This is a genomic window from Pseudomonas sp. GW456-E7 (genome assembly GCF_059424105.1).
Map to the genome: position 1 here is coordinate 115344 of NZ_JBWKZB010000003.1, position 57325 is coordinate 172668.

The window sequence follows — 57325 nt, forward strand, 5'->3', positions numbered from 1 at the left end:
ACGTCGCCACCGGTTACCACGCCATCGAATTCCTGCTCTGGGGCCAGGACCTGAACGGCACCGGCCCTGGTGCCGGCAACCGTCCGGCTTCGGACTACCTGGAAGGCAAAGGCGCTACCGGCGGTCACAACGATCGTCGTCGCGCCTACCTGAAGTCCGTGACTCAGCTGCTGGTCAGCGACCTGGAAGAAATGGTCGGTAACTGGAAGCCGAACGTGGCCGACAACTATCGCGCCACCCTGGAAGCGGAACCGGCTGAAACCGGCCTGCGCAAAATGCTGTTCGGCATGGGCAGCCTGTCCCTGGGCGAACTGGCGGGCGAGCGCATGAAGGTTTCCCTGGAAGCCAACTCCCCGGAAGACGAACAGGATTGCTTCAGCGACAACACCCACAACTCGCACTTCTACGATGCCAAGGGCATTCGTAACGTGTACCTGGGTGAATACACCCGTGTCGACGGCACCAAAATGACCGGCGCCAGCCTGTCGTCCCTGGTGGCCAAGGCCGACCCGGCTGCCGACACCGCGCTCAAAGACGACCTGGCCGCTACCGAAGCCAAGATCCAGATCATGGTTGATCACGCCAACAAGGGTGAGCACTACGACCAGTTGATCGCTGCCGGCAACACCGCAGGCAACCAGATCGTCCGTGACGCCATTGCTGCGCTGGTCAAGCAGACCGGTTCGATCGAAGCCGCCGCTGGGAAACTGGGCATCAACGACCTGAACCCGGACAACGCTGATCACGAATTCTGATCAACGCTGGCTGAATGAAAAAGGCGACCTTCGGGTCGCCTTTTTTGTGTCCGCCACAACTCATCCCCTGTGGGAGCGAGCTTGCTCGCGATAGCGGTAGCACATTCAACATTGATATTGGTCATGATGGCCCCATCGCGAGCAAGCTCGCTCCCACAGAGGGATCATCGTTTCCAGATAAACCCTGCCCCACATCAAGCAAACGATAATTCCTCTTATTCAAATTCCTATCCCCTGTTAGACTTTGCGCCCTTGTTTTGCTCGTCTTGCAGGATCCCTGATGCCCTCGCTGCCTCTTCGCTTGTCCGCACTGTTTCTGGCCCTGGGCCTGAGTGCCTGCGATGACGCCCCGAAATTCACCCAGGCAGAACCCGGTGAAGCCCGCTCCGGCGGCAGTGCAACGGTGCGCAAGACCGATCAGAACGCGTTTTCCATGCCCTCGGCGAACCTGCCGCCGTCCCGGCGTGTGGATTTCAGCGTCGGCAACAGCTTCTTCCGCAGCCCTTGGGTGATCGCCCCTTCAACGACGACCGCGCGCGATGGCCTCGGCCCGCTGTTCAACACCAATGCCTGCCAGGGCTGTCACATCAAGGACGGCCGCGGCCATCCACCGACTGCGGACGATGTGAACGCCGTGTCGATGCTGGTACGCCTGTCGATTCCCGACGCCCCGGCGTATGCCAAGGTCATCGAACAACTCGGCGTGGTGCCGGAGCCCGTCTACGGCGGTCAGTTCCAGGACATGGCCGTACCCGGCGTGGCCCCGGAAGGCAAAGTGCGGGTCGATTACATCGCTGTGCCGGTTCGCTTCAAGGACGGCACCGAAGTCGAGTTGCGCAAACCCAGCCTGAACATCACCCAGCTGGGCTACGGCCCGATGCACCCCGATACCCGCTTCTCGGCGCGCGTAGCGCCGCCGATGATTGGCCTGGGCCTGCTCGAGGCGATCCCTGACGAGGCGATCCTGGCCAACGCCGAGGCACAGGCCAAGGCGAACAACGGCATCAGCGGACGACCGAACCGGGTCTGGGATGACGCCGGGCAAAAGACGGTGCTTGGACGATTTGGCTGGAAAGCCGGACAACCGAACCTCAATCAACAGAATGTTCACGCGTTTTCGGGCGATATGGGCCTCACGACCAGCCTGCGGCCCGTTGATGACTGCACGGACGCGCAAACGGCCTGCAAACAGGCACCCAATGGCAACGGCCCTGATGGCGAGCCGGAAGTCAGCGATAACATCCTGCGCCTGGTGCTGTTCTACAGCCGTAACCTCGCCGTACCGGCCCGTCGTGACGTCAACGCACCTGAAGTGCTGGCCGGCAAAACCTTGTTCTATCAGGCCGGTTGCCAGTCCTGTCACACACCGAAATACACCACCGCCGCCAACGCCGCCGAACCTGAGCTGGCCAATCAAGTGATTCGCCCCTACAGCGATCTGCTGCTGCATGACATGGGCGAAGGCCTGGCCGACAACCGTAGCGAATTCCAGGCCAGTGGCCGCGAATGGCGCACCCCGCCGTTGTGGGGCATCGGCCTGACACAGGCGGTCAGCGGCCACACCCAGTTCCTGCACGACGGCCGCGCCCGCAACCTGCTCGAAGCCGTGCTCTGGCATGGCGGCGAAGCGACAGCGGCGCAGCAACAGGTTTTGTCTTTCAATGCCGAGCAGCGCGCCGCGTTGCTGGCGTTCCTGAATTCCCTTTAACACGCATTCCAATCGCGGGAGCCCGACATGTTCCGTCCCAAACTGTTGTTCACCAGCCTTGCCGCCCTCGCCCTGGGTGCCTGCTCGCCCCAGGATCCGCAAGCGGTCACGTCGGCGGCCATCGCCAAGTCGGTGATCCTGCCGACCTACACCCGCTGGGTTGAAGCCGACCGTCAATTGGCGGTCAGCGCCCTCGCCTATTGCGAAGGCAAGGAAACCCTGGAAACCGCCCGTGCCGACTTCCTGCACGCGCAAAAAGCCTGGGCCGAGCTGCAACCGCTGCTGATCGGGCCGTTGGCTGAAGGCAACCGTTCGTGGCAAGTGCAGTTCTGGCCGGACAAGAAAAACCTGGTCGGCCGTCAGGTCGAGCAACTGGTCACCGCCCAGCCGCAGATCGATGTTGCAGCGCTGGCCAAGTCCAGTGTCGTGGTGCAGGGCCTTTCGGCCTACGAATACATTCTGTTCGACAGCAAGCCTGACGTGGCCAACGCTGAGCAGAAGAGCAAATACTGCCCACTGCTGATCGCCATCGGCGAACGCCAGAAACAGTTGGCCGAAGAGATTCTGCAAACCTGGAACAACACCGACGGCATGCTCGCGCAAATGAGCAAATTCCCGAACCAGCGCTACGCCGACTCCCACGAAGCGATCGCCGATCTGCTGCGGGTTCAAGTCACCGCCATCGACACCCTGAAGAAAAAACTCGGCACGCCGATGGGTCGCCAGAGCAAGGGCGTGCCGCAACCGTTCCAGGCCGATGCCTGGCGCAGCCAGTCGTCCCTGACCAGCCTCGAAGCCAGCCTCGCGGCCGCCAAAACGGTCTGGGAAGGCGTGGATAACAAAGGCCTGCGCGGACTGTTGCCGAGCGAACAGAAGCCGCTGGCCGACAAGATCGATGCCGCCTATGCCGCCTCGCTGAAACTGTTTGCCGGCAACCAGCGCTCGCTGACCGACATGCTCAATGACGAGGCCGGCCGCCAGCAACTCAACGAGCTGTATGACAGCCTCAACGTCGTCCATCGCCTGCACGAGGCCGATCTGGCCAAGGCATTGGGCATCCAGCTGGGCTTCAACGCCAACGACGGTGACTGATGAGGGCCCGTTCCATGTTGCGACGCCAGGTTCTGACATTAGGGAGTTTGCTGCTGGGTGCGGTGACGCTGGGCGGCTGGACGCTGTTCAAGCAAAAGGACAAGAGTCCGTTGTTGCTTTCAGCACGGGACGATACCGATGGCCAGCATTACGCCGTCGGTTATCGGCTCGATGGCACCCAGGTGTTCGCCACCCGGGTCGGCCAGCGTTGCCACGACATCATCAACCACCCGACACAGCCGATTGCACTGTTCGTCGCCCGCCGTCCGGGCACCGAGAGCTACCTGATCGACCTGCGCGACGGCGCCCTCCTGCAAACCGTGGTGTCGCAGCCCAACCGGCACTTCTACGGACACGCGGTCATTCACCACAGCGGCGACTGGCTGTACGCCACCGAAAATGACACCACCGATCCGGGCCGCGGCCTGCTAGGTGTGTATAAGTTCGAAGGCGAAAGGCTGGTGCACAGCGGTGAAATTTCCACCCACGGCCTGGGCCCGCACCAGGTGTCGTGGATGCCCGATGGCGAAACCCTGGTGGTGGCCAACGGCGGGATTCGCACCGAGGCCGAAAGCCGGGTGGAGATGAACCTCAACGCCATGGAACCGAGCCTGGTCCTGATGCAACGTGACGGCACCCTGCTGAGCAAGGAAACCCTCGCCCAGCAGATGAACAGCGTGCGCCATCTGGCCATCGCCAGCGACGGCACCATCGTCGCCAGCCAACAGTTCATGGGCGCGGCCCACGAGTCGTCGGAGCTGTTGGCGATCAAGCGTCCCGGCCAGCCCTTCGTGGCGTTCCCGGTGCCCGAGCACCAGTTGCAGGCCATGGGGCACTACACCGCCAGCGTCGCGGTGCACAACGACTTGCGCCTGGTGGCGCTGACCGCGCCGCGGGGCAACCGTTTCTTCATCTGGGACCTGGACAGCGGTGAAGTACGCCTGGATGCCCCCCTGCCCGATTGCGCCGGGGTCGGCGCCGTGGCCGATGGTTTTGTCGTGACCTCGGGCCAGGGGCGCTGCCGCTACTACGACTGCCGTCAGACAAACCTGGTCGCCAAACCGCTGGAGCTACCCGCAGGGCTCTGGGACAACCATCTGCATCTGATGGCCTGAATCATTGAAAAGATCGCCGCCTTACGTGCACCCCGCAGGCGCGACCCGAGACGGCGAATCTTTTCAGGCTTTCCCCCCTCTAATACCTCACAACCTGTAAAAACGGCAGTTGGATTACCTCTAGACTCCCGGTAATGTGCCCTGCTGTCTCACCTGATTTTCTCCAAGGAACTGGAATATGCTGCGTCGCCGCATGCTGATCATGTTGGGTGTGGTTCTACTGATTGTGCTGGTCCTGGCCGCGTACAAAGCCTTCTCGATCTACACGATGGTTCAAGGCTTCTCTGCACCTAAACCGGCCATCAGCGTTGCCGTGGCCACCGCCACCGAGCGTCCGTGGCAAGCCCGCCTGCCTACCGTTGGCACGCTCAAGGCATTGCAGGGCGTGGACCTGAGCCTGGAGACCGATGGCACCGTCATCGATTTGCAGTTCGAGTCAGGGCAAAAGGTCAAGGCCGGTCAACCACTCCTGCGCCTCGACAGTGCCGTTGAAAGTGCCCTGCTGGAAACGGCTCTGGCCGACCTCGGGCTGGCACAGCTCGACTACGGTCGCGGTAGCCAACTGGTCGGCAGCCAGGCCATTTCCAAAGGCGAGTTCGACCGGCTTTCGGCGGTGCTGAAAAAGAGCCGGGCCACGGTCAATCAACTCAAGGCTGCGCTCGGCAAAAAAAGCATCGTCGCACCCTTCAGCGGGACCATCGGCATTCGTCAGGTAGACGTTGGCGACTATCTTGCCAGCGGCACCATGATCGCCACCCTGCAAGACCTCAGTAGCCTGTATGTCGACTTTTTTGTGCCCGAGCAGTCGGTGCCGAAGATTGCACTCGGCCAGCCAGTGCAGGTCATTGTCGCGGCGTATCCGAACCAGGAGTACCCGGGCACCATCAGTGCAATCAACCCGAAAGTCGAGAACAGCACCCGTAACGTGCAGGTCCGCGCCACCCTGGCCAACCCCGATGGCAAGTTGATGCCAGGCATGTTCGCCAACCTCCAGGTGCTCCTGCCCGACCCGCAACCGCGCATCGTGGTGCCGGAAAGCGCGATCACCTACACGCTCTACGGCAACTCGGTGTATGTGGCCGTGCAAAAGAAGGCCGAAGACGGCAGCCCGGTAAAGGATGACAAGGGCCAGCCGGTGCTGATCGCCGAACGGCGATTTGTCGAAACCGGCGAACGCCGCGATGGGCAGGTGATGATCACCAAAGGCGTGCAGAACGGCGAGAAAGTGGTGACCGCCGGCCAGCTCAAACTGGATAACGGCGCGCACATTGCCATCAGCGACGACAAGACCCTGGCCGAGCAGAACAGCCCGCCTCGCGCGGACTGATCAAGGAATCCCTATGGCTTTTACCGATCCGTTCATTCGCCGCCCGGTTCTCGCAACCGTTGTCAGCCTGCTGATTGTGCTGCTGGGCTTCCAGGCCTGGAGCAAGCTGCCGCTGCGCCAGTATCCACAAATGGAAAACGCCCTGATCACGGTGACCACCGCCTACCCCGGAGCCAACGCCGAGACCATCCAGGGCTACATTACCCAACCGATGCAGCAAAGCCTCGCCAGCGCCGAGGGTATCGACTACATGACCTCGGTGAGTCGCCAGAACTTTTCGGTGATCTCGATCTACGCGCGCGTCGGCTCCAACAGCGACCGTCTGTTTACCGAACTGCTGGCCAAGGCCAACGAGGTCAAGAACCAACTGCCCCAGGACGCAGAAGACCCGGTGCTGAGCAAAGAGTCTGCCGATGCGTCAGTGCTGATGTACATGAGTTTCTTCAGCAAAGAATTGAGCAACCCGCAGATTACCGATTACCTGTCGCGGGTGATCCAGCCCAAACTGGCGACCTTGCCCGGCATGGCCGAGGCCGAAATCCTCGGCAACCAGGTATTTGCCATGCGCCTGTGGCTGGATCCGGTGAAGCTCGCGGGTTTCGGCCTCAGTGCCAGCGATGTGACCAACGCGGTGCGCCAGTACAACTTCCTCTCGGCTGCCGGCGAGGTGAAAGGCGAATACGTGGTCACCAGCATCAACGCCAATACCGAACTCAAGTCCGCCGAGGCCTTCGGGGCGATTCCGCTCAAGGTCGATGGCGACAGCCGCGTACTGCTGCGCGATGTGGCGCGTGTGGAAATGGGGGCGGAAAACTACGACTCCATCAGCTCGTTCGGTGGCACCCCTTCGGTGTACATCGGCATCAAGGCGACGCCGGGCGCCAACCCGCTGGAAGTGATCAAGGAAGTGCGCAAGATCATGCCGGACCTTGAGGCCCAGCTACCGCCGAACCTCAAGGGTGAAATCGCCTACGACGCCACGCTGTTCATCCAGGCCTCGATCGACGAAGTGGTGAAAACGCTGTTCGAAGCGGTACTGATCGTGATCGTGGTGGTGTTCCTGTTCCTTGGCGCCCTGCGTTCGGTAGTGATCCCGGTGGTGACCATCCCGCTGTCGATGATCGGTGTCATGTTCTTCATGCAGATGATGGGGTACTCGATCAACCTGCTCACCCTGCTGGCGATGGTGTTGGCCATCGGCCTGGTGGTGGATGACGCCATCGTGGTGGTGGAAAACATTCATCGCCACATCGAGGAAGGCAAGACGCCGTTCGACGCCGCCATTGAAGGCGCCCGGGAAATCGCCATGCCGGTGATCTCGATGACCATCACCCTGGCGGCGGTGTATGCGCCGATCGGTTTCCTGACCGGCCTGACCGGGGCGCTGTTCAAGGAGTTCGCCCTGACCCTGGCCGGCGCAGTGGTGATTTCCGGCATCGTCGCCCTGACTCTTTCGCCAATGATGTGTGCGTTTCTGCTGCGTCACGACGAGAATCCCAGTGGCCTGGCCCATCGCCTGGACATGATTTTCGAACGCCTCAAGCGCCGCTACCAGAGCATGCTCCACGGCACCCTCAACACCCGGCCGGTGGTGCTGGTATTCGCCGTGATCGTGTTGTGCCTGATTCCGGTCTTTCTCAAATTCACCCAATCGGAGCTGGCGCCGGATGAGGACCAGGGCATCATTTTCATGATGGCCAACGCTCCGCAACCGACCAACCTCGACTACCTGAACACCTACACCGACGAGTTCATCTCGATCTTCAAGGCGTTTCCCGAGTACTACTCATCGTTCCAGATCAACGGTTTCAACGGCGTGCAATCGGGCATCGGTGGTTTCCTGCTCAAGCCATGGGACGATCGCAGTCGCACGCAAATGGAGATCCTGCCCGAGGTGCAGGCCAAACTGGAAAAGATCCCGGGGCTGCAGATCTTCGGCTTCAACCTGCCGTCCCTGCCGGGCACCGGCGAAGGCTTGCCGTTCCAGTTCGTCATCAACTCCTCCAACGATTACGAACTGCTGCTGCAAGTGGTCGACCGCGTAAAGAAACGGGCGATGGAATCCGGCAAGTTTGCATTTGTCGACGTTGACCTGGCCTTCGACAAACCGGAAGTGGTGGTGGATATCGACCGCGCCAAGGCCGCGCAGATGGGGGTTTCCATGCAGGATCTGGGGGGAACCCTGGCGACCCTGCTGGGTGAAGCCGAGATCAACCGATTCACCATTGAAGGTCGCAGCTACAAGGTCATTGCCCAGGTCGAGCGGCCGTTTCGCGACAATCCGGACTGGCTGAGCAATTACTACGTGAAAAACACCAAGGGCGAGCTGTTGGCGTTGTCGACCCTGATCACCGTCACCGACCGCGCCCGACCGCGCCAGTTGAACCAGTTCCAGCAACTCAACTCGGCCATCCTGTCCGGCGTGCCGCTGGTGAGCATGGGCGAAGCCATCGACCTCGTGCGCCAGATCGCCCGGGAAGAGGCACCGGTCGGTTTTGCCTTCGACTACGCCGGCGCCTCGAGACAGTATGTTCAGGAAGGCAGTGCCCTGTGGGTCACCTTTGCCTTGGCACTGGCGATCATTTTCCTGGTGTTGGCGGCCCAGTTCGAAAGCTTCCGCGACCCCCTGGTGATCCTGGTCACCGTCCCCCTGTCCATCTGCGGCGCGTTGATTCCGCTGTTCCTGGGGTGGTCGAGCATGAACATCTACACCCAGGTCGGGCTGGTGACGCTGATCGGGCTGATCAGCAAACACGGCATTCTGATCGTCGAGTTCGCCAACCAGCTACGCAAGGACAAGGGCCTGACGGCACGGGAAGCCGTGGAGGAAGCGGCGGCCATCCGCCTGCGTCCGGTGTTGATGACCACCGCGGCGATGGTGTTCGGCATGGTGCCATTGATCATCGCCACCGGTGCTGGTGCGGTCAGCCGGTTCGACATCGGCACGGTCATCGCGACCGGCATGTCGATCGGCACATTGTTCACCCTGTTTGTGCTGCCTTGCATCTACACGATGCTGGCCAAACCGGATAAGCCCTGATGCAGAGAAACCTGTGGGAGCGGGCTTGCTCGCGAAAGCGGTGTGTCAGACAACATCGTTGTTGAATGTTGAGCCGCTTTCGCGAGCAAGCCCGCTCCCACATTGAATCGTGCAGGTTGAAAATCCGGGCAAAAAAAAAGGCCTCGTTGGTGCGAGGCCTTTCATTTTGGCTTCAATCGGTTCAACTTTGCGGCCTCAATCCCTGAGAAAGTCCGAACATGAATAGCAACAAATCATGATCGGGTCGAGTGGCCACGGATGCCTTCGCAACCCGCGGCAACGGACAATGTTCTTCTGCGCTTATCGAGCTGAGAACCTGGGGGCGTGGTTGCTCCCAGGCTGCCATCGCGATCGATGCAACTGCCAAGGCTCCTACCAGAAACAAACCTCGTGCAATTTCGAGTTTCATCGCTATAAACCCTTGATAGCGCTGCCAAACGCCGTCTCATAAAAGTAGACGAGCTTTTTCCAGTCTGCGTCGCTGAACGACGAGTGGCGACGCAATTGCTTCAAGTCATGAACAGCTGCGCGATGGGTCGTCAGACGCTGTCGGCATTTTTCCAGATCGATCAGGGCCACTTCGACCTTGGCCGTCTCGCCCTCACCGGTCACGCGAACGAATACGTGCTTGTCGTAAAGGCAGCCGTGCTGCCAGCGGCCCTTGTGCATGCGAGCCAGGTTTTCAGCCAGGTCCTTGAGCACTCGTTCGTTAATGGCTTCACCATGACGCTCGCGACCGCCACCGGCGTACCAGCGATCGATTTCCTCGAAGCCGTCCAGCGACTTGGTGACCAGCAGGGCACGCCACTTGTGCACAGGATCGCGCTGTGCCCCACAGAACACGATCTCCGGAACCCGTACGCCAAGCGCGGTTACACCGGTGAGCGCGACATGCTCGCGCATGACCGTAGGCCGCCCGAAAGGGTGCTGCAAGCTACGATGGATATGCCCGGTCTGGCGCTTGACGTAGAGCAGTTGACCATCACTGCCCATCAGGCGTTGAACGCCGCTTTCCCCGCCGCGACGGACATTGGGTTCTTCTACCCATTCACCGCGCTGATTCCAGAAGTAATCGAAGCGGTCCTGGGGAACGACTTCCGTTTCTGCTGCACACTGCACTGCCATCCTGTTACCTCTTGCGTAATACGTAAACTCGCCACATGGCATAGAGCGGCAAAAAGTCCAGTTGTTCCTGGATCCGGAAACCCGCCTGCTCAAATTCCTTCTCTACGGTAGCGGCCGGTAACACAAACCGGTTTTGGTAACCTTCCTGCCCACGGGATTTCTCCGAACGCTTGCGTTTCCAGGCCTTGAAGTTGCCATCGACCCACAGCGAAAGGATCACGCTGTCGCGGGAAACCCGCTCGAATTCACGCAAGATAGCCATGCGATGCCCGGCGTCACCGATGTGGTGGAGCAAGCGCATGCAAAAAATGCTGTCGACGGCGTTGTCCGGCAAGGCGATGTCGAATGCAGACGTGTGCAAGGGTTGTACCCGCTTCACCACATCGGCCGGTTGCGCCTGGGTGGCGACCTTCAGCATGGACTCCGAGTTATCGGCACCGATGATCACACGGTTGGACTTTTCCGCCAACAAGGGCCAGAAACGCCCCGCACCACAAGGCAAATCGAGGACCAAACCAGGCTCGCCAACCAAGGCCAGCGCCTTGCGCGCCAGTTGTTCGTCACGCCAGTGAGACAATCGACGGCCGAGACCTTCCTGATGTTTGCGCAAATAGCGTTGCGCGTGTTGATCGTCGTACTTTTCAGAAAAATCGAGTTTGATCGGGCCGTCCATCATCAGGTCTCCTGAACTTCTGATGCAACTACCTTAGATTTTGTGGTGTCGGTGACTGGTCATCCATTTGTGAAAATATCGTTATGGGAAACCCAGAATTATTACAGGGTTTTACTGAATTGATAGGGTTTTCTGGGCAACCGACTCAACAGATCAAGTTCGGGATAGCTCCACCTGAAAACAGCAGCCACTGGGCTCCATCGTCGTCAGGCTGACGCTCCAACCCTGGTTTTCACAAATCCGCTGCACCAGTGAAAGCCCCAGGCCCAAGCCTTCCCCGCGTTTTTCAGTGCCCCGAACGAAGGGTTCGAACATCGCCTCGCGTTTTTCCTCGGGAATGCCCACACCGCTGTCTTCGACCAGAAATCCCGTGCCCGTCAGGCTCAGGCGAATGAAGCCCCGTTCCGTGTAATGCAAGGCGTTGCGCAGCAAGTTACCCATCACCGCGTGCAGGAGCGTCGCGTTGTAACTCTTGGCCTCAGGGTTGCCCGGTTCGAAGATCAGCTTCAACCCTTTGCTTTCAATGGGCTCGCGCCACAGACCGACCAGGCCCTCGGCTACCTGACCCAGGGGCTGCTGCGGCGACATGCCGGCGTCTTCGCGCTGGGCACGGGCCAGCATCAGGAAGGTTTGCACCAACTCACGCATTTCTTCACAGGCCCGGGCAATGCGCTCGACCTGGGCGCGACCGCGCTGATCGAGACCAGGATTTTCCAGCAACAACTCGCAGGAACTGGCCAATATCATCAGGGGTGTACGCAATTCGTGGCTGACATCGCTGGTAAACAAGCGCTCACGGGTCAGGGCCTGACGCAAGCGCCCGAGGGTAGCGTCGAAGGCCACGGCCAATTCGCCCACTTCGTCGGCGGCATAATCCGGGGCCAAAGGGGGGGCCAGGCCGAGCAGTTGATCGCGATGGCGTACCTGCCGAGCCAGCCGCACCACCGGCGCCATGACCTTGCGTGCCAGGACCCAGCCGAGAAACACCGCCAGCGCCAGGCTCAGTACGAAACCCACCAGCACCACGGCAAACAGCACCCGCTCGCGCTCTTCGAAGTCGCTCTGGTCCTGCAACAGCACGTAACGTCGGCCGTCGACGATTTCGACCATGGCGTGGTACGACAGGTTTTCACGGAAGACTTCGTGAAAACCCGGCTCCAGATGGCGCAAATCCTTGGGCAACCTGAAATCGCCTGGTCCGTTGCTGAAGTAGAACAATTGGTCCGGTTCGGGGCGATGGCTCCAGTCCGTGACATTGTCCATCAGCAACAGGCGCTGCAAATCACCGCCCAGGCCTGCCGAAATCAGTTTTTCTTCCACCAGGTGCACAGTCGCCACGATGCCCATGGCAAAGGCACCCGCCACCAGTGCGCTCATCAGCGCAAAGGCAATGATGATTCGTTGGGAAAGGCTCTGCTTAAACTCCATCACGCCCCTCGGCCAGGCGATACCCCACGCCGTGAACGGTTTGCAACAACGGCTTGGCGAACGGCTTGTCGATCACCTGGCGCAGTTGGTGGACATGGCTGCGCAGGCTGTCGCTGTCCGGACAGTCATCGCCCCAGAGCGCTTCTTCAAGAATTTCACGGCGCAACACATGCGGGCTTTTCTGCATCAACACGGCCAGCAATTTCAGGCCGACCGGGTTGAGTTTCAGCAATCGGCCTTCGCGGGTGACTTCCAGGGTATCGAGGTCATAGCTCAGGTCGCCGACCTGCAAGGTCCGCCGCCCGCCGCCCTGGGTCCGGCGCATGACTGCTTCGATACGCGCCGCCAGTTCAGACAGGGCAAACGGCTTGATCAGGTAATCATCGGCGCCGGACTTGAAGCCCTGCAGACGGTCGTCCAGTTGATCGCGGGCCGTGAGCATGATCACCGGCGTTTCGCGGCGGGCATCTTCGCGTAGCCGCTTGCACAGGGTGTAGCCATCGATGCCGGGCAGCATGATATCGAGCACGATCAAGTCGTAATGCTCGGTGGCCGCCAGATGCAGGCCAGACAGACCATCCTGCGCGCAATCCACGGTATAGCCTTTGAGCCCCAGGTAATCGGCCAGGTTGGCCAGGATATCGCGGTTGTCTTCAACCAATAGAATTCGCATGGGTATCTCTCCGTCCACAGTAACGGCCGTCGTGGCCCGCGCAGCTTAAGGCCAAGTGTGGCTCAGGGCTAGGATTGCGTGCTGCTGTAACCGTTGAAATCAAACGTTTGCGGCATTAACGACTTTTTCACTATCGACTCACAGGTTGACGACATAATCGGGTTCAAACTCTGCGCGGCTGCGCCTTTCAGAACACTTTACCGATCAAGGAACTCGCATGGTTTCGACCCTCGCCCGCCCCGCTCCTCGTCCGCTCAATTTCTGGGTGTGCCTTGGAATCCCTGCCGTTGCCGCGATCATTCTGGTGTTGCTCGAATTGACCAGTCTGGACATGGACCTGGCCAGGCTGTTTTACGACCCGGTCGCCGGGGAATTCATCGGACGCCACAGTTACTTCCTCGAGGATATCCTGCACGATCGCGCCAAGCAGGTAGTCATCGCCTTCTCGGTGTTTGCCATCCTCGGCTTCATCGCCTCGTTTTTCATGGCCAGGCTCAAACCGTTCAAGCGGGAACTGGGTTGCCTGGTGCTCTCGCTGGGGCTGGCGACGTCGTTTGTCACGCCGATGAAAGCGGTGACGGCGGTGCAATGCCCATGGAGCCTGGAGCAATTCGGCGGTCATGAAACCTACAGCGAATTGCTCAGCCCGCGCCCGGCCACCGAAAAGCCCGGTCGCTGCTGGCCCGGCGGCCATGCTGCGACCGGTTTCACCCTGTTTGCGTTGTTCTTCGTGCTGCGTGACCGCCGCCCGCGCATGGCCCGTGCGGCATTTGTCTTTGCATTTGCCTTGGGTTCGGTGTTTTCCATCAGCCGGATGATGCAGGGCGCACACTTCTTCTCGCACAACCTGTGGACGGCGGTGTTCTGCTGGCTGATTTGCCTGGGGTCGTATTACTGGATTCTTTATCGGCCTGCTTCCCGAGCCGACGCTGTTGCCAAAGCACAACCGGTGAGTGCCTGAAACACAGATCAAAAATGTGGGAGCGGGCTTGCTCGCGAAAGCGGCTCAACATTCAACAAACATGTTGTCTGACGCATCGCTTTCGCGAGCAAGCCCGCTCCCACACTAGACCGAGGCGCCTTTCAAATTCCCGGCAATAAAAAACCCCGCCTGCTGTCGCAGGCGGGGTTTTTTCGTACAGGGGTAAGGCTGGCTTACATCATGCCGCCCATGCCGCCCATACCGCCCATGTCTGGCATACCGCCGCCAGCACCGCCGTCTTTCTTCGGTGCATCAGCAACAGCAGCTTCGGTGGTCAGGATCAGACCGCCGATCGAGGCTGCAGCTTGCAGAGCCGAACGGGTAACCTTGGTAGGGTCCAGGATGCCCATTTCGATCATGTCGCCGTATTCGCCAGTCGCAGCGTTGTAGCCGAAGCTGCCTTCGCCGTTCTTGACCTTGTCGACGACTACGCTTGGCTCGTCGCCGGAGTTGGCAACGATCTGGCGCAGTGGCGCTTCAACAGCGCGACGCAGAACAGCGATACCCACGTCCTGATCGGCGTTGTCGCCTTTCAGTTCGGTCAGTGCTTCCAGAGCACGGATCAGGGCAACGCCACCGCCAGGTACCACGCCTTCTTCAACGGCTGCACGGGTAGCGTGCAGGGCGTCTTCAACGCGGGCTTTCTTCTCTTTCATTTCAACTTCGGAACCAGCGCCAACCTTGATCACTGCAACGCCGCCGGACAGCTTGGCCAGACGCTCTTGCAGTTTTTCACGGTCGTAGTCCGAGGAAGTCTCGGCAACCTGGGCACGGATCTGAGCGATGCGTGCTTCGATGTCGCCGTGTACGCCAGCACCGTCAACGATGATGGTGTTTTCCTTGGACAGGGTCACGCGCTTGGCGCTGCCCAGGTTTTCCAGGGTTGCGCTTTCCAGGCTCAGGCCGATCTCTTCGGAGATCACGGTACCGCCGGTCAGAACGGCGATGTCCTGCAGCATGGCCTTGCGACGGTCGCCGAAGCCTGGCGCCTTGACGGCTGCGACTTTGACGATGCCGCGCATGTTGTTCACAACCAGAGTCGCCAGGGCTTCGCCTTCAACGTCTTCGGCCACGATCAGCAGTGGACGGCCGGCTTTGGCAACGGCTTCCAGCACTGGCAGCATTTCGCGGATGTTCGAGATCTTCTTGTCGACCAGCAGGATCAACGGGCCGTCCAGCTCAGCGACCATGGTCTCTGGCTTGTTGACGAAGTACGGGGACAGGTAGCCACGGTCGAACTGCATGCCTTCAACAACCGACAGTTCGTTTTCCAGGCCCGAGCCTTCTTCAACGGTGATCACGCCTTCTTTACCGACTTTTTCCATGGCTTCGGCAATGATGTCGCCGATGGAGTTGTCGGAGTTGGCGGAGATGGTGCCTACCTGAGCGATAGCCTTGGTGTCAGCGCATGGCTTGGACAGGGCTTTGAGCTCTTTGACGATCGCGATGGTCGCTTTGTCGATACCGCGCTTGAGGTCCATCGGGTTCATGCCGGCAGCGACGGCTTTCAGGCCTTCGTTGACGATCGATTGAGCCAGAACGGTAGCGGTGGTGGTGCCGTCGCCTGCGTCATCGTTGGCACGGGAGGCAACGTCTTTGACCAGCTGCGCGCCCATGTTTTCGAAACGGTCTTCCAGTTCGATTTCCTTGGCTACGGAAACGCCGTCCTTGGTGATGGTCGGAGCGCCGAAGCTCTTCTCGATGATCACGTTACGGCCTTTCGGGCCCAGGGTCGCTTTTACTGCGTCAGCCAGGACGTTGACACCGGTGAGCATTTTCTTGCGGGCGGAATCGCCGAATTTAACTTCTTTAGCAGCCATGATCGATATTCCTTAAATACTTTGAAGTAGCGGGAAAATGAGCGGGTAATCAGCCTTCGATAACAGCGAGGATTTCGTTCTCGCTCATTACCAGCAGGTCTTCGCCGTCGACTTTCACAGTGTTGCTGCCGGAGTAAGGACCGAACACAACCTTGTCGCCCACTTTCACGGACAGTGCACGCACTTCACCGCTTTCCAGTACGCGGCCGGTGCCTACAGCGAGGATTTCGCCGCTGTTGGCTTTTTCAGCAGCCGAACCTGGCAGGACGATACCGCCAGCGGTTTTCTTTTCTTCTTCGCTGCGACGGATGACGACGCGGTCATGCAGAGGACGAAGCTTCATTGTCGATCTCTCCTAATTGTGGTTTTCATCGGCCGGTGTAGTCCCGGCGGGTTTAACAAAGGCCGGCGGTGCCGGTTGCGGTTCGTCAAGCGAACCGCGGAAGTCTGTCTGGCGTGTTCGCCAGAAACCTTGCGGTGACCGTTACATAAGGGCGCATAAGCTTATTACAAGGGCGGGTAGCGAAAATTTTTCAGGTCGATGCCCCGCAAACGAACACGGCACCCGAAGGTGCCGTGTCGATGGGCGTATTACTTGGTATCGCGGTGTTCGAACTCGCCTTCGATCACGTTGGGCTCGCGGCCCAGCGGCTCGCGAGGTGCCGGGCCGCCGCGGGCCTGGAGGTCGTCGGCGAACGCGCGCTGACGCATGGCCTGCTCTTCGGCGCGCTGGCGCATCTTGCCCGCCAGCAGACGGCGACTGAACGGCAGCAGCAGGAACAGGCCGATCACATCACTGATGAAACCCGGAAGAATCAGCAGGCCACCGGCCAATGCCAGCATCAGGCCTTCGAGCATGGTCTGGGCCGGCAACTCGCCGCGGTTCAGGCTTTCACGGGCACGCAGGGCCGTGGCCAGGCCGGCGATGCGCAGCACGAACACACCGAACATCGAGCCGAGAATGATCAGCAGCAGGGCCGGGAAAAACCCGATAGCCCCTGCCACCTTGACGAATACGAACAGCTCCAACACCGGGAACAGCAGAAAGAGCAACAAAAAAGGGCGCATCAAATGGTTCCTCAACGCAAGAATGCCTTGCCAGTTCACCTTAGATGACGTCGCCGTTTCGTGAATTCAAGCGTCGGCCGCTTCATTTTTCGGCCAATGTTCAGCGTGAGCCAGAGAAACCAAGGCTTCGCGGACTTGTGTCGGCGTATTACAAGGCGCTTGAAACGGCAACCAGTACAGGCTCTGGCCGATTCGCAGGTGCATGCCTTCGGTATCGATACCGGCCATTTGCGCCGGCACATTGTTCGGCAGCCCGGCCAGCTCGACGTAATGGGCGATGGCCTTGGCGTGATCCGCGTTCATGTGCTCGACCATGCTCACTTCGGCCTTGCCGGCGAACGGGTTGGCCAGGGTCAGGTCGCTGACCCAATGAATCGCGCCAAAACCGCCGATGTAACGGTGGCGCACCGGCTTGAGCACCCAGAAGTCGAAATCGTGGGCCTTGTGATAACCCTGCGACTCCGGGAAGTAGCGGTAGTAACGCTCGGAAGCGGCTTCTATGGAGGCTTCGTCTTCGAGCTGCTGTGCCTCAGCCAGGTAGGTCAGGCGACCAACGGCTTGCACATCCTCGGCTCCGCGCTCGCCCACGAACAGCGAGCATTTCGGGTCTTTCTGCAGATTATGGGTGTGCTGCGCGATGCGGCTGATCAGGATCAGCGGCCGGCCCTGCTCGTCCAGGCAGTAGGGAACCACGGAGCCAAACGGAAAACCGGGCATTGACTTGGAGTGCGTCGAGAGCACTCCACGGTATTCCTTGAGGAGCAATTCTCGTGCATGCTTAGCCGCTTCAACGCTCAATTTATGACTCCTTAGATAGAATCCGTCATAAAAACGGACAAGCTGCTGGTGAAAGTCCCAGCACGCCATCGGGGGCAGTTCTCATGTGTAGCCGGGTCACGTCAGGCGCAGATCGAGAGGCTCTCTACAAGGAAACCACTCAGACCTGCTACCGGGGGACATGCGAATGCAACTCACTGACAAAGTAATCATTATCACTGGCGGTTGCCAGGGTTTAGGTCGCTCCATGGCCGAGTATTTCGCCGGCAAGGGCGCGAAGCTCGCCCTGGTCGACCTCAATCAGGAAAAACTCGACGCCGCTGTCACGGCCTGCAAGGCCAAGGGTGTCGAAGCCCGAGCTTACCTGTGCAACGTCGCCAACGAAGAGCAAGTGACCCACATGGTCGCCCAGGTCGCCGAAGATTTCGGCGCGATCCACGGCCTGATCAACAATGCCGGGATCCTGCGTGACGGCCTGTTGCTCAAGGTCAAGGATGGCGAAATGACCAAGATGAGCCTGGCCCAGTGGCAGGCGGTCATCGACGTCAACCTGACCGGCGTGTTCCTGTGCACCCGTGAAGTCGCGGCAAAAATGGTCGAGCTGAACAACAGCGGCGCGATCATCAATATCTCGTCGATTTCCCGTGCCGGCAACATCGGCCAGACCAACTACTCGGCGGCCAAGGCCGGTGTCGCTGCGGCGACCGTGACCTGGGCCAAGGAACTGGCGCGCTACGGCATTCGCGTGGCCGGCATTGCACCGGGCTTCATCGAAACCGAGATGACCCTGGGCATGAAGCCTGAAGCGCTGGAAAAGATGACCGCCGGCATTCCGCTCAAGCGCATGGGCAAGCCGGAAGAGATTGCCCATTCGGCGGCTTACATCTTCGAGAACGACTATTACACCGGTCGGATTCTGGAGATGGATGGCGGGTTGCGGATCTAAAAGCACCACAAAACAAATGTGGGAGCGGGCTTGCTCGCGAATGCGTTGGATCAGTCAACCATCTGTTGAATGACACACCGCATTCGCGAGCAAGCCCGCTCCCACGGGGAAAGCATTTCAGATCATCAATCGTCGCTGATGCTGATGTTCGGCATCGCCGGCGTCAAAGCTTCCTGCAATACGATCCGCGCACCGACATGACGGGCCAGCTCCTGGTAAACCATGGCGATCTGGCTGTCAGGCTCGGCGATCACCGTCGGCTTGCCGCCATCGGCCTGTTCGCGGATGACCATCGACAGCGGCAACGAGGCCAGCAGCTCGACGCCATACTGGTTGGCCAGCTTCACGCCACCGCCCTCACCGAACAGATGCTCGGCATGTCCGCAGTTGGAGCAGATGTGCACGGCCATGTTTTCCACCACGCCCAGCACCGGAATGTTGACCTTGCGGAACATTTCCACGCCCTTGCGCGCGTCCAGCAAGGCCAGGTCCTGCGGGGTGGTCACGATGACTGCACCGGCCACCGGCACTTTCTGCGCCAGGGTCAGCTGGATGTCACCGGTACCCGGCGGCATGTCGATGACCAGGTAGTCCAGGTCGCCCCACGCGGTTTGAGTCACCAGTTGCAGCAAGGCACCGGAGACCATCGGACCACGCCAGACCATCGGTGTGTTGTCATCGGTGAGGAAGGCCATGGACATCACTTCGACGCCATGGGATTTGAGCGGGACGAACCATTTCTGATCCTTGACCTCAGGACGGGTGCGCTCCGGGATACCAAACATGATGCCCTGGCTCGGACCGTAGATGTCCGCATCGAGAATACCGACCTTGGCGCCTTCGCGAGCCAGGGCCAGGGCCAGGTTGGCCGCGGTGGTGGATTTGCCCACGCCACCCTTGCCGGACGCCACGGCCACCACGTTCTTGACGTTGGCCAGCCCCGGGATCTGCGCCTGGGCCTTGTGCGCGGCGATCACGCTGGTGATATCGACTTTGGCACTCGACACGCCATCCAGGCCTTGAATGGCCATTTCCAGCATCTGCGCCCAGCCGCTCTTGAACAGACCGGCGGCGTAACCCAATTCGAGCTGGACGCTGACGCGGTCGCCCTGGATGTCGATGTTGCGCACGCACCCGGCGCTGACCGGGTCCTGGTTCAGGTAAGGGTCGGTGTATTGGCGAAGGACGGCTTCCACCGCTGCGCGATTGACGGCGCTCATGGGCAACTCCGAAAACGGGACTGGAAAAGATGATGGGTATCGTACCTCAAAAGATCGCAGCCTTCGGCAGCTCCTACGAGTACCCCCTGTAGGAGCTGCCGAAGGCTGCGATCTTTTCTGGCTGCTCATCCAATGAAACAGGCTCACAGGATGAAAAATATGCGCCAGCGCTTTATAGTGGCCGACCTCCGTTTCATCAAGTAGCCGAGCCCCATGTCCGAGCCACGCAAGATCCTCGTCACCAGCGCCCTGCCCTATGCCAATGGTTCGATCCATCTTGGCCACATGCTGGAATACATCCAGACCGATATGTGGGTGCGCTTCCAGAAGCACCGCGGCAATCAATGCATCTATGTCTGCGCCGACGACGCCCACGGTTCGGCGATCATGCTGCGCGCGGAAAAGGAAGGCATCACCCCGGAACAACTGATCGCCAACGTCCAGGCTGAACACAGCGCCGACTTTGCCGAGTTCCTGGTCGACTTCGACAACTTCCACTCCACTCACGCCGAAGAAAACCGTGAGCTGTCGAGCCAGATCTACCTGAAACTGCGTGACGCCGGGCACATCGCCACACGCTCGATCACCCAGTATTTCGACCCGGAAAAGAAAATGTTCCTGGCCGACCGCTTCATCAAGGGCACCTGCCCGAAATGCGGTACCGAAGACCAGTACGGCGACAACTGCGAAAAATGCGGCGCGACCTACGCGCCAACCGACCTGAAGGATCCGAAGTCGGCGATCTCCGGCGCCACCCCGGTGCTCAAGGATTCCCAGCACTTCTTCTTCAAGCTGCCGGACTTCCAGGCCATGCTGCAAACCTGGACCCGCAGCGGCACCCTGCAGGATGCCGTGGCCAACAAGATCGCCGAATGGCTGGATGCCGGCCTGCAACAGTGGGACATCTCCCGCGATGCGCCGTACTTCGGTTTCGAGATCCCCGACGAGCCGGGCAAGTACTTCTACGTATGGCTCGATGCGCCGATCGGCTACATGGCCAGCTTCAAGAACCTGTGCAACCGCACGCCGGAACTGGACTTCGACGCGTTCTGGGGCAAGGACTCCACCGCCGAGCTGTACCACTTCATCGGCAAGGACATCGTCAACTTCCACGCCCTGTTCTGGCCAGCCATGCTCGAAGGCGCCGGCTACCGCAAGCCGACCGGGATCAACGTGCACGGCTACCTGACCGTCAACGGCCAGAAGATGTCCAAGTCCCGCGGTACCTTCATCAAGGCCCGCACCTACCTGGATCACCTGTCGCCGGAATACCTGCGCTACTACTACGCGTCCAAGCTGGGCCGTGGCGTCGATGACCTCGACCTGAACCTCGAGGACTTCGTGCAGAAGGTTAACTCTGACCTGGTGGGCAAGGTCGTCAACATCGCCAGCCGTTGCGCCGGGTTCATTCACAAAGGCAATGCCGGCGTGATGGTCGACACCAACGCCGCGCCTGAGTTGACCGAAGCCTTCCTGGCCGCCGCGCCAGGCATTGCCGACGCCTACGAAGCCCGCGACTTCGCCCGCGCCATGCGCGAGATCATGGGCCTGGCCGACCGCGCCAACGCCTGGATCGCCGACAAGGCTCCGTGGTCGCTGAACAAGCAGGAAGGCAAGCAGGATGAAGTCCAGGCGATCTGCGCCACTGGCGTCAACCTGTTCCGCCAGTTGGTGATCTTCCTCAAGCCTGTGCTGCCGCTGCTGGCCGCCGACGCCGAGGCGTTCCTCAACGTCGCACCGCTGACCTGGAACGACCACGCGACCTTGCTCGCCAATCACCAGTTGAACGAGTTCAAGCCGCTGATGACCCGCATCGACCCGGTCAAGGTACAAGCCATGACCGACGCCTCGAAAGAAGACCTGACCGCCAGCCAGACCGACACCGGCGAAGCCGCACCTGTCGGCAATGGCGAACTGGCCAAGGATCCTCTGTCGCCGGAAATCGAGTTCGACACCTTCGCGGCGGTCGATTTACGCGTCGCGCTGATCGTCAAGGCTGAACACGTGGAAGGCGCCGACAAGCTGCTGCGCCTGACCCTGGACATCGGTGACGAGCAACGCAACGTGTTCTCCGGGATCAAGAGCGCTTACCCGGATCCGTCCAAGCTCGATGGCCGCCTGACCATGATGATCGCCAACCTCAAGCCACGGAAAATGAAGTTCGGCATCTCCGAAGGCATGGTGATGGCAGCCGGTCCTGGCGGTGAAGAGATCTACCTGCTCAGCCCTGACAGCGGCGCCAAGCCGGGTCAGCGCATCAAGTAAGATCTGCGGCAAATCGATCCCACAGTCGTGCCTGGCGCGACTGTGGGATTTTCATGTCTGGCCCATACTGACTCCTACAGGGTTATCCAGCATCGGATAGGGACGATCATGACCGAAACGCTTTTGACGCTTATCAGTGCAGCCCTGATCAACAACCTCGTGTTGCACTGGCCGCTGGGCGTCGATCCGCTGTTGGCTAGCCAGCGCCGTCAGGTCCATGCCCTGGGCATTGCGACGACATGCCTGATGCTGCTCGTGGGCATGCTCGGCTACGCGCTCTACCACTGGCTGCTGGAGCCGCTGCAATTGACGGCGCTGCGTCTGTTTGTGTTTCTGCCATTGAGCGTGCTGCTGATCGACCCATTGCTGAAGCTACTGGCGCGGGTGTTTTCGACACTGTCGTTCGAAGGCCTCTGGCCATTGTTGCTGGGCAATGCCGGCGTGCTGGGCGTGACTTTGCTTAACGCTCAGGATGACAAGGGCTTCTTTCACGCCACAGCCTTGAGCCTCGGCGCAGGGCTGGGCTTCTGGCTGGTGTTGAGCCTGTTCACCGATTTGCGTGAACGCACGGCCGACAACGATGTGCCCCTGCCCTTTCGCGGCCTGCCGATCGACCTGATCAGTGCCGGCCTGATCGCAGTGGTTTTTCTCGGATTCAGCGGACTGATCAAAACATGAGTCTGATTCAACTCATCGACGCACTCTTGCCGCAAACCCAATGCGGCAAATGCGGCCACCCCGGGTGCAAACCGTACGCCGAAGGCATTGCCAGCGGCGAGCCGATCAACAAGTGCCCGCCCGGCGGCAACGAAACCATCGCGGCCCTGGCCGAGTTGTTGAAGGTGCCAGTGCTGGAACTGGACATCACTCGCGGTTCGGCACCTGCACAGATCGCCTATATCCGAGAAGCCGAGTGTATCGGTTGCACCAAGTGCATTCAGGCCTGCCCGGTCGATGCCATCGTCGGGGCGGCCAAATTGATGCACACGGTGATCATCGACGAGTGCACCGGTTGCGACCTCTGCGTAGCACCCTGCCCGGTGGACTGCATCGAAATGCGCCCGCTGCCGCTGGACACTGTATTGCCGGTGGTCGGGGGCCTGGCCCTCACACCGCAAGCGCGGCAGGCCCGTACCCTCAAGCGCGATCACGCGCGGCGCCGCTTCGAACAGCGCAATGCCCGATTGCAGCGCGAAGAGCAACAGAAAATCGCCGAACGCCAGGCCCGGCAACGTGCCACGCAACCTAGCGAAGCGGCAGTCGACCCGGTACAGGCCGCCCTCGAGCGCGTCCGTGCACAGAAAGCCGCCAATGCCGATGCCGCGCTGAAAAAGGCGAAGATCGATGTGGCGATGAGTCGGGCCCAGCTGCACAAATCGCTGAAAGCCTTCGGACATCCACCGACCTTCGAACAGCAATCGCAGTTGATTGTCCTGCAACAGCAGTTCGAAGACGCCGAACAAAACCTGGCGCAACTGGAAAGCGCCGCGCCACCTGCCACTGCGCCGACGGTCGCAAGGGTGTCGTCAAATGATGCCGATCTGAAACGGGCCAAGATCCAGTTGGCCATGCGCCGTGCCGAACTCAAGAAGGCTCAGGCCAACGAAGCACCGGCGGAGCACATCGAAGCCCTGGAGCGCGCACTCGGCGAAGCCGAACGCCAGGTGAACGCCCATGCCAGCCCTTGAAACCGTTGATGAGCGCCTGCAGCAGGCCATGAAGCTGGTGCTTCTGGCCACGCTGCCGGGAATGCTCGCCGCGTTCTGGCTATACGGCTGGGGCGTGTCGATCAACCTGGTACTGGCGGCCGCTGCTGCGCTGGCCGTTGAAGCGGCCGTCGTGCAATGGCGCAAGCAACCGCTGAGGCCAACCCTGAGTGACGGTAGCGCGTTGGTCAGTGCCACCTTGCTGGCTCTGGCGCTGCCGCCTTACTGCCCATGGTGGCTGACCCTCAGCGCAGCCGCTTTTGCGATGATCTTTGGCAAGCACTTGTATGGCGGCGTCGGCTCAAATCCCTTCAACCCGGCGATGCTCGGATTTGCTCTGGTACTGGTGACCTTTCCCCAACCCATGACCCATTGGCCATCACCCCATGGCATGGACCTGTTGAGTGGCTTGCAGCAAGTGTTCGGATTCGGCCAGGCACCGGATGCGTGGGTGCAGGCCACGGCACTGGACAGCCTGCGGATCAACAAAAGCCTGACCATGGATGAACTGTTTGCCGGCAATCCGGCATTCGGCCGCTACGGCGGACGCGGTGTGGAGTGGGTGAACCTGGCGTTTCTGGCGGGCGGAATGTTTCTCCTGCAACGAAGAGTGATCAGTTGGCATGCACCGGTCGGCATGCTGGCCAGCCTGTTCGTCATCAGCCTGCTGTGCTGGAACGGGACGGGCTCCGACTCCCATGGCTCGCCGCTGTTTCACCAGCTGACCGGTGCGACCATGCTGGGGGCGTTCTTTATCATCACCGAACCGGTATCCGGCGCCAGAAGCCCCGGGGCAAAACTGCTGTTCGGCGTCGGCGTCGGGCTCCTGACTTATCTGATTCGTACCTGGGGCGGGTATCCGGACGGCATCGCCTTTGCCGTGCTGTTGATGAACCTGTGCGTGCCGGCGCTGGAGCGGTTCGTGGCGGCCAGACAACAGCCGGAGGCGTCATGAACCGGACATCAAGCATCACGCTTCTGGTGTTTTTGGCCGCACTGGGCATGGGCGTGACGTACTTCGTGCAACTCGGCAGCGCGCCGCGCATTGCAGCCGAACAGCGCCTGCTCGACAGCCGGAATCTGCTGGACCTGATACCGTCAGACAGCTACGACAATCAACCACTCGACCACCCCATCAGGATCGAAACAACCACCCTGGCAAACAGCACCTTGCTGGGTGGCTATCTGGCGACCCGGGGCGAGCAACCCGTCGCCGTGTTGCTGCGCAGTCAAACCCTCGGCTACACCGGTGCCATCGAGCTACTGATCGCTGTCGATGCCAATGGCAGGTTGCTGGGTGTCAAAACCCTCAAACAGTCGGAAACACCTGGGCTGGGGGCACGGATCGCCGAGTGGCCCAATGGCTGGCTGCAGGTTTTTTCCGGAAAAACCCGAACAGAACCCGGTGACAGTGGCTGGGCGCTGAAAAAGGATCAGGGGCAGTTCGATCAGATCGCAGGCGCGACCATCACCTCAAGAGCGGTGATCAATGCCGTGCACGATGCCTTGCGCTACTTTGATGAACACCGGCAACAACTGCTCGCGAACCCTGCCCATGGATAACTCATCGACTCTACCCAACGCCCTGATGCTGACGCCGCTGATCGGTGCCACCCACTCGCTGATGGCCGCACTTGGCCTGTGCCTGATGTTCATGGTGGTGACCCAGTTGTTCAGTCCGGCCATGGGCGCCCTGCGATCCCGACTGGTCCCGGCGGCCCGCTTGCCGGCCAGCGTTCTGTTGGCCGCCACGCTCACCAGTTGCGCGGAACTCACGGCACAAGCCTGGTCGCTGCAATGGCAGCAACATCTGGGTTTTTATGGCGCCATGATCGCCTTGCAATGCGTCGTACTGGAGCACACCGGGTTCTTTCACAACGGCTGGCGCCAGCGCCTGCGACTCAGTGGCCTGTTTGTCACGCTGATGATCGCTATGGGACTGCTGCGCGAACTCATCGGCAACGCAACCCTGGGAAACCGACTATCGTGGCTGTCCGGTGCAATACAAGCTGACTGGCAAGGCTGGGTGCTGGTGACCGATGGTGGTCTGCGCCTGGCCACATTGGTCCCTGGCGGGTTCATTCTGCTCGGACTGCTGATCGCCGCCTGGCAGGCCCGGCGCCCCACAACCACACATTGATTGCCCACGAGGAAACGCACTGCCCATGAATGCCGCAAAACGTCTGGAAATTTTCCGCAGACTGCACGAAGACAACCCGGAACCCAAGACCGAACTGGCCTATTCCTCACCGTTCGAATTGCTGATTGCCGTGATTCTCTCGGCGCAGTCGACCGATGTCGGCGTCAACAAGGCCACCGCCAAGCTGTTCCCGGTCGCCAATACCCCGGCAGCGATCCATGCCCTGGGTGTCGAGGGACTGTCGGAGTACATCAAGACCATCGGCCTGTACAACAGCAAAGCGAAAAACGTGATCGAAACCTGCCGCTTGCTGGTCGAGCGTCATGCCGGTGAAGTGCCGCAAACCCGCGAAGAGCTGGAAGCGCTGCCCGGCGTCGGCCGCAAAACCGCCAATGTGGTACTCAATACGGCATTCCGTCAGCTGACCATGGCTGTCGACACGCATATATTCAGGGTCAGTAACCGCACCGGCATTGCACCCGGCAAGAATGTGGTGGAAGTCGAGAAAAAACTGATGAAATTCGTGCCCAGGGAGTACTTGCTCGACTCCCATCACTGGCTGATCCTTCACGGCCGCTATGTCTGCCTCGCCCGCAAGCCCCGATGCGGAAGCTGCCGGATCGAGGACTTGTGCGAATACAAGCACAAAACCTCCGACGATTGAGGCGCTATTGGGATTGTTGAATTGTCGATTGAAAAAATCTTTTTTACCCGCCGGGAGATTGTCGATATAAGGAGCGCCAAAGGCCTTCTTAGCCTGGAGCAACTAAATGAGTACTGGCAAAGAGCAATTGGACGTAGAAGACGACTTCACCACCGCCGAAACCGATGACGCCGAGCCGGTGGTTGAAGTAGCGAAAACTAATCTGAGCAAACGCCGCACCATCGACAATCTGCTGGAGGAGCGCCGACTGCAAAAGCAATTGGCCGACTACGATTTTGACTTATGACACCTGAAAGCCTCCCGAAACGGAGGCTTTTTTTTGAGTGCCATATTTAGACATACGCCCCTTGTCGCAAAAATACGCCATCACACCAGACCGTTGCGTTGGGCCAGTTCGATCAAATCGACCAGGGACCTTGCATTGAGTTTGAGCAACAGGCGGGTCTTGTAAGTACTGACTGTTTTATTGCTGAGAAACATTCCATCGGCAATTTCCTTATTGGTTTTCCCTCTGGCCAACTGCTGCAGGACCATCATTTCCCGCCCCGACAACCGATCAACCATGTCGGCCTCACTGGCATTCCCCAAGCTGCAGCGCACGGTATGCAAGGCTTGATTGGGAAAGTAACTGTAGCCTGACAACACGGCCTTTATTGCACTGAGCAACTCCGTCAGGTCTTGTTGTTTGCAGACATAACCGGCCGCACCGGATTGCATGCAACGCATGGAAAAATGACCCGGTGCCTGGGAAGTCAGGATCAGCACTTTCATCGGCATTGAGGTCGAAGACAAACGCGCGATAACTTCCAATCCGTCCAGCTTCGGAATCCCGATATCCAGAATGACAATATCCGGCGTAAGTTCACGGGCTAGTTGCAGTGCATCCACACCATTATCGGTTTCTGCAATAACTTCGTAGCCATGACGTTCCATTAGCATACGTACCGCAAGACGAATGACGGGGTGATCATCCACGATCAGCACTTTATTCATGGGCAAGTCCAATTTTCGCTGTTCGAATTTTTAGAGCCCGCACAATAGCCTAGTCGTTTCCCCCATGGCATGTCGCCCTTTCCAACCACCCACACCAAGAGACATACCCTACAAACAACACGGATTTCTCCTACAAGAATCCCTCGAGCGGAATGAGTTGAAAACTGTATCAGCGTCATGGTGGTGCAGTTTTCAGCAAACCACTCTATCGATTTACAAACAGAATTTTCCAAAAGCCAGCGTGAACAGCCGCCCCCTGACAAACACAAGTATCAACTTCTGCACTAAAACGTAACTGATATTTTCGCACTCAACATTCACACCAGAAATATCACACACCAGACATCCAATTACTCTTACAGCGAATTATATTTTTTGAGCAATCATTAAAGCACCACCAGCAATCATAAAAAACTCCAATACAGCCACATCAAACAAACTTCAAAAAACACTCAAAAAATGAGAATTCAACATGAGTACAGAACATGGCAGAAAGCTAATCACCAACCCAATGACAATCATTGCGATATTCGCAACACTCTCTGAAACTTCGGCCGCCGTTTCTCTCCCCTTCCTTGACCAAGAGGAAAGAGAACTCTACGTCTGGTTTCTGATCAGCTTTCCGTTTTATTTACTTTTACTTTTTTTCGCGACACTCAACTTCAACTACCGATCACTGTATGCGCCTTCCGACTTTGAAAAGGGAAAACACTTCATGAAAGCGATGGAAGATGCAGGGCGGTCGGAAAAAAAAGCATCCGGGAAGTTGTCAGGGAATCCCGCTACGGAAACGTCAACGAATGGCCAGCAGCCAGCTCGGTCGCCCTGCGGTGCACAGGACCCGCCAACGGAGATGGGCCTGCACAGCACCGTCTTCGTTCAGCATCAACTTCAGTTACCGGAATCTGTAAAAAACCTGTGCATCGTTGATACACGCGGTATGAGCAAGGAGGTTGAATTTGAAACGCTGCTGGAAAAAATCCAGAAACCGCGGGAAAAGATGGCGTACGTGATTCTGTTTGTCACTTGTGCCATTTCAGAGACCTTACTGAAGGCCAGTGCGCTCAAACACTCCAGGCAGAGCCGGAAGCATTGCTCCGCCTATTACATTGCCTACGATCCGGCCTCGCACAGGCTGACGGTCATTGATCAAGCCGGGCAACCGGCAAACAACAACGCGTAGAGCCAGACAGACCATCGGAAGGAAATGGACAGGAAACCGTGAGCGGCAACGAATGCACCCAACATCGCAGTAACTGGCATCACACCCCGTTTTCAGGTGCCTGACCTCGTCAAGGACGAGCTCAGGCACCCATCACGAGCTCAAAGGTCTCAGAACAGCTTCCGACCTTTGTTCGCCGCAATGCGCATGCGCAAGGCGTTGAGCTTGATGAAGCCCGCAGCATCCGCCTGGTTGTACGCGCCGCCATCTTCTTCGAAAGTAGCAATGTTGGCGTCGAACAGCGAGTCGTCGGACTTGCGGCCAGTGACAATCACATTGCCCTTGTACAGTTTCAGGCGCACAACGCCGTTCACGTTGACCTGGGACGCATCGATCATCTGTTGCAGCATCAGACGTTCAGGGCTCCACCAGTAGCCGGTGTAGATCAGGCTGGCGTACTTGGGCATCAACTCGTCCTTGAGGTGAGCCACTTCGCGGTCCAGGGTGATCGATTCGATCGCACGGTGGGCACGCAGCATGATGGTGCCGCCAGGGGTTTCGTAGCAGCCACGGGACTTCATGCCCACATAGCGGTTCTCGACGATGTCGAGACGACCGATACCGTGCTCGCCACCGATACGGTTCAGGGTCGCCAGCACGGTGGCCGGCGTCATTTCGACGCCATCCAGCGCGACGATGTCGCCGTTGCGGTAGGTCAGTTCCAGGTACTGCGGCTTGTCTGGAGCGTTTTCCGGGGAAACGGTCCAGCGCCACATGTCTTCTTCGTGCTCGGTCCAGGTGTCTTCCAGCACGCCGCCCTCATAGGAGATGTGCAGCAGGTTGGCATCCATGGAGTACGGGGATTTCTTCTTGCCGTGACGCTCGATCGGGATCGCGTGCTTCGCGGCGTAGTCCATCAGCTTTTCACGGGACAGCAGGTCCCATTCGCGCCAGGGAGCAATCACTTTCACGCCAGGCTTCAAGGCGTACGCGCCCAATTCGAAACGAACCTGGTCGTTGCCCTTGCCGGTGGCGCCATGGGAAATGGCGTCAGCGCCGGTTTCGTTGGCGATTTCGATCAGGCGCTTGGCAATCAGCGGACGAGCGATGGAAGTACCCAGCAGGTACTCGCCCTCGTAAACGGTGTTGGCGCGGAACATCGGGAAAACGAAATCGCGCACGAACTCTTCGCGCAAGTCGTCGATGTAGATCTCTTTGACGCCCATGGCCTGAGCCTTGGCGCGTGCAGGTTCGACCTCTTCGCCCTGACCCAGGTCAGCGGTGAAGGTCACCACTTCACAGTTATAAGTATCCTGCAGCCACTTGAGGATCACCGAAGTGTCCAGGCCGCCGGAATACGCCAGAACGACCTTGTTTACGTCCGCCATGCCATCACTCCACGGGGTTCTACGGAAAGCCGTGAAGTCTACCGCTCATGCAGGATAATTTACAGAGGCGCGACAGCTTATGACGACCAAGCGACAGAATCTGTCGAGAGCGCGACGATGACCGAAGGGTCAGGACGTTGCCGAAGTGGCCGCTTTCGTCGCCTGCGGGGCGACTTGTTCCGCGGGCGCTCCCCGCTCCAGACGTACCGCTACCCGACGGTTCTTCGCACGGTTGGCGTTGTTGGTATTGGGCGCCAGCGGATAACGTTCGCCATGGAAACGCAGGGTGATTTGCGACTCCTGGATGCCGTTGGCCTTGAAGAACTCCATCACTGCCAGGGCCCGGCGCCGCGACAGGTCGCGATTGGTCAGGCGATTGCCGCTGTTGTCGGAGTGACCGTCGAGCTCGATGTGATTGACCGTCGGATCAGCCTTCATGTACTCCAGCATCACCTGCAGCTTGGCTTTCGCGGCGCTGTCGAGCTCGATCCCGCCGCCAGGGAAGCCAATTTGGGATTGTTTCACCTGCTCGAAGTTCTGCGGCAACAGTTTGGCCACGCAGCTTTGATAATCGGCAAACGCCTGGGTGAACCTGACCGGCAGCAAGCGCACTTCCGACACCCGGCCATCTCCCGAGGAACGGCGAACCACCGGGCTGCGACCGTCCATCAGACCGCTGATCAGGCGTCCGGCCTGCGCCTGTGAACTGTTGAACAACACGTTGCCGCTGCCGATCCTCACCGTGCCCAGGTTGATATCGTCGCGCCCCGGTTGCCACGGTGCGGCAGCGGCCAGCAAGGTCGCCGAACCTCCGCCCATCATCGGGTTATAGGCTTTCAGACGAAACGTTGCCTGCTCACCGGCCTTGCGCACGAACTCACCCGAGCCGAAGTCGGTAATCGGCTGCGTCAGGCGGCATTCGAACTTGTCGCCTTCGACCGTCCACTCAATGCTCTCCAGGCGGGTCTGAAAAGTGAGCGCCATCGCGGGAAGGCTGGCAAACACACTGAGCAAGGCTAAATAACGCTGGCGCACGGGAGGCTCCACTGGCTTCTACAACAAAAAGACCGACACACACATGTTTACGGCATACCTGTTGGATATCGGAAGCTTGCGGCAAAACTTGATAGCGAGTGCCTGCAAGAGTCTTTTCCGGTAGCATTCCCTTGAGTTTGACCCGCCTGGAATCCCCTCATGTCCGACCGCCTGACCCTGCTGCGTCCCGACGACTGGCACATTCATCTTCGTGATGGTGCCGTGTTGACCAATACCGTCGCGGATGTCGCGCGCACCTTTGGCCGCGCCATCATCATGCCCAACCTGGTTCCACCGGTGCGCAACGCGGCCGAAGCCGACGGCTATCGCCAGCGGATTCTCGCTGCCCGCCCTGCCGGCAGCCCGTTCGAGCCGCTGATGGTCCTGTACCTGACCGACCGCACCCAGCCTGAAGAGATCCGCGAGGCCAAGGCCAGCGGATTCGTGCACGCCGCCAAGCTGTACCCGGCCGGCGCGACCACCAACTCGGACTCTGGTGTTACCAGCATCGACAAGATTTTCCCTGCACTCGAGGCCATGGCCGAAGTCGGGATGCCGTTGCTGATCCACGGTGAAGTCACCCGTGGCGATGTCGACGTGTTCGACCGCGAAAAAATCTTCATCGACGAGCACATGCGACGTGTGGTCGAGCGTTTCCCGACGCTCAAAGTGGTGTTCGAACACATCACCACCGCTGACGCCGTGCAGTTCGTCAACTCGGCTTCGGCCAACGTTGGCGCGACCATCACCGCGCATCACCTGCTGTACAACCGCAACCACATGCTGGTGGGCGGGATTCGGCCGCATTTCTACTGCCTGCCGATCCTCAAGCGCAATACGCACCAGGAAGCCCTGCTCGACGCCGCCACCAGCGGCAGCGAAAAATTCTTCCTCGGCACCGACTCGGCCCCCCACGCCCAGCACGCCAAGGAAGCCGCTTGTGGTTGCGCTGGCTGCTACACCGCCTATGCGGCGATCGAGATGTACGCCGAAGCGTTCGAGCAGCGCAATGCGCTGGACAAGCTCGAAGCCTTCGCCAGCCTCAACGGCCCGCGTTTCTATGGCCTGCCGGTCAACACCGATCGCATCACCCTGGTCCGCGAAGAATGGACCGCCCCTGCCAGCCTGCCGTTTGGCGAGCTGACCGTTATCCCGCTGCGCGCCGGTGAAAAACTGCGCTGGCGCCTGCTGGAGGAACACGCGTGAGTGAAGACCATTTCGACGACGAACTGGAAGGCAATGGCGGCGGTGGCGGTTCCCGTCATCCAATGGCCGCACGGTTTCGTGGTTACCTGCCGGTTGTCGTCGACGTAGAAACCGGTGGCTTCAACTCCGCCACCGACGCCCTGCTGGAAATCGCCGCGACCACCATCGCCATGGATGAAAAGGGTTTTGTCTACCCGGATCACACCTACTTCTTCCGTGTCGAGCCATTCGAAGGTGCGAACATCGAAGCGGCGGCCCTGGAATTCACCGGGATCAAGCTCGATCACCCGCTGCGCATGGCCGTGAGTGAAGAGTCGGCCCTGAACGATATCTTCCGCGGCGTGCGCAAGGCCCTCAAGGCCAACGGTTGCAAACGGGCGATCCTGGTCGGGCATAACAGCAGCTTCGACCTGGGCTTCCTGAACGCGGCGGTTGCGCGCCTGGACATGAAGCGCAATCCGTTCCATCCGTTCTCCAGTTTCGATACCGCGACGCTCGCTGGCCTGGCATACGGCCAGACCGTGCTGGCCAAGGCGTGTCAGGCAGCGGACATCGACTTCGACGGTCGCGAGGCCCACTCGGCGCGCTATGACACCGAGAAGACGGCAGAGCTGTTCTGCGGCATCGTCAATCGCTGGAAACAGATGGGTGGTTGGGAAGACTTCAACGATTGATGGCACTCACGAATCAATGTAGGAGCGAGCTTGCTCGCGATGGTCGTTAACGATAACGCGGGCGTTCTGGTTCCCCGCGGTGTTCTTGAGTCCATCGTCGGAACGCCGCCCGGAGCAAGCTCGCTCCTACAGGGATTTCAGTCGCAGATTTATTCCCGCGCATAAAAAACCGGCCTCGACGGCCGGTTTTTTTTACCTGCAGCGTGCGCCTTACAGAGCGGCAGCGTGCTCGGTCAGGTAAGCCGCAACGCCTTCTGGCGAAGCGTTCATGCCTTTGTCGCCTTTCTTCCAGTTGGCAGGGCAGACTTCGCCGTGCTCTTCGTGGAATTGCAGAGCGTCGACCAGACGCAGCAGCTCTTCCATGTTACGGCCCAGCGGCAGGTCGTTGATGATCTGCGAACGGACAACGCCTTTGTCGTCGATCAGGAACGCGCCACGGAACGCTACGCCGTCAGCGGACTGAACGTCGTAGGCCTTCATGATTTCCTGCTTGATGTCGGCAGCCATGGTGTAGCGAACTTCGCCGATGCCGCCGTTGTTGACCGGGGTGTTGCGCCAGGCGTTGTGGGTGAAGTGCGAATCGATCGACACAGCGACCACTTCAACGTTGCGCGCCTTGAACTCGGACATGCGGTTGTCCAGAGCGATCAGCTCGGACGGGCAAACGAAGGTGAAGTCCAGCGGGTAGAAGAACACCAGGCCGTATTTGCCTTTGATCGCCGAAGACAGGGTGAAGCTGTCTACGATCTCGCCATTGCCGAGTACGGCCGGTACGGTGAAGTCAGGGGCTTGTTTGCCTACGAGTACGCTCATTGGATATCTCCTGGTGTAATAGCGTGAGAAACAGGGTTCGCATCAGCCTGCCACCCTGAGGCGACAGCCCTGTGACACGAACCCCGGTCGCAAAAGACCGGCCATCATACACCGCGTGTTTGAGCTGGCTTAGCTGTTTTTTCCCGGTACGATGAAATCCCCGACGGTTTTGTATCTTCGGTTTGCCATATAGACCGTTCGTCAGCCACCCCCGCTTATGACAAAAAGTACTCTGAAACCACTTTGACAATCATTCTCGTTAACATTAAGATCCATCGCAATTGAGTCACAATCAGCGACGGTCTTCCTTATGTATGTTTGCCTCTGCACTGGCGTCACCGACGGTCAAATCCGCGATGCGATCTATGAAGGATGCTGCAGCTACAAGGAAGTCCGTGTGGCTACCGGCGTTGCCAGTCAATGCGGCAAATGTGCCTGTCTTGCCAAGGAAGTGGTCCGCGAGACCCTGACAAAACTGCAAACGGCCCAGGCTGCAATTCCCTATCCAGCAGAATTTACAGCCGCTTAAGTATCGATTTTCAAAGAACCGGACATATGTCCGGTTTTTTTATGCCTCAAAATCAACTAGTTATGCTCTAGACGCGGAACACAAACATTCTTATTCCGATTAATTTTCATTTAAGTTTCAATAACTTAGGTTTGACACTATTAAATACGCGGCTCAAACTCTGTTCTATTGACAGCTAATACAGGGCAGGACCCCATCATGAAAGGCGACGTTACAGTCATCCAGCATCTCAACAAGATCCTTGCCAATGAGCTGGTCGCGATCAATCAATACTTCCTGCATGCGCGCATGTATGAGGATTGGGGCCTGAACAAGCTCGGCAAGCACGAGTACCACGAATCCATCGACGAGATGAAGCACGCGGACAAGCTGATCAAGCGGATCCTGTTCCTTGAAGGCCTGCCGAACGTCCAGGACCTGGGCAAGCTGCACATCGGCGAGCACACCAAGGAAATGCTCGAGTGCGACCTGCGTATCGAGAAAACCGGCCATGCCGACCTGAAAGTGGCTATCGCGCATTGCGAAAAAGTTGGCGACTTCGGCAGCCGTGAGCTGCTTGAAGATATCCTCGAGTCCGAAGAAGAACATATCGACTGGCTGGAAACCCAGTTGGGCCTGATCGACAAGATCGGTCTCGAAAACTATCTGCAATCGCAGATGGGTGAAGACGAGTAGGAGATGCCGAAGGCTGCGATCTTTTGACTTTCCAGGATCAAAAGATCGCAGCCTGCAACAGCCCCAACAGACACAATAAAAAGCCCCGCCCTCTTTCGAGTGGCGGGGCTTTTTTAATGCTGAAGATCAAGAGATCGCAGCCTTCGGCAGCTCCTACAGGGGAGCCGCCCGAATCAGGCTTCGGTCTTTGGAGCAGCGGCCTTGGCGGCGGCGTCCTTGATCAGGCTCTGCAGCGAACCGTCAGCAGCCATTTCAGTCATGATGTCGCTACCACCGACCAGCTCACCGGCAACCCACAGTTGCGGGAAGGTTGGCCAGTTGGCGTATTTTGGCAGGTTGGCGCGGATTTCCGGGTTCTGCAGGATGTCCACGTACGCAAACTTTTCACCACACGCCATCACGGCCTGTGCAGCTTTCGCGGAGAAGCCGCACTGCGGGGCATTTGGCGAGCCTTTCATGTAAAGCAGAATGGTGTTGTTGGCAATCTGCTCTTTAATCGTTTCGATGATATCCATGGAGCACCTCGGCTGAACTTTCCGACTCATGGGTCGGCACGGTGGCGCATTGTAACGGAAAGCCGAGCGCCCTGCTCGGTCTCTCCGTCAGACTGATTCAAGCCGCCGCCACGGTCACTGGCACGCCATTGAGCGCGGCATTTCCCGACAGTTCGTCAATCCGGCATTCGTCGGTCAGGTCGTTGGCGCTGGAGCCCGGCTGGCTGCTGGCAATCGACATTTGCACGCCCGGCCGCGCGTGGCCCCAGCCGTGCGGCAGGCTGACCACGCCTTTCATCATATCAAGACTGCCCAGCACTTCGACCTCAATCACACCCACCCGCGAACTGACCCGAACGCGCTGTCCGTCACTGAGCCCGCGACTGGCCAGGTCATCCGGATGCATCAGCAACTGGTGTCGTGGCTTGCCCTTCACCAACCGATGATAGTTATGCATCCATGAGTTGTTGCTGCGTACATGCCGGCGGCCAATCATCAACAACTCGTCGGCGGCCGGCGCCTTCAAGGCGGCGAAGCGCGCCAGGTCAGCGAGAATCGCCGCCGGCGCGGCCTGGATGCGTTGATTGGCAGTCTTCAGGCGCGGTGCAAGGTTAGGCTTGAGCGCGCCAAGATCGACGCCATGGGGATGATCGAACAAAGTCGCCAGCGATAGCTTGTGCTCTGAGGTGTCGCCGTACATCCCCATGCGCAGGCCGCGATCGATCATTTGCGCCGGGGCGATGGTAGGTTTCAACTCTTTGCCGGTCCTGGCGGCAAACGCCTTGGCCAGCCCGACGAAGATCTCCCAGTCGTGCAATGCCCCTTCGGGCTTGGCGAGGATTGCGCGGTTGAAACGACTGACGTTGCGCACCGCGAACAGGTTGAATGTGGTGTCGTAATGATCGTTTTCCAGCGCCGATGTGGACGGCAGGATCAGGTCGGCGTAGCGCGTGGTTTCATTGATGTACAGGTCGATGCTGACCATGAAATCAAGCCCGTCCAGTGCCTGCTCGAGTTTTCGGCCATTGGGCGTGGACAGCACCGGATTGCCCGCCACGGTGATCAGCGCCCGGACTTGCCCTTGCCCTTCGGTGAGCATCTCTTCGGCCAGCGCAGAGACTGGCAACTCTCCGGCGTATTCCGGGCGCCCGGAAACCCGGCTCTGCCACAAATTGAAATGCCCGCCCGAAGTCGTCGCCACCAGGTCCACCGCCGGCTCGGTGCACAAGGCCCCCCCTACGCGGTCGAGGTTGCCGGTGACCAGATTGATCAACTGCACCGCCCAGTGACAAAGTGTTCCGAATGCCTGGGTCGAGACGCCCATGCGGCCATAACAGACAGCCGAGGGCGCCGCGGCGAAGTCTCGCGCCAATTGACGGATCTGTTCGGCCGGTACGGCGCACAACGGACTCATGGCCTCGGCGGTGAACGGCGCGACGGCCTCCCGCACGTCCTCCAGACCGTCTACCGGCAGATGGCCGTCGCGGGTCAGGCCTTCAGCGAACAAGGTGTTGAGCAACCCGAACAACAGCGCGGCATCACCGCCCGGGCGTACGAACAGATGCTGATCGGCAATCGCCGCCGTTTCACTGCGGCGAGGGTCGACCACCACCACTTTGCCACCCCGGGCCTGTATCGCCTTCAAGCGTTTTTCCACATCCGGCACGGTCATGATGCTGCCGTTTGAAGCCAGCGGGTTGCCGCCCAGGATCAGCATGAAATCGGTGTGATCGATGTCCGGGATCGGTAGCAGCAAACCGTGGCCGTACATCAAATGACTGGTCAGGTGATGGGGCAATTGATCAACCGACGTCGCGGAAAACCGATTACGGGTTTTCAGCAGGCCGAGGAAGTAGTTGCTGTGGGTCATCAACCCGTAATTGTGCACGCTCGGGTTGCCTTGATAGACCGCCACGGCGTTTTGCCCATGGCGCTCCTGAATCGCCGCAAGGCGCTCGGCCACCAGGTTGAATGCCGCGTCCCACTCGATGGGTTGCCATTCATTGCCCACCCGCTGCATCGGCTGATGCAGGCGATCCGGATCGTTCTGGATGTCTTGCAAGGCCACGGCCTTGGGGCAAATGTGGCCACGACTGAATGCGTCCAGGGGATCGCCCTTGATCGACGTGATCTGCACACTGCCGTCTTCGACCTTGGTGGTTTCGATGGTCAGGCCACAGATGGCTTCGCACAAATGGCACGCACGGTGATGGAGAGTCTTGGTCATGGCCAGTCTGTCTTGTCATGGGCGGGCACCGATGGCCGCGGAAACAAAACTATGGCGCCAGACCCGACGCCACACCAGCGACGTTCGTCTTGTGAATCGAGGGATATCAGGCCAGCCGATGGCCGCGCGGGTTCAGTTCGACGGCAGCCTGGGCGGGGCCTGCAACTGGACTTCCTGGAGGTTTTCGAACGCCCCGTGAGCGACATCGACACCGGCCAGTTCGCCAATCAGGCGCCAGTGTTCGTCGAGCCCGGCACTGATGGTGGCCATGCGATCGATCATGTGACGACCGGCAGCCCGGGTGATCTCGTCTTCGCTGCGCAACAACTCGAAGGACATCGTCGTCATCGAAGCGGTGAGGTGAGTCAGCGAGCGAGCCGTGAGGCCCAGCAGCTCCATTAACAGCTGTTCTTTCGATTCCATCGGGAAGCTTCCGCGTCACTCGAGATTTATTTATAACCCAGCACTTTGCATTAGCAAATATTTCAAGCTGGCGACACACGGCTCAAGACCTGGAACGGCAAGTCAGAAACCGACTGTCAGCGCACCATTGCCGCCCCGCCTGATTGCCAAGCCCCGAGAGGCCGGTGTACAAATGAACCGCTGTTTTCAGGAAACAGGCTTCAAAAGCGCTACCTCGGTGAACCCGTAGCACCTCTGAAACTCCCTAAAAACTGTAGCCCTATTGGTAAGACGCGACATTTAATTATAAGATCGCGCCTTTCCCTATTTCGTCGCCCCGTGCGGCTTACGCCGCAGGTCTCGCCCGTTGTTCCGTCAAACAAGGCTTTGAGCATCTGCGGTTTGTAGCAAAAAGGTAGTCAATGATGAGCGCAAGGCACTTTCTCTCCCTGATGGATTGCACGCCCGAAGAGCTGGTCAGCGTGATCCGTCGAGGCGTTGAGCTCAAGGACCTGCGTAACCGCGGCGTACTGTTCGAGCCTCTGAAAAACCGCGTCCTGGGGATGATTTTCGAGAAATCCTCGACCCGCACCCGGATCTCCTTCGAGGCCGGCATGATCCAGCTCGGCGGCCAGGCGATCTTCCTGTCGCCACGTGATACCCAACTGGGCCGCGGCGAGCCGATCGGCGACTGCGCCATCGTCATGTCGAGCATGCTCGATGCGGTGATGATCCGTACCTTTGCCCACAGCAACCTGACCGAATTCGCCGCCAACTCCCGCGTACCAGTGATCAACGGCCTGTCCGATGACCTGCACCCGTGCCAGTTGCTGGCCGACATGCAGACCTTCCTCGAACACCGCGGCTCGATCCAGGGCAAGACCGTGGCCTGGATCGGCGATGGCAACAACATGTGCAACAGCTATATAGAAGCGGCGATCCAGTTCGACTTCCAGTTGCGCGTTGCCTGCCCGGAAGGCTACGAGCCCAACCCGGTGTTCCTGGCCAAGGCCGGCGATCGGGTCTCCATCGTTCGCGACCCGAAAGATGCCGTGCGTGGCGCACACCTGGTGAGCACCGACGTCTGGACCTCCATGGGCCAGGAAGAGGAAACCGCCAAGCGCCTGCAGCTGTTCGCACCGTTCCAGGTCAACCGCGCCCTGCTCGACCTGGCCGCTGACGACGTGCTGTTCATGCACTGCCTGCCGGCGCACCGTGGCGAGGAAATCAGCGTCGACCTGCTCGACGACAAACGCTCGGTGGCCTGGGATCAAGCCGAAAACCGTCTGCATGCGCAAAAAGCCCTGCTCGAATTCCTCGTCGAACCGGCGTATCACCACGCATGAGCCAGCCATTACTGCTTAATCTGCGCAACCTCGCCTGCGGCTATCAAGACCAGCGCGTGGTGCAGAACCTGAACCTGCATTTGAACGCTGGTGACATCGGTTGCCTGCTGGGCTCTTCCGGCTGCGGCAAGACCACCACACTGCGGGCGATTGCCGGTTTCGAACCGGTACACGAAGGCGAAATCCAGCTGGCCGGCGAGACCATCTCCAGCGCCGGCTTCACCCTCGCCCCGGAGAAACGCCGCATCGGCATGGTGTTCCAGGACTACGCGCTGTTCCCGCACTTGAGCGTGGCTGACAACATCGCCTTCGGCATTCGCAAGCATCCGCAAAAGGATCGCGTCACCGAAGAGCTGCTGGAACTGGTCAACCTGAAGAACCTCGGCAAGCGTTTCCCCCACGAGCTTTCCGGTGGGCAGCAGCAACGTGTCGCCCTGGCCCGTGCCCTGGCGCCGGAACCGCAACTGCTGTTGCTCGACGAGCCGTTCTCCAACCTCGATGGCGAATTGCGCCGCAAGCTCAGCCATGAAGTACGCGACATCCTCAAGACCCGTGGCACCAGCGCGATTCTGGTGACACACGACCAGGAAGAAGCCTTCGCGGTCAGCGACCACGTTGGCGTGTTCAAGGAAGGTCGACTGGAACAGTGGGATACGCCCTACAACCTGTATCACGAACCACTGACGCCCTTTGTAGCCAGCTTCATCGGCCAGGGCTATTTCATACGCGGTCAGTTGAGCAGCCCGGAGTCGGTGCAAACCGAGCTGGGTGAGTTGCGCGGCAACCGGGCCTACACCTGGCCGGTAGGCGGCGCCGTGGACGTGCTGCTGCGCCCGGACGATATCGTCTACGCACCGGACAGCGCACTGAAGGCGCGAATTGCTGGCAAGACGTTCCTCGGTGCGTCGACCCTGTATCGCTTGCAACTGCCGACAGGCGCGCAGTTGGAGTCCATCTTCCCGAGCCATGTCGATCGTCAGGTCGGGGCGGATGTGGGCATTCGTGTCGCGGCTGAACACCTGGTGCTGTTCCAGGCGTCCGGCAGCACGGCTGCGCAGATTCCGGCTGCTGAATCGGGTGTCCGGCGCTACAGCTCCGCTCACTGATCAACACAACCCCTGTGGGAGCGAGCCTGCTCGCGAAGACGGTGTGTCAGCCAATGATGATGTTGACTGACACACCGCATTCGCGAGCAGGCTCGCTCCCACAATTAGGTTTGCGTTAGCCCAGCATCAGCATTCCGCTTGCTACGAGCGTCGCATCCCCGCCGATCATCACCCGCTCGCCTTCCAGCTGGCAGAACAACTCCCCGCCCCGCGTCGAACGCTGACAGGCCGTCAGGCTCGACTTGCCCAAACGCTTTGACCAGTACGGAATCAAAAGGCAATGGGTCGATCCGGTCACCGGGTCTTCATTGATGCCGATTGCCGGGGCGAAGTAACGGGAAACGAAATCGTGCTGCTCGCCCCGCGCCGTCACGATGGCGCCCAACCATGGCAGTTTCGCCAGGGCGACCATGTCCGGCTTGCAATCGAGCACGGCTCGCTCCGACTCCAACACCACGAACAGTTCATTCGAAGCCAGCACCTCGACAGCCTTCACACCCAGTGCACGCTCGATGTCCGAGATCACGTTCACCGGCGACGCAGTGATCGACGGGAAATCCAGCCACAGTCGTCCATCTTCACGGGTCACGCTCAATGGGCCGGATTTGCAGGTGAAGTCCAGTCGCTCGACCGGCTCTTTATAGACCTCAAACAACACATGGGCACTGGCCAGTGTCGCGTGACCGCACAGTGGCACCTCGGTGGTCGGTGTAAACCAGCGGATGTGCCAGCCCTGCCCTTCGCGCACGACAAACGCCGTTTCGGCGAGGTTGTGCTCGGCGGCAATCTTCTGCATCAACTCATCGGCGAGCCAGGTATCGAGCCGATAGACCATCGCCGGGTTGCCGCTGAATGGCTGATTGCTGAACGCGTCGACCTGATGAAACTCCAACTGCATAACCTTCTCCCTTTGTCAGATCGCCGAGCATGCAGCGCCGACCGAACCGGCACCAGTGACAGAACCGGCTGATTTTCACCATACAGCGCTGCGCTCACGCACGGCCGATATCGGCAAACTTCGCTTGGGTGTGTTCGGCCAGCACGGCCGGCGCCAGTTCGACTTCCAGTCCACGCCGACCGGCACTGACAAAAATGCTGGCGAAGGGTTGGGCCGAGTTATCGATGAAGGTACGCAAACGCTTTTTCTGCCCCAGCGGGCTGATCCCGCCCAATAGATAACCCGTAGAGCGTTGCGCTGCCGCCGGATCGGCCATTTCGACCTTTTTCACGCCGGCGGCATGGGCCAGCCCTTTCAAGTCCAGGCTGCCGACAACCGGCACCACAGCCACCAGCAACTCACCTTTCTCGCTGGCCGCCAGCAAGGTCTTGAACACCTGCGCCGGGTCGAGCCCGAGTTTTTCCGCGGCTTCCAGACCATAGGAGGCGGCCTTCGGGTCATGTTCGTAACTGTGTACGCGATGTTCGGCCCGAACCTTTTTCAATAAATCCAATGCGGGGGTCATGGCAGCTCCAGACTGGGCGGCAGAAGAAAATACTGCGCCGGATTCTAGGACATTGATCGTTAAAAGGCTCTACGGCGGCGCATCCATAACGCCATTGCCTGGCCACCCCATTGCGCAATGACTCATTCATTCATGCAACGAATAGTTTTTTTGTGACTGACGGTTCACTTTCGACCTTTGACAGCAGCGTTTCTTGTCTATATTTTTTCGTTTCTGAAACTATACGAAACGTCCTACCGCTGTACCCGGCAGTAACCGCGACCAGGATGGGGATCCTGCCTCGGCGAAAAACGCGCGTTGACCATGTAGGCAAGAACGCGCCAGACAACAAAAAAAATTGAGGTTTCAATGACTACTGCTTTACAACAACCGTCGCTCTCGAGCCAATGCATGGCCGAGTTTCTGGGTACGGCGCTGCTGATCTTTTTTGGTACCGGTTGTGTTGCCGCGCTCAAGGTCGCGGGTGCCAGTTTTGGTTTGTGGGAAATCAGCATTATCTGGGGCGTCGGCGTCAGCATGGCGATCTACCTCACCGCCGGGGTTTCCGGGGCTCATCTGAACCCTGCCGTCAGCATTGCCCTGAGCATTTTCGCGGACTTCGAAAAACGTAAATTGCCTTTCTACGTACTCGCCCAAGTGGCGGGCGCCTTCTGTGGCGCGTTGTTGGTTTACACGCTCTACAGCAATCTATTCTTCGAATTCGAACAAACGCAGCACATGGTTCGTGGCACGCAAGCCAGCCTTGAATTGGCCTCCGTGTTCTCCACCTTCCCGAATCCTGCGCTGACCACCGCCCAGGCATTTCTGGTGGAGGTGATCATTACGGCCATCCTGATGGGCGTGATCATGTCCCTGACCGACGACAACAATGGCCTGCCCAAAGGCCCGTTGGCACCGCTACTGATCGGCCTGCTGATTGCGGTGATCGGTAGCTCGATGGGACCGCTGACCGGTTTTGCCATGAACCCTGCGCGGGACTTCGGCCCTAAACTGATGACTTTCTTCGCTGGCTGGGGTGAAATTTCCTTCACCGGCGGACGCGATATTCCGTACTTCCTGATTCCTGTTTTTGCACCGATTGTCGGTGCCTGCCTCGGCGCCGCCGCCTATCGCGGGCTGATTGCCCGCCATCTGCCGGGCTCCGTACCTGCTACAAAGGATGAGCGACCTGCCATTGACGGCAAACCCAGAACGTCCTGATACCGTTGGCGCGTGCCCCTGCCCTTTGATCGCGCGCCAGACCTCACTCCCTTTTTTCGTCCAAGGCAATCGACATGACCGACACACAGAATAAGAACTACATCATTGCCCTCGATCAGGGTACGACCAGCTCCCGCGCGATCATTTTCGACCGTGACGCGAACGTGGTCTGCACCGCCCAACGGGAGTTCGCACAGCATTACCCGCAAGCCGGTTGGGTCGAGCATGACCCGATGGAGATCTTCGCCACCCAAAGCGCCGTGATGGTCGAGGCCCTGGCACAGGCCGGCCTGCACCACGACCAGGTAGCCGCCATCGGCATCACCAACCAGCGCGAAACCACCGTGGTGTGGGACAAGAACACCGGCCGCCCGATCTACAACGCCATCGTCTGGCAGTGCCGGCGCAGCACCGAGATCTGCCAGCAGCTCAAGCGCGATGGCCACGAGCAATACATCAGCGACACCACAGGCCTGGTCACCGACCCCTACTTCTCCGGCACCAAGCTCAAGTGGATTCTCGATAACGTCGAAGGCAGCCGCGAACGTGCGCGCAACGGCGAACTGCTGTTCGGCACCGTCGACAGCTGGCTGATCTGGAAATTTACCGGCGGCAAGGTGCATGTCACCGACTACACCAACGCCTCGCGCACCATGCTCTTCAACATCCACACCCTCGAGTGGGACGCGAAGATGCTGGAGCTGCTGGATATTCCGCGCGAAATGCTCCCGCAAGTTAAATCGTCCTCGGAAATATACGGCCACACCAAAAGCGGCATCGCCATCGGCGGTATCGCCGGTGACCAGCAAGCCGCTCTGTTCGGCCAGATGTGCGTCGAGCCAGGCCAGGCGAAAAACACCTACGGCACTGGCTGCTTCCTGCTGATGAACACCGGTGACAAAGCGGTGAAATCCAAGCATGGCATGCTGACCACCATCGCTTGCGGCCCCCGTGGCGAAGTGGCCTATGCGCTGGAAGGTGCAGTATTCAACGGCGGCTCTACCGTGCAGTGGCTGCGTGACGAACTGAAGATCATCAACGACGCCCACGACACCGAATACTTCGCCAACAAGGTCAAGGACAGCAACGGCGTGTACCTGGTGCCGGCCTTCACCGGTCTGGGCGCACCGTACTGGGACCCGTATGCCCGTGGCGCATTGTTCGGCCTGACCCGCGGCGTTCGCGTGGACCACATCATTCGTGCCGCGCTGGAGTCGATTGCCTACCAGACCCGCGACGTGCTGGACGCCATGCAGCAGGACTCCGGGGAGCGACTGAAAGCGCTGCGCGTGGACGGCGGCGCGGTGGCCAACAATTTCCTCATGCAGTTCCAGGCCGACATCCTCGGCACGCAGGTCGAGCGCCCGCAAATGCGCGAAACCACAGCACTCGGCGCCGCTTACCTGGCAGGCCTGGCTTGTGGCTTCTGGGGCAGCCTGGAAGAGTTGCGTGGCAAGGCCGTGATCGAGCGCCGATTCGAGCCGACGCTGGATGAAGCGGCGAAGGAAAAACTCTACGCCGGGTGGAAAAAAGCGGTCAGCCGCACCCGCGATTGGGCGGTTGAAGACGAGGCTGAATAAGCGAACTACAGCCCCCGTATCTGTATGTAACTGGTAGGGAGTGGATTCCTGCGGCATCATGGGCAAATTTTGCACGGCAGCCCAAAGGACGCCCCATGAATCTGCCTCCCCGTCAGCAGCAAATCCTCGAGCTGGTTCGCGAACGCGGCTATGTCAGCATCGAGGAAATGGCCACGTTGTTCGTCGTTACACCGCAGACCATCCGCCGCGACATCAATCAGCTCGCGGAAGCCAACTTGTTGCGTCGCTACCACGGTGGCGCCGCCTATGACTCCAGTGTCGAAAACACCGCCTACGCCATGCGCGCCGATCAGATGCGCGATGAAAAACAGCGTATCGGCGAAGCCATTGCCGCGCAGATTCCCGACCATGCCTCGTTGTTCATCAACATCGGCACCACCACCGAATCCATCGCCCGGGCACTGCTCAACCACAGTCACCTGAAGATCATCACCAACAACCTGCATGTGGCCTCCATGCTCAGCGCCAAGGACGACTTCGACGTGCTGCTGACCGGTGGCAACGTCCGTCGCGACGGCGGCGTGGTCGGTCAGGCCAGTGTCGACTTCATCAACCAGTTCAAGGTCGATTTTGCCTTGGTTGGCATCAGTGGTATCGATGAAGACGGCAGCCTGCTGGACTTCGATTATCAGGAAGTGCGGGTATCCCAGGCGATCATCGCCAATGCCCGACAAGTGATACTCGCAGCCGACTCCAGCAAATTCGGGCGCAACGCCATGATTCGCCTGGGACCGATCAGCCTGGTCGATTGCCTGGTCACCGATCAGCAGCCTTCCCCGGCGCTGGCGCAGCTGTTGAACCAGCACAAGGTTCGGTTGGAAGTCGTTTAACCTCACCGCTATATCTACGGCGCCTGCACTGCCGCCATCGCGAGCAAGCTCGCTCCCACAGTGATTGATGGCGTACACAAGTTTTGTGACCGACTCAATTCCTTGTGGGAGCGAGCTTGCTCGCGATGGCGGTCACTTAAACTCCGTCGATCTCAAGCCAGCCACATTTCAAAATGTTCGTAAATTTTCCTTTAACGGCCCTTCGATGAGTATTTTCAATCGAAGCTGACTGGCTGTGCGCCTCTTTATGGGCTAGTATTTTCGCAAATGAACATTAATGTTCGAATTCAAATACAGAACATCAAAGAATTCCGAGGCCGTGCCGATGCCCACTTCCACCTTGCCTACGCCCCCTCTCGCCGAGGTCTACGATATCGCCGTCATCGGTGGCGGGATCAATGGCGTGGGGATCGCAGCAGATGCCGCCGGTCGCGGCCTCTCGGTGTTCCTTTGCGAAAAGGATGACCTGGCCAGCCATACTTCGTCGGCCAGCAGCAAGTTGATCCACGGCGGCCTGCGCTACCTCGAACATTACGAATTTCGCCTGGTGCGAGAAGCCCTGGCCGAGCGTGAAGTGCTGTTGGCCAAGGCACCACACATCGTCAAGCAAATGCGTTTCGTGTTACCGCACCGCCCGCACCTGCGCCCGGCATGGATGATCCGCGCCGGGCTGTTTCTCTATGACAACCTGGGCAAGCGCGAACAACTCCAGGGTTCGAAAAGCCTGAAGTTCGGCCCCGACAGCGCGCTGAAAAGCGAGATCACCAAGGGTTTCGAATACTCCGATTGCTGGGTCGACGACGCGCGCCTGGTGGTGTTGAACGCCATGGCCGCCCGGGAACAAGGCGCCCACGTTCACACCCAAACCCGCTGCGTCAGCGCGCGACGCACCAAGGGCCTGTGGCACCTGCACCTGGAACGCAGCGATGGCAGCCTGTTTTCGATTCGCGCCAAGGCATTGGTCAATGCGGCCGGGCCATGGGTCGCCAGGTTCATTCGCGATGACCTGAAGATGGAATCGCCTTACGGCATCCGCCTGATCCAGGGCAGCCACCTGATCGTGCCGAAGCTGTATGAAGGCGAACACGCGCACATCCTGCAAAACGAAGATCAGCGCATCGTGTTCACCATTCCGTACCTGAACCACTTCACCCTGATTGGCACTACGGACCGCGAGTACACCGGCGATCCGGCTGCCGTTGCAATCACCGACGGTGAAACCGATTACTTGTTGAACGTGGTCAACGCCCATTTCAAAAAGCAGATCAGTCGCGACGACATCCTGCACAGCTATTCCGGTGTGCGCCCGCTGTGCAACGACGAGTCCGACAACCCGTCGGCCGTGACCCGCGATTACACCCTGGCGCTGTCGGGTAGTGGCGAAGAAGCTCCGTTGCTGTCGGTGTTCGGTGGCAAGCTCACCACTTACCGTAAGCTCGCCGAGTCGGCGCTGGCGCAACTGGCCCCGTACTTCAAGCACATCAAGCCGAGCTGGACCGCCAGCGCCACGCTGCCGGGCGGTGAAGACATGACCACCCCGCAAGCCTTGAGCTCGCGTATCCGCGACAAGTTCGACTGGGTACCGAGTGAGATCGCTCGCCGCTGGGCCACCACCTACGGCAGCCGTACCTGGCGCATGCTTGAAGGTGTACAAGACCTCAGCGACATGGGCGAGCATATCGGCGGCGGTCTCTACACCCGTGAAGTCGACTACCTGTGCAGCGAAGAATGGGCCACCAGCGCCCACGACATCCTCTGGCGTCGCAGCAAGCTCGGCTTGTTCACGACAGTTGCCGAACAGGACAAGCTCAAGGACTACCTGAACCAGGTCGAACAGAACCGCAGCAAGATCGAAGCGGCCTGATCGGTCACCGGCATAAGCAAAAGCCCCTGGATCTCGCGATTCAGGGGCTTTTTCGTATCGATGGATTTCAGTCGCGCAAATCCGATTCATGAATCGGCTGCTCACGGTGAGTCGCCCGCTGATACTGCGCCGGCCACACGGCCTTGTGCCCGCCCAGATCATCATCGGCGTGCAGCGCCCAGTACGGATCGCGCAACAACTCACGGGCCAGAAAGATGATGTCCGCCTGGCAGGTACGCAGGATGTGCTCGGCCTGGGCCGGCTCGGTGATCATGCCGACCGTGCCGGTGGCCATGCCCGACTCCTTGCGCACACGTTCGGCAAAGCGGGTCTGGTAACCGGGGCCTGTGGGAATTTCGGCATTCACCGCCGTACCGCCCGACGAGACGTCGATCAGGTCCACGCCCAGGGCTTTGAGGCGACGCGCCAGTTCCACGGTTTCATCGGGGTTCCAGCCGTCTTCGACCCAGTCGGTGGCCGACACCCGGACAAACACCGGCAACTCTTCAGGCCACACCGCACGTATCGCTTCGGTGACTTGCAGCACCAGCCGAATACGATTTTCGAATGAACCACCATATTGATCGCGACGCTGATTGCTCAACGGCGACAGGAACTGATGCAGCAGGTAACCATGGGCGGCGTGCACTTCGACCACCTTGAAACCGGCCGTCAGCGAGCGCTTTGCCGCATCGACAAAGGCCTGGATCACTTGGGCGATCTCTTCGTCATCGAGTTGCCTGGGTTGGGTGTGCTGTGGGTCGAACGCAATCGGTGAAGGTCCGACCGGCACCCAGCCGCCCTCGTCGGGTTTGACGCTGCCGTGCTTGCCAAGCCATGGCCGGTAAGTACTGGCCTTGCGCCCGGCATGGGCCAGTTGAATGCCGGCAACGCCACCCTGGGCGTTGATGAAACGGGTGATGCGTTGCAGGGGTTCGATCTGCTCGTCATTCCACAGACCGAGGTCCTGAGCCGTGATACGCCCGTCGGCGGTGACCGCCGTGGCTTCGGTAAACACCAGCCCGGCCCCGCCGACAGCGCGGCTGCCGAGGTGGACCAGGTGCCAGTCATTGGCCAGGCCGTCGGCACTGGAATACTGGCACATCGGCGATACCGCGATGCGGTTGGGCAGGGTCAATTGGCGAAGGGTAAAGGGTTCAAGCAGCAGACTCATGGGGCACCTCTCGAATCAGTGGGCAGGCTCCAGGTTCTGTTTGAATAGTCGACGAGTGACAGGAAAAAGGTACAACACCCGCCCCCGCGGGCAAAAAATTCGACAAGACGTCACAAGACCAAAATCAAGCAGTGATTAGAGCCTAGTCGACATCGAGGGATGTCGCCCCCTTGTAGGAGCGAGCTCGCTCGCGATGGACGACAGGACACCGCGGGGTATCAGGTTCCCAGCGCCATCGTTCACGACCATCGCGAGCGAACTCGCTCCTACAGGTGTGGGTTCAACGCGGTTCGATATGGGCAATCATCAGTTGAACCGTCTCGTTGCCACGAAACTCGTTGAGGTCGAGCTTGTAGGCCAGTTCCACCCACTTGATGGTCGGATTCGGCCAGATGTCGCGATCGATCCCGAAGGCAATGCCGTCGAGTTTCACCGAACCACATTCGCTTTTGAGCACCACTTTGAGGTGCCGTTCGCCCACCACGCGCTGCTCGACCAACTGGAACACCCCATGAAACAACGGTTCAGGGAAGTGCTGCCCCCAAGGGCCGGCATGCCGCAGGGCGCGGGCCAGTTCCAGGTGAAACTCTTCCACTGCCAGGGTGCCGTCCGACAACAAGCGGCCAGTCAGGTCTTCTTCGCGCAGTTGCCGGCGCACTTCAGCGTCAAAGGCCTCGGCGAACAAGGGGAAATTCGCTTCCGGCAGCGTCAGGCCGGCCGCCATTGCGTGGCCACCATACTTGGTGATCAGATTCGGATGCTGCGCCGCCACCACACTCAAGGCGTCGCGGATGTGAAAGCCCTGGACCGAACGTCCCGAGCCCTTGAGCAGACCGTCACCGGCATCGGCAAAGGCGATGGTCGGGCGGAAATAACGCTCTTTCATCCGTGATGCGAGGATACCGATGACGCCCTGATGCCACTCGGGATCGAACAGGCACAAGCCGAAGGGCATCGACTCCACCGGCAGATCCTTGAGCTGGGCCAGCGCTTCGCGCTGCATGCCCTGCTCGATGGATTTGCGATCCTGGTTCATGCCGTCCAGTTGAGCCGCCATCTCACGGGCCAGAGCTGCGTCTTCGGTCAACAGGCATTCGATGCCCAGGCTCATGTCATCCAGGCGCCCTGCGGCGTTCAGGCGGGGGCCGACGATGAAACCCAGGTCGGTGGAGGTGATGCGCGCATGGTCACGCTTGGCCACCTCGAGGATCGCCTTGATCCCCGGCCGGGCACGTCCAGCGCGAATCCGCTCGAGGCCCTGATGCACCAGAATCCGGTTGTTGGCATCCAGCGGCACCACGTCGGCCACGCTGCCCAAGGCCACCAGATCGAGCAATTCGCCGATATTCGGCTGCGGCTTGCTGGTGTACCAGCCGAGCTCGCGCAATCGCGCACGCAGGGCCATCAGCACATAGAAAATCACCCCGACACCGGCCAGGGCCTTGCTCGGGAACGCGCAACCTGGCTGGTTCGGATTGACGATGGCGTCGGCCAACGGCAGTTCGTCGCCGGGCAAGTGGTGGTCGGTGACGAGCACCTTGAGCCCGGCCTTTTTCGCCGCGGCCACGCCTTCGACGCTGGAGATGCCGTTATCCACGGTGATCAGCAAATGCGGCTGGCGCTCCAGCGCGACTGCGACGATCTCCGGGGTCAGGCCGTAGCCGTAGTCGAAACGGTTCGGCACCAGATAATCGACATGCGCCGCCCCCAGCAAACGCAGACCCAGCGTGCCCACGGTGCTGGCCGTTGCGCCGTCGGCATCGAAGTCGCCGACGATCAGAATGCGCTGGCGCTGTTCGAGCGCCGTCACCAGTAAATCCACGGCGGCATCAATGCCCTTGAGCTGCTGGAATGGAATCAGCCGCGCCAGGCTCTTGTCCAGTTCCGCCTCGGATTGCACGCCCCGCGCCGCATACAGGCGGGTCAGCAGTGGCGGAATATCACCGAGGAATGGCAGGGTGTCGGGCAGCAGGCGAGGTTCGATGCGCATGGGGTGAAAGATGCTTCTCTTCAATACGTAGGATAAAACCGGGTGACGCGCTGAAGCGGCGAAAACTCAGCCGCGCTCACCGGCCAGCCACTGCAACTGAACTTCGTGCTGACCACGGTCGTCGGTGACGAAGATCGTCCCTTCGCTGATCATCACGTCCCACTTGATGACGCGCGGCATGTCTTTGGCCAGGGTCTCCAGGACTTCCTGAGGCACGGCAGCGATATTGACGTTTTTCAGGTTTTTCACCGCAGGCACCACTTTGCCTTCCCACACGCGCAAGCTGCCGTAGGCCAGCAGGCTGGTGCGTTCAGTACGACGCGAGCACCAGGTCAGGCGCTCGGCATCCGGCTGGCCGACCTCGATCCAGTGCAGGACGCGGTCATCCAGGCTTTTTTCCCACAAGGCCGGTTCATCCACTTCCGACAGACCACGGCCGAACGACAGCTGCTCGTTGTACCAGAGGGCGTAGGCCAGCAGGCGCACGGTCATGCGCTCCTCGGTTTCCGAAGGGTGACGGGCGATGGTCTGCTTCACGCTCTCATAGACGCTGCGGTCGAGGTCGGTGAGGTTCAGTTCAAACTTGTAGGTCGTGGACGGCTGGGCCATGAACGGGCTTCTTGATACGAGGAAAGGCGGCAAGTCTAACCGATGCGACGGGCAATCCACGAATTGAAGGTGATCAACCTGAAGCGCCTGACAGTCGGCTATGTTAAAACGCTGTATTCGCCCATCCCTCGTCCAGCAGGATCCCGCATGCCGCTCACCGCCAAACCGCTTTCCGGTCTGAAAGTCATCGAACTGGGCACCTTGATTGCCGGCCCGTTTGCTTCACGCATTTGCGCTGAATTCGGTGCCGACGTGATCAAGATCGAATCCCCGGACGGTGGTGATCCATTGCGCAAATGGCGCAAATTGTATGAAGGCACTTCGTTGTGGTGGTTCGTCCAGGCGCGCAACAAAAAGTCCCTGACCCTCAATCTCAAGCACCCCGACGGTCAGGCGATCCTGAAACAGTTGCTGGGCGAAGCCGACATTCTGATCGAGAACTTTCGTCCCGGCGTCCTGGAAAAACTCGGCCTGGGCTGGGACGTCCTGCACGCCTTGAACCCGAAACTGGTCATGGTGCGGCTGTCGGGTTTCGGCCAGACCGGCCCGATGAAAGATCAGCCCGGCTTTGGCGCGGTCGGTGAGTCCATGGGCGGCCTGCGCTACATCACCGGCTTCGAAGACCGGCCACCGGTACGCACCGGCATTTCCATCGGTGACTCGATTGCCGCGCTCTGGGGCGTGATCGGCGCGTTGATGGCCCTGCGTCATCGCGAGGTCAACGGCGGCCAGGGGCAAATGGTGGACGTGGCGCTGTACGAAGCCATCTTCGCCATGATGGAAAGCATGGTCCCGGAATTCGACGTGTTCGGCTTCATCCGCGAACGCACGGGCAATATCATGCCGGGCATCACCCCGTCCTCGATCCACACCAGCGCCGACGGCAAGCACGTGCAGATCGGCGCCAATGGCGACGCCATTTTCAAACGCTTCATGCTGATCATTGGCCGGGAGGACCTCGCCAATGACCCGCTGCTGGCCAGCAACGATGGCCGTGATGCGCGGCGCGACGAGATCTATGGCGTCATCGATCGTTGGGTCAATTCGCAGCCGCTGGATACGGTGCTGGCGCTGCTCAATCAGGCCGACGTGCCGGCCAGCCGGATCTTCAGTGCCGAAGACATGTTCAATGACCCTCAGTACCTGGCGCGTGAAATGTTCCTGCAAGCCAAACTGCCGGACGGTAAAGACTTCAAGATGCCGGGAATCGTGCCGAAACTCTCAGAGACACCCGGTGAATGTGAATGGGTCGGGCCACAACTGGGTGAGCACAACGCACAGGTACTCCAGGAACTTGGCTATGACGCGACGCAGATCGCACAGTTGCGCAAAGACGGAGCCATCTGAACTGAGGCGCCTGCCTGCATGGGTCATTCGGTACTGCCCGTCGCGCGCTGGCTGCCTGCTTTGCGTGCTGGCGACCTTGCTGCTGTTCATTGAACCGATCCCGTCAGCCCTGGCGCAATCCAGGGAAACCCTGATCTGGCTCAAACGCGACCTGCCGCCGCTGACGATCTTCGACGGACCGAAAAAGGGCCAGGGCGTTATCGATCAACTGCTTCCCCTGTTGATTGCCGGCATGCCGCAGTACCAGCACAGCGTGATGAGGGTCAATCGCGCGCGTGGCCTGCAAATGCTGCACGAACCGTCCCTCGTCTGCGACGCGGCGCTGAACTGGAGCAAGGAACGGGAACAGTGGATCGCCTTTTCCATCCCGGTCTTCCGTGCCATGAGCAATGGCTTGGCCGTGCGGCGCGTTGACCAGAAGGTACTGGCCCCCTTTATCAAGGATGGCGAAGTGGACCTCGCAAAGTTGCTCGCCAGCGGCAACGAAAAACTGGGGATCATCGCCGAGCGCAATTACGGCGAGTACCTCGACGGGTTGCTCAAGCAAGCACCCGCCGACGTGCTGACGCCTCATTACGGCAACGACGCCCTGGGCAGCCTCCTGCAAATGCAGCGCCTTGGGCGTTTGCGCCTGCTGTTGGGCTATCGCCCGGAAATCCGCTACCAGGCTTCGCTGCAAGGCATCGCCGAGGATGAACTGCAGTTCTATCCCATCCGTGGCACGGGCAAATACCTGTCCGGCTACATCGGTTGCACCGACACGCCAAAGGGCCGACAGGCCATTGCCGAAATCAATCAGGTGCTGCGCACCCTGCCCCGCGAGCGCCTGGACGAGGCTTATGCCGCCTGGCTGGATCCGCAAAGCCGCAGTGAATACCTGAAAGACACCAAGGCGTTTTTCGACAATCTGGCGCAGCCATGATCAATCCCGGGCAAAAAGAAACCCCGAGAAGTGGGGAAACGACTCGGGGTTAAACGTGGTCTGCTTGGAGACCAGTAGCAGCAAGCTACAAGCACCGGAGCACAATGCTTGATCCTGCTGTTACAAAGTCTGACTGACCTGGGCGCGGGAAGGTTCCCACAAAAATCCGTTCAATTGCGGCTGGCCAGAAGCTTGTCCCGGGCAGCATTACGCAATGCCGCGATGACACAAGGCTCAAGGCGTCCTTCAGCGATCAGCACGTCGCGATGCAAACCGTCGACCACATCCGTCAGCAAGCGCTTGTCATTCAACTGGGCCTGATTGAACTCGCGCTCGACCACGGTCGCGCCGATAGCATTCTTCAGGGTCACCCGGCATTCGCCACGAATGCCTGACGGGGTCAATGTGACCTGATACGGGCTCAGCGCCTCACCGAGCAACAGACTGATACTTTCCATCCCGATCACCACTCATTAGTCCGAAAACAACGTGCCTGGGGCATGCCTGCAATAGATGACCCCTTGCCCGAGAAGAAAGTTCTGGATACCGACCGCAGGCGAACCTGCCGTGCAGTCAAGAGAGCATGCACGGCGAACATGACAGGGAAAAAACCCGGCCGTCACGTTTGTCGGGTGCGCCGGGCGATGTCGGCCCAGCCTCCCAACAAGCCTTTCATCTGGCCATCCGCTGTATAAAACGGCACGGTCCACTGGTAGATATCCCGGACACCCTCCTTGAACAGCAATTGACGTTCGAAGAAGCGTGTCCTGCGCGTGCTCAACTGCGCCATGAACTCGGCATGCAGCAGTTCCGCGGTTTGTCTGGGCATGACATCGACCTCGATCAACTGCCGCCCCTGCATCTGGTCAAAACGTGTCGACAAGGCGTCCTCATAACTTTTGTTGCACATGATCAAACGCCCTTGCAGGTCGCGGACAAACATCGGGTCAGGCATGGCGTCCATCAGGGCATGCTGGAATGCGAGCTGATCGCGCAGGCTCCTTTGGGCCTCGACCCGCTGCCTGACGACCACCGCCAACCGCCGGTTCCAGAGCAGGGACAACAGGCCGAACAGGCTGAGCACAAACATGCCCCAGCAGACCCACTGGTCAAGCCGCTGCCATAGGCCAGGCGCCTGTGCCGTGGTAGCGCCACCGAACCACTTGCGGCGAAGGTCGCGCATCTCCTGAGCAGGAAAGGCCTCGAGCGCCTTGTTGAGGATGCTCAGCAACTGCGGCTGCCCCTTGCGCACCGCCAGATAATCCGCATCCCATTTGTACGGCACCGCAGATCCGATCTGCAGCCGGCCCGACGGAAAAAGCTGGGCGCCGATTTCGCTGTCGATGGTGGCATAGGCTTCTCCGCTTTCAACCCAGGCACGGGCTTCGGCGTGGGTCTTGACCGAACGCAATTCGATGGACGGAAAATCGCGACGGATCATCGCTTCCAGTGCATGCCGGGCCGGCAGCACCAGTACCCGCTTCGACAGTTCCTCCAGCGACTGCACCGGCGGTGCGCCGGCCAATCCGACAAAGACCCATCCTGCACCACCGTACGCATGGCTAAAATCGAGAAAAGCCCGGCGTTCGTCATTCATTGACAGCGTGGTGCTCAAATCCGCCGTGCCGCTTTCCAGACGAGCCAGCATCTGATCAACGGAAAAGGACTCTTCGTAAACGAACTGCAACCCCGTCATATCACTGATGCGCTTGAGCAGGTCACTGTTCAGGCCCGTCCATTGACCCTGCTCATCCTTGAAGTGGTACAACGGGTATTCCAGTGCCGTGACCACGACCCGTGGATGGCTGGCTATCCACTGCAGCTCCTGGTCATCCAGCACGACCGCTGAACGTGCAACGGTCTTCCCACGCTCCTGAATCGCTTCAGGACTTGCCCCTCCCCATTCGGCGACGCCCACGATGCCGAAAAAAATCAGCCAGCGCGCGACTGGCTTGAACACACTTGTAAACGGCATTCCCACGTCCTTGGTGATCCACTCGCCAATCCTTTCGCGGCGAGAACACGACAAGTGTGCATGCAGAAATGAAAAAGCCCGTCAGGAGACGGGCTTCAAAATGTAACAGCGTTGACCGGTTACAGCGGCTTGCCACGGTTGCCATGCTGGCTGACAAAGGCCTGCACGGCCTTCAGGTCATTTGGCAATACGGTGCAACGTTCGTCTCGCTCAAACAAATCAGAAAGATGTACAGGCAGTTCGAGAGCTTTTCCTACACCGGCTTTTTCCACGGCGTCCGGGAATTTGACCGGGTGGGCGGTGCCCAGGATCACCATTGGAATGTCCAGGCTACGACGGCATTCGCGTGCAGCTTTCACCCCGATGGCCGTGTGCGGGTCGAGCACTTCACCGGTCTGCTCGTAGACTTCGGCGATGGTTTCGCAGGTTTGCGCGTCATCCACGGCCAACGAGTCGAACAACTTGCGGGCTTCGGTCCAGCGCTCTTGCTCAACGCTGAAACCGCCGCCCTGCTTGAACGAATCCATCAGTCCGGCGATTGCCGCGCCGTTGCGACCATGCAGGTCGAACAGCAGGCGTTCGAAGTTCGACGACACCATGATGTCCATGGACGGCGACAGCGTGGCGTGCAGGGTTTCCTTGACGTACTGGTTGCCGCTCATGAAGCGGTGCAGGATGTCGTTGCGGTTGGTAGCCACGATCAACTGGTTGATCGGCAGGCCCATGTTGCGTGCCAGGTAACCGGCGAAGATGTCGCCGAAGTTGCCGGTCGGCACCGAGAACGCCACCGAGCGCGCCGGGCCGCCCAACTGCAGGGCTGCGTGGAAGTAGTAAACGATCTGGGCCATGATCCGCGCCCAGTTGATCGAGTTCACGGCGACCAGGCGAGTGCCCTTGAGGAAACCCTGGTCGGCGAAGCTGGCCTTGACCATTTCCTGGCAGTCATCGAAGTTGCCTTCGATGGCAATGTTGTGGATGTTCTCACCGAAGATGGTGGTCATCTGCCGACGTTGCACCTCGGACACGCGGTTGTGCGGGTGCAGGATGAAGATGTCGACGTTTTCGCAGTGCTTGCAGCCTTCGATGGCGGCCGAACCGGTGTCACCGGAGGTAGCGCCGACGATCACCACACGCTCGCCGCGCTTTTCCAGCACGTAGTCGAGCAGGCGACCGAGCAGTTGCAGGGCGAAGTCCTTGAACGCCAGGGTCGGGCCGTGGAACAGCTCCAGCACCCATTCGTTGCCGTTCAGCTGACGCAGCGGCGCAACGGCGCTGTGGGCGAACACGCCGTAGGTTTCTTCAAGGATTTTCTTGAAATCAGCGTCTGGAATGCTGCCGGTGACGAACGGGCGCATGACGCGAAAAGCCAGTTCGTGATACGGCAGGCCGGCCCAGGAAGCGATTTCCTCCTGGGTGAAACGTGGCAGGTTTTCCGGGACGTACAGACCGCCGTCGGTGGCAAGGCCTGCCAGCAGGACGTCTTCGAAATTCAGGGCCGGTGCCTGGCCGCGGGTACTGATGTAGCGCATAAGGGCAAACCTTCGGTTTGGGCTTCAAGCCTCAAGCTACAAGCTGCAAGTAAAAGCCTATCTGCCTTTGACTTGCCGCTTGAAGCTTGCAGCTTGCCGCTGCTTTTAATTAATTCAGGTGCTCGACACGGATCCGAACAACCGGACCGACCACACCCGCCAAGGCTTCCAAAGCAGCGATGGCATCGTTGATGTGCTGTTCCAGCACGCGGTGGGTCAGCAGGATCATCGGCACCAGGCCGTCGTG

General features: G+C 59.6%; 55 protein-coding genes (2 of these 55 only partly in view). 29 read left to right on the plus strand and 26 right to left on the minus strand.

Features of this window, described 5'->3' with window-relative positions; translation table 11 throughout:
- The 6 genes from AC07YV_RS03390 to AC07YV_RS03415 form a co-directional block, all read left to right on the plus strand.
- Positions 1–755, plus strand: the 3' portion of a protein-coding gene (locus AC07YV_RS03390) for an imelysin family protein (protein ID WP_102698431.1). Its footprint begins 595 nt before the window's first position; 755 of the gene's 1350 nt are visible here — the last part of the coding sequence; the start codon falls outside the window, past its left edge; the stop codon is at positions 753–755.
- Between the two features lie 280 nt (positions 756–1035).
- Complete coding sequence (locus tag AC07YV_RS03395) at positions 1036–2463, plus strand: di-heme oxidoreductase family protein (protein WP_102698433.1); 1428 nt, start codon at positions 1036–1038, stop codon at positions 2461–2463.
- A 27-nt stretch (positions 2464–2490) separates the two neighbouring features.
- Positions 2491–3555, plus strand: coding sequence for an imelysin family protein (locus tag AC07YV_RS03400; protein ID WP_102698434.1), 1065 nt, complete (start codon positions 2491–2493; stop codon positions 3553–3555).
- Positions 3556–3569: 14 nt separating this feature from the next.
- Positions 3570–4670: a DUF1513 domain-containing protein gene (locus tag AC07YV_RS03405; RefSeq protein WP_102698435.1), complete on the plus strand. Its 1101-nt coding sequence runs from the start codon at positions 3570–3572 to the stop codon at positions 4668–4670.
- A 178-nt stretch (positions 4671–4848) separates the two neighbouring features.
- On the plus strand, positions 4849–5997 hold the full coding sequence (locus AC07YV_RS03410) for an efflux RND transporter periplasmic adaptor subunit (protein WP_102698436.1): 1149 nt from the start codon (positions 4849–4851) through the stop codon (positions 5995–5997).
- Between the two features lie 13 nt (positions 5998–6010).
- Positions 6011–9037 carry a multidrug efflux RND transporter permease subunit gene (locus AC07YV_RS03415; protein WP_102698437.1) on the plus strand — a complete coding sequence of 1009 codons (3027 nt, stop codon included), beginning with the start codon at positions 6011–6013 and terminating at the stop codon, positions 9035–9037.
- 181 nt (positions 9038–9218) lie between these two features.
- On the opposite strand, the gene AC07YV_RS03420 is transcribed toward AC07YV_RS03415, so the two are convergent.
- The 5 genes from AC07YV_RS03420 to colR all read right to left on the minus strand — a co-directional run bounded on the left by AC07YV_RS03420 (position 9219) and on the right by colR (position 12936).
- Positions 9219–9446 carry a hypothetical protein gene (locus AC07YV_RS03420; RefSeq protein WP_102698438.1) on the minus strand — a complete coding sequence of 76 codons (228 nt, stop codon included), beginning with the start codon at positions 9444–9446 and terminating at the stop codon, positions 9219–9221.
- Positions 9447–9448: 2 nt separating this feature from the next.
- Positions 9449–10162 carry a lipopolysaccharide kinase InaA family protein gene (locus AC07YV_RS03425; protein WP_102698439.1) on the minus strand — a complete coding sequence of 238 codons (714 nt, stop codon included), beginning with the start codon at positions 10160–10162 and terminating at the stop codon, positions 9449–9451.
- Between the two features lie 4 nt (positions 10163–10166).
- Complete coding sequence (locus AC07YV_RS03430; RefSeq protein WP_102698440.1) at positions 10167–10835, minus strand: class I SAM-dependent methyltransferase; 669 nt, start codon at positions 10833–10835, stop codon at positions 10167–10169.
- 153 nt (positions 10836–10988) lie between these two features.
- A complete protein-coding gene (locus AC07YV_RS03435) occupies positions 10989–12263 on the minus strand; it encodes a sensor histidine kinase (RefSeq protein ID WP_102698441.1) in 1275 nt (424 codons plus the stop codon).
- Positions 12253–12936, minus strand: coding sequence for a two-component system response regulator ColR (colR, locus tag AC07YV_RS03440; protein WP_007985839.1), 684 nt, complete (start codon positions 12934–12936; stop codon positions 12253–12255). Before colR ends, AC07YV_RS03435 begins: the two co-directional genes overlap by 11 nt.
- A 217-nt stretch (positions 12937–13153) precedes the next feature.
- On the opposite strand from colR, the gene AC07YV_RS03445 reads away from it, so the two are divergent.
- Positions 13154–13897 (plus strand): phosphatase PAP2 family protein, encoded by a 744-nt coding sequence (locus AC07YV_RS03445; RefSeq protein ID WP_102698442.1) that lies wholly within the window; start codon positions 13154–13156, stop codon positions 13895–13897.
- Positions 13898–14091: 194 nt separating this feature from the next.
- On the opposite strand, the gene groL is transcribed toward AC07YV_RS03445, so the two are convergent.
- From groL to AC07YV_RS03465, 4 genes are all read right to left on the minus strand, one after another.
- Entirely contained in the window at positions 14092–15738 is a 1647-nt protein-coding gene (gene groL / locus AC07YV_RS03450; protein ID WP_102698443.1) for a chaperonin GroEL, read from the minus strand.
- Between the two features lie 49 nt (positions 15739–15787).
- Positions 15788–16081 (minus strand): co-chaperone GroES, encoded by a 294-nt coding sequence (locus tag AC07YV_RS03455; RefSeq protein ID WP_007978564.1) that lies wholly within the window; start codon positions 16079–16081, stop codon positions 15788–15790.
- Between the two features lie 248 nt (positions 16082–16329).
- On the minus strand, positions 16330–16806 hold the full coding sequence (locus AC07YV_RS03460; RefSeq protein ID WP_102673353.1) for an FxsA family protein: 477 nt from the start codon (positions 16804–16806) through the stop codon (positions 16330–16332).
- Between the two features lie 66 nt (positions 16807–16872).
- Entirely contained in the window at positions 16873–17604 is a 732-nt protein-coding gene (locus AC07YV_RS03465; RefSeq protein WP_102698444.1) for a HugZ family pyridoxamine 5'-phosphate oxidase, read from the minus strand.
- Between the two features lie 166 nt (positions 17605–17770).
- Between AC07YV_RS03465 and AC07YV_RS03470 the strand changes: the two genes are divergently transcribed.
- Positions 17771–18529, plus strand: coding sequence for an SDR family oxidoreductase (locus tag AC07YV_RS03470; RefSeq protein WP_102698445.1), 759 nt, complete (start codon positions 17771–17773; stop codon positions 18527–18529).
- A gap of 125 nt (positions 18530–18654) precedes the next feature.
- On the opposite strand, the gene apbC is transcribed toward AC07YV_RS03470, so the two are convergent.
- A complete protein-coding gene (gene apbC, locus AC07YV_RS03475) occupies positions 18655–19749 on the minus strand; it encodes an iron-sulfur cluster carrier protein ApbC (RefSeq protein WP_015096679.1) in 1095 nt (364 codons plus the stop codon).
- A 213-nt stretch (positions 19750–19962) separates the two neighbouring features.
- Here apbC and metG point away from each other — a divergent pair, with 213 nt between their 5' ends.
- The 8 genes from metG to AC07YV_RS03515 all read left to right on the plus strand — a co-directional run bounded on the left by metG (position 19963) and on the right by AC07YV_RS03515 (position 26810).
- On the plus strand, positions 19963–22014 hold the full coding sequence (gene metG, locus AC07YV_RS03480; protein WP_102698446.1) for a methionine--tRNA ligase: 2052 nt from the start codon (positions 19963–19965) through the stop codon (positions 22012–22014).
- A 108-nt stretch (positions 22015–22122) separates the two neighbouring features.
- Entirely contained in the window at positions 22123–22692 is a 570-nt protein-coding gene (locus AC07YV_RS03485) for an electron transport complex protein RnfA (RefSeq protein WP_102698447.1), read from the plus strand.
- Positions 22689–23702 (plus strand): electron transport complex subunit RsxB, encoded by a 1014-nt coding sequence (rsxB, locus tag AC07YV_RS03490; protein ID WP_102698448.1) that lies wholly within the window; start codon positions 22689–22691, stop codon positions 23700–23702. The genes AC07YV_RS03485 and rsxB overlap by 4 nt, the downstream gene beginning before the upstream one ends.
- Positions 23689–24675, plus strand: coding sequence for an RnfABCDGE type electron transport complex subunit D (locus tag AC07YV_RS03495; protein WP_102698449.1), 987 nt, complete (start codon positions 23689–23691; stop codon positions 24673–24675). Before rsxB ends, AC07YV_RS03495 begins: the two co-directional genes overlap by 14 nt.
- Positions 24672–25283, plus strand: a complete 612-nt coding sequence (locus tag AC07YV_RS03500) for an RnfABCDGE type electron transport complex subunit G (RefSeq protein ID WP_102698450.1) — start codon at positions 24672–24674, stop codon at positions 25281–25283. The genes AC07YV_RS03495 and AC07YV_RS03500 overlap by 4 nt, the downstream gene beginning before the upstream one ends.
- Positions 25276–25860, plus strand: a complete 585-nt coding sequence (locus AC07YV_RS03505) for an Rnf-Nqr domain containing protein (protein ID WP_102698451.1) — start codon at positions 25276–25278, stop codon at positions 25858–25860. Before AC07YV_RS03500 ends, AC07YV_RS03505 begins: the two co-directional genes overlap by 8 nt.
- Positions 25861–25885: 25 nt before the next feature.
- Positions 25886–26524: an endonuclease III gene (gene nth / locus AC07YV_RS03510; protein WP_007972326.1), complete on the plus strand. Its 639-nt coding sequence runs from the start codon at positions 25886–25888 to the stop codon at positions 26522–26524.
- A 106-nt stretch (positions 26525–26630) separates the two neighbouring features.
- Complete coding sequence (locus tag AC07YV_RS03515; RefSeq protein ID WP_007972325.1) at positions 26631–26810, plus strand: PA3496 family putative envelope integrity protein; 180 nt, start codon at positions 26631–26633, stop codon at positions 26808–26810.
- Between the two features lie 80 nt (positions 26811–26890).
- Here AC07YV_RS03515 and AC07YV_RS03520 read toward each other — a convergent pair whose 3' ends face one another.
- Positions 26891–27517 (minus strand): response regulator transcription factor, encoded by a 627-nt coding sequence (locus tag AC07YV_RS03520; protein ID WP_007972324.1) that lies wholly within the window; start codon positions 27515–27517, stop codon positions 26891–26893.
- Between the two features lie 472 nt (positions 27518–27989).
- On the opposite strand from AC07YV_RS03520, the gene AC07YV_RS03525 reads away from it, so the two are divergent.
- Positions 27990–28700: a hypothetical protein gene (locus AC07YV_RS03525; protein WP_102698452.1), complete on the plus strand. Its 711-nt coding sequence runs from the start codon at positions 27990–27992 to the stop codon at positions 28698–28700.
- A gap of 149 nt (positions 28701–28849) precedes the next feature.
- Here AC07YV_RS03525 and AC07YV_RS03530 read toward each other — a convergent pair whose 3' ends face one another.
- Together AC07YV_RS03530 and AC07YV_RS03535 are read right to left on the minus strand one after the other, a co-directional pair.
- Entirely contained in the window at positions 28850–30067 is a 1218-nt protein-coding gene (locus AC07YV_RS03530; RefSeq protein WP_007972320.1) for an argininosuccinate synthase, read from the minus strand.
- A 129-nt stretch (positions 30068–30196) separates the two neighbouring features.
- Positions 30197–31102, minus strand: a complete 906-nt coding sequence (locus AC07YV_RS03535) for a flagellar protein MotY (protein WP_102698453.1) — start codon at positions 31100–31102, stop codon at positions 30197–30199.
- 159 nt (positions 31103–31261) lie between these two features.
- On the opposite strand from AC07YV_RS03535, the gene pyrC reads away from it, so the two are divergent.
- Together pyrC and rnt are read left to right on the plus strand one after the other, a co-directional pair.
- Positions 31262–32308 (plus strand): dihydroorotase, encoded by a 1047-nt coding sequence (pyrC, locus tag AC07YV_RS03540; RefSeq protein WP_102698454.1) that lies wholly within the window; start codon positions 31262–31264, stop codon positions 32306–32308.
- Positions 32305–32982 (plus strand): ribonuclease T, encoded by a 678-nt coding sequence (gene rnt / locus AC07YV_RS03545; protein ID WP_007972317.1) that lies wholly within the window; start codon positions 32305–32307, stop codon positions 32980–32982. Before pyrC ends, rnt begins: the two co-directional genes overlap by 4 nt.
- A gap of 210 nt (positions 32983–33192) precedes the next feature.
- Here the strand turns inward: rnt and AC07YV_RS03550 are convergent, their stop codons facing one another.
- The gene (locus AC07YV_RS03550; protein WP_007971324.1) at positions 33193–33795 is read right to left on the minus strand and encodes a peroxiredoxin; all 603 of its coding nucleotides are present in this window, start codon (positions 33793–33795) and stop codon (positions 33193–33195) included.
- Between the two features lie 310 nt (positions 33796–34105).
- Here AC07YV_RS03550 and AC07YV_RS03555 point away from each other — a divergent pair, with 310 nt between their 5' ends.
- Positions 34106–34324, plus strand: coding sequence for a bacterioferritin-associated ferredoxin (locus AC07YV_RS03555; protein WP_007985869.1), 219 nt, complete (start codon positions 34106–34108; stop codon positions 34322–34324).
- A gap of 198 nt (positions 34325–34522) precedes the next feature.
- Positions 34523–34999, plus strand: coding sequence for a bacterioferritin (bfr, locus tag AC07YV_RS03560; protein ID WP_102698455.1), 477 nt, complete (start codon positions 34523–34525; stop codon positions 34997–34999).
- Positions 35000–35172: 173 nt separating this feature from the next.
- Here bfr and grxD read toward each other — a convergent pair whose 3' ends face one another.
- The 3 genes from grxD to plzR form a co-directional block, all read right to left on the minus strand.
- Entirely contained in the window at positions 35173–35514 is a 342-nt protein-coding gene (gene grxD, locus AC07YV_RS03565) for a Grx4 family monothiol glutaredoxin (RefSeq protein WP_007971318.1), read from the minus strand.
- A gap of 97 nt (positions 35515–35611) precedes the next feature.
- Entirely contained in the window at positions 35612–37720 is a 2109-nt protein-coding gene (locus AC07YV_RS03570) for a molybdopterin oxidoreductase family protein (protein ID WP_102698456.1), read from the minus strand.
- Between the two features lie 132 nt (positions 37721–37852).
- Positions 37853–38143, minus strand: a complete 291-nt coding sequence (gene plzR / locus AC07YV_RS03575) for a PlzR type 4 pili assembly inhibitor (RefSeq protein ID WP_102698457.1) — start codon at positions 38141–38143, stop codon at positions 37853–37855.
- Positions 38144–38547: 404 nt separating this feature from the next.
- On the opposite strand from plzR, the gene argF reads away from it, so the two are divergent.
- Both argF and AC07YV_RS03585 read left to right on the plus strand, forming a co-directional pair.
- A complete protein-coding gene (gene argF, locus AC07YV_RS03580; RefSeq protein ID WP_033047492.1) occupies positions 38548–39468 on the plus strand; it encodes an ornithine carbamoyltransferase in 921 nt (306 codons plus the stop codon).
- Positions 39465–40574, plus strand: coding sequence for an ABC transporter ATP-binding protein (locus AC07YV_RS03585; protein WP_102698458.1), 1110 nt, complete (start codon positions 39465–39467; stop codon positions 40572–40574). The genes argF and AC07YV_RS03585 overlap by 4 nt, the downstream gene beginning before the upstream one ends.
- Before the next feature lie 115 nt (positions 40575–40689).
- Here the strand turns inward: AC07YV_RS03585 and AC07YV_RS03590 are convergent, their stop codons facing one another.
- Together AC07YV_RS03590 and ybaK are read right to left on the minus strand one after the other, a co-directional pair.
- A complete protein-coding gene (locus AC07YV_RS03590; RefSeq protein ID WP_102698459.1) occupies positions 40690–41472 on the minus strand; it encodes a PhzF family phenazine biosynthesis protein in 783 nt (260 codons plus the stop codon).
- A gap of 94 nt (positions 41473–41566) precedes the next feature.
- Positions 41567–42037 (minus strand): Cys-tRNA(Pro) deacylase, encoded by a 471-nt coding sequence (gene ybaK / locus AC07YV_RS03595; protein WP_007971306.1) that lies wholly within the window; start codon positions 42035–42037, stop codon positions 41567–41569.
- 348 nt (positions 42038–42385) lie between these two features.
- On the opposite strand from ybaK, the gene AC07YV_RS03600 reads away from it, so the two are divergent.
- From AC07YV_RS03600 to glpD, 4 genes are all read left to right on the plus strand, one after another.
- Positions 42386–43237: an MIP/aquaporin family protein gene (locus AC07YV_RS03600; protein ID WP_102698460.1), complete on the plus strand. Its 852-nt coding sequence runs from the start codon at positions 42386–42388 to the stop codon at positions 43235–43237.
- A gap of 74 nt (positions 43238–43311) precedes the next feature.
- Entirely contained in the window at positions 43312–44817 is a 1506-nt protein-coding gene (gene glpK / locus AC07YV_RS03605) for a glycerol kinase GlpK (RefSeq protein ID WP_015096694.1), read from the plus strand.
- 95 nt (positions 44818–44912) lie between these two features.
- Positions 44913–45668: a DeoR/GlpR family transcriptional regulator gene (locus AC07YV_RS03610; protein ID WP_007971301.1), complete on the plus strand. Its 756-nt coding sequence runs from the start codon at positions 44913–44915 to the stop codon at positions 45666–45668.
- A gap of 325 nt (positions 45669–45993) precedes the next feature.
- The gene (gene glpD, locus AC07YV_RS03615) at positions 45994–47532 is read left to right on the plus strand and encodes a glycerol-3-phosphate dehydrogenase (RefSeq protein WP_102698536.1); all 1539 of its coding nucleotides are present in this window, start codon (positions 45994–45996) and stop codon (positions 47530–47532) included.
- Positions 47533–47599: 67 nt separating this feature from the next.
- On the opposite strand, the gene AC07YV_RS03620 is transcribed toward glpD, so the two are convergent.
- From AC07YV_RS03620 to AC07YV_RS03630, 3 genes are all read right to left on the minus strand, one after another.
- Positions 47600–48706 carry an NADH:flavin oxidoreductase/NADH oxidase gene (locus AC07YV_RS03620; RefSeq protein WP_102698461.1) on the minus strand — a complete coding sequence of 369 codons (1107 nt, stop codon included), beginning with the start codon at positions 48704–48706 and terminating at the stop codon, positions 47600–47602.
- Between the two features lie 280 nt (positions 48707–48986).
- Positions 48987–50696 (minus strand): single-stranded-DNA-specific exonuclease RecJ, encoded by a 1710-nt coding sequence (gene recJ / locus AC07YV_RS03625; RefSeq protein ID WP_102698462.1) that lies wholly within the window; start codon positions 50694–50696, stop codon positions 48987–48989.
- A gap of 66 nt (positions 50697–50762) precedes the next feature.
- A complete protein-coding gene (locus tag AC07YV_RS03630; RefSeq protein WP_007971297.1) occupies positions 50763–51305 on the minus strand; it encodes a YaeQ family protein in 543 nt (180 codons plus the stop codon).
- 147 nt (positions 51306–51452) lie between these two features.
- Here AC07YV_RS03630 and AC07YV_RS03635 point away from each other — a divergent pair, with 147 nt between their 5' ends.
- Positions 51453–52652 (plus strand): CaiB/BaiF CoA transferase family protein, encoded by a 1200-nt coding sequence (locus tag AC07YV_RS03635; RefSeq protein ID WP_102698463.1) that lies wholly within the window; start codon positions 51453–51455, stop codon positions 52650–52652.
- Positions 52606–53574 carry a TIGR02285 family protein gene (locus tag AC07YV_RS03640; RefSeq protein ID WP_102698464.1) on the plus strand — a complete coding sequence of 323 codons (969 nt, stop codon included), beginning with the start codon at positions 52606–52608 and terminating at the stop codon, positions 53572–53574. Before AC07YV_RS03635 ends, AC07YV_RS03640 begins: the two co-directional genes overlap by 47 nt.
- Before the next feature lie 170 nt (positions 53575–53744).
- Here AC07YV_RS03640 and AC07YV_RS03645 read toward each other — a convergent pair whose 3' ends face one another.
- From AC07YV_RS03645 to AC07YV_RS03660, 4 genes are all read right to left on the minus strand, one after another.
- Positions 53745–54032 carry a DUF3509 domain-containing protein gene (locus tag AC07YV_RS03645; protein ID WP_007971293.1) on the minus strand — a complete coding sequence of 96 codons (288 nt, stop codon included), beginning with the start codon at positions 54030–54032 and terminating at the stop codon, positions 53745–53747.
- A 161-nt stretch (positions 54033–54193) separates the two neighbouring features.
- Positions 54194–55549 (minus strand): transporter substrate-binding domain-containing protein, encoded by a 1356-nt coding sequence (locus tag AC07YV_RS03650; protein ID WP_102698465.1) that lies wholly within the window; start codon positions 55547–55549, stop codon positions 54194–54196.
- Between the two features lie 119 nt (positions 55550–55668).
- Positions 55669–57078: a threonine synthase gene (gene thrC, locus AC07YV_RS03655; RefSeq protein WP_007971289.1), complete on the minus strand. Its 1410-nt coding sequence runs from the start codon at positions 57076–57078 to the stop codon at positions 55669–55671.
- Positions 57079–57187: 109 nt separating this feature from the next.
- Positions 57188–57325, minus strand: partial view of a homoserine dehydrogenase gene (locus AC07YV_RS03660; RefSeq protein WP_008053502.1) — the 3' portion only. 1167 nt of this gene lie beyond the right edge of the window; only the last 138 of its 1305 coding nucleotides appear in the window; the start codon falls outside the window, past its right edge; it ends in the stop codon at positions 57188–57190.

Bases quoted from the DNA above. Each gene is read 5' to 3' on its own strand.
- AC07YV_RS03395 (WP_102698433.1), top strand. From the start codon at position 1,036: ATGCCCTCGCTGCCTCTTCGCTTGTCCGCACTGTTTCTGGCCCTGGGC.
- AC07YV_RS03400 (WP_102698434.1), top strand. From the start codon at position 2,491: ATGTTCCGTCCCAAACTGTTGTTCACCAGCCTTGCCGCCCTCGCCCTG.
- AC07YV_RS03405 (WP_102698435.1), top strand. From the start codon at position 3,570: ATGTTGCGACGCCAGGTTCTGACATTAGGGAGTTTGCTGCTGGGTGCG.
- AC07YV_RS03410 (WP_102698436.1), top strand. From the start codon at position 4,849: ATGCTGCGTCGCCGCATGCTGATCATGTTGGGTGTGGTTCTACTGATT.
- AC07YV_RS03415 (WP_102698437.1), top strand. From the start codon at position 6,011: ATGGCTTTTACCGATCCGTTCATTCGCCGCCCGGTTCTCGCAACCGTT.
- AC07YV_RS03420 (WP_102698438.1), bottom strand. From the start codon at position 9,446: ATGAAACTCGAAATTGCACGAGGTTTGTTTCTGGTAGGAGCCTTGGCA.
- AC07YV_RS03425 (WP_102698439.1), bottom strand. From the start codon at position 10,162: ATGGCAGTGCAGTGTGCAGCAGAAACGGAAGTCGTTCCCCAGGACCGC.
- AC07YV_RS03430 (WP_102698440.1), bottom strand. From the start codon at position 10,835: ATGGACGGCCCGATCAAACTCGATTTTTCTGAAAAGTACGACGATCAA.
- AC07YV_RS03435 (WP_102698441.1), bottom strand. From the start codon at position 12,263: ATGGAGTTTAAGCAGAGCCTTTCCCAACGAATCATCATTGCCTTTGCG.
- colR (WP_007985839.1), bottom strand. From the start codon at position 12,936: ATGCGAATTCTATTGGTTGAAGACAACCGCGATATCCTGGCCAACCTG.
- AC07YV_RS03445 (WP_102698442.1), top strand. From the start codon at position 13,154: ATGGTTTCGACCCTCGCCCGCCCCGCTCCTCGTCCGCTCAATTTCTGG.
- groL (WP_102698443.1), bottom strand. From the start codon at position 15,738: ATGGCTGCTAAAGAAGTTAAATTCGGCGATTCCGCCCGCAAGAAAATG.
- AC07YV_RS03455 (WP_007978564.1), bottom strand. From the start codon at position 16,081: ATGAAGCTTCGTCCTCTGCATGACCGCGTCGTCATCCGTCGCAGCGAA.
- AC07YV_RS03460 (WP_102673353.1), bottom strand. From the start codon at position 16,806: ATGCGCCCTTTTTTGTTGCTCTTTCTGCTGTTCCCGGTGTTGGAGCTG.
- AC07YV_RS03470 (WP_102698445.1), top strand. From the start codon at position 17,771: ATGCAACTCACTGACAAAGTAATCATTATCACTGGCGGTTGCCAGGGT.
- apbC (WP_015096679.1), bottom strand. From the start codon at position 19,749: ATGAGCGCCGTCAATCGCGCAGCGGTGGAAGCCGTCCTTCGCCAATAC.
- metG (WP_102698446.1), top strand. From the start codon at position 19,963: ATGTCCGAGCCACGCAAGATCCTCGTCACCAGCGCCCTGCCCTATGCC.
- AC07YV_RS03485 (WP_102698447.1), top strand. From the start codon at position 22,123: ATGACCGAAACGCTTTTGACGCTTATCAGTGCAGCCCTGATCAACAAC.
- rsxB (WP_102698448.1), top strand. From the start codon at position 22,689: ATGAGTCTGATTCAACTCATCGACGCACTCTTGCCGCAAACCCAATGC.
- AC07YV_RS03495 (WP_102698449.1), top strand. From the start codon at position 23,689: ATGCCAGCCCTTGAAACCGTTGATGAGCGCCTGCAGCAGGCCATGAAG.
- AC07YV_RS03500 (WP_102698450.1), top strand. From the start codon at position 24,672: ATGAACCGGACATCAAGCATCACGCTTCTGGTGTTTTTGGCCGCACTG.
- AC07YV_RS03505 (WP_102698451.1), top strand. From the start codon at position 25,276: ATGGATAACTCATCGACTCTACCCAACGCCCTGATGCTGACGCCGCTG.
- nth (WP_007972326.1), top strand. From the start codon at position 25,886: ATGAATGCCGCAAAACGTCTGGAAATTTTCCGCAGACTGCACGAAGAC.
- AC07YV_RS03515 (WP_007972325.1), top strand. From the start codon at position 26,631: ATGAGTACTGGCAAAGAGCAATTGGACGTAGAAGACGACTTCACCACC.
- AC07YV_RS03520 (WP_007972324.1), bottom strand. From the start codon at position 27,517: ATGAATAAAGTGCTGATCGTGGATGATCACCCCGTCATTCGTCTTGCG.
- AC07YV_RS03525 (WP_102698452.1), top strand. From the start codon at position 27,990: ATGAGTACAGAACATGGCAGAAAGCTAATCACCAACCCAATGACAATC.
- AC07YV_RS03530 (WP_007972320.1), bottom strand. From the start codon at position 30,067: ATGGCGGACGTAAACAAGGTCGTTCTGGCGTATTCCGGCGGCCTGGAC.
- pyrC (WP_102698454.1), top strand. From the start codon at position 31,262: ATGTCCGACCGCCTGACCCTGCTGCGTCCCGACGACTGGCACATTCAT.
- AC07YV_RS03550 (WP_007971324.1), bottom strand. From the start codon at position 33,795: ATGAGCGTACTCGTAGGCAAACAAGCCCCTGACTTCACCGTACCGGCC.
- AC07YV_RS03555 (WP_007985869.1), top strand. From the start codon at position 34,106: ATGTATGTTTGCCTCTGCACTGGCGTCACCGACGGTCAAATCCGCGAT.
- bfr (WP_102698455.1), top strand. From the start codon at position 34,523: ATGAAAGGCGACGTTACAGTCATCCAGCATCTCAACAAGATCCTTGCC.
- grxD (WP_007971318.1), bottom strand. From the start codon at position 35,514: ATGGATATCATCGAAACGATTAAAGAGCAGATTGCCAACAACACCATT.
- AC07YV_RS03570 (WP_102698456.1), bottom strand. From the start codon at position 37,720: ATGACCAAGACTCTCCATCACCGTGCGTGCCATTTGTGCGAAGCCATC.
- plzR (WP_102698457.1), bottom strand. From the start codon at position 38,143: ATGGAATCGAAAGAACAGCTGTTAATGGAGCTGCTGGGCCTCACGGCT.
- argF (WP_033047492.1), top strand. From the start codon at position 38,548: ATGAGCGCAAGGCACTTTCTCTCCCTGATGGATTGCACGCCCGAAGAG.
- AC07YV_RS03585 (WP_102698458.1), top strand. From the start codon at position 39,465: ATGAGCCAGCCATTACTGCTTAATCTGCGCAACCTCGCCTGCGGCTAT.
- AC07YV_RS03590 (WP_102698459.1), bottom strand. From the start codon at position 41,472: ATGCAGTTGGAGTTTCATCAGGTCGACGCGTTCAGCAATCAGCCATTC.
- ybaK (WP_007971306.1), bottom strand. From the start codon at position 42,037: ATGACCCCCGCATTGGATTTATTGAAAAAGGTTCGGGCCGAACATCGC.
- AC07YV_RS03600 (WP_102698460.1), top strand. From the start codon at position 42,386: ATGACTACTGCTTTACAACAACCGTCGCTCTCGAGCCAATGCATGGCC.
- glpK (WP_015096694.1), top strand. From the start codon at position 43,312: ATGACCGACACACAGAATAAGAACTACATCATTGCCCTCGATCAGGGT.
- AC07YV_RS03610 (WP_007971301.1), top strand. From the start codon at position 44,913: ATGAATCTGCCTCCCCGTCAGCAGCAAATCCTCGAGCTGGTTCGCGAA.
- glpD (WP_102698536.1), top strand. From the start codon at position 45,994: ATGCCCACTTCCACCTTGCCTACGCCCCCTCTCGCCGAGGTCTACGAT.
- AC07YV_RS03620 (WP_102698461.1), bottom strand. From the start codon at position 48,706: ATGAGTCTGCTGCTTGAACCCTTTACCCTTCGCCAATTGACCCTGCCC.
- recJ (WP_102698462.1), bottom strand. From the start codon at position 50,696: ATGCGCATCGAACCTCGCCTGCTGCCCGACACCCTGCCATTCCTCGGT.
- AC07YV_RS03630 (WP_007971297.1), bottom strand. From the start codon at position 51,305: ATGGCCCAGCCGTCCACGACCTACAAGTTTGAACTGAACCTCACCGAC.
- AC07YV_RS03635 (WP_102698463.1), top strand. From the start codon at position 51,453: ATGCCGCTCACCGCCAAACCGCTTTCCGGTCTGAAAGTCATCGAACTG.
- AC07YV_RS03640 (WP_102698464.1), top strand. From the start codon at position 52,606: ATGACGCGACGCAGATCGCACAGTTGCGCAAAGACGGAGCCATCTGAA.
- AC07YV_RS03645 (WP_007971293.1), bottom strand. From the start codon at position 54,032: ATGGAAAGTATCAGTCTGTTGCTCGGTGAGGCGCTGAGCCCGTATCAG.
- AC07YV_RS03650 (WP_102698465.1), bottom strand. From the start codon at position 55,549: ATGCCGTTTACAAGTGTGTTCAAGCCAGTCGCGCGCTGGCTGATTTTT.
- thrC (WP_007971289.1), bottom strand. From the start codon at position 57,078: ATGCGCTACATCAGTACCCGCGGCCAGGCACCGGCCCTGAATTTCGAA.